The sequence below is a fragment of the Bradyrhizobium sp. Crot121 genome, assembly GCF_059512385.1.
In genome coordinates, this window is sequence record NZ_JCAMOR010000023.1 from 1 (window position 1) to 56827 (window position 56827).

Genomic DNA, 56827 nt, shown 5'->3' on the forward strand with positions numbered 1-56827 from the left:
ACCGCGCGAAACTACTTCGCCGTTGTCACCATTGCCGCTACTCTGCTCTGGATAAGGTAACTGTCCACACGACCTAGCGCATGTCGACCACCATTTCTCGGGAATCCTGCCATGACCGACGCCATCCGGCCGCTGATCGCCGGCAATTGGAAAATGAACGGCCTGAAAGCCTCCATCGGCGAATTCGACGCCATGCTGGCGGGGGCCGGCGCGCTGGCCGGCAAGGCCGATCTCCTGGTCTGCCCGCCGGCGACCTTGATTGCCGCTTTCGCCGACAAGGCCCGTGGCTCGAAGGTCGTGGTCGGGGCCCAGGATTGCCATCCCAAGGCCTCCGGAGCCCATACCGGGGACATCTCGGCGGAAATGCTGGCGGATGCCGGCGCCAGCGCCATCATCGTCGGCCATTCCGAGCGCCGCGCCGACCATGGCGAGACCGATGCGCTGGTCCGCCAGAAGGCCGAAGCTGCCTGGCGCGCAGGCCTCACCGCGATCGTCTGCATCGGCGAGACCCGCGAGCAGCGCGATGCCGGGCGGGCGCTGGATGTCTGCGGCACCCAGCTCAAGGGCTCGCTGCCGGACGGTTCGACCGCGGCCAATTTGGTGGTCGCCTACGAGCCGGTCTGGGCGATCGGTACCGGGCTGACCCCGACGGTGCAGGATGTCGAGCAAGTTCATAAGTTTATCCGGGGGTTCTTGACGGAACGCTTCAAAGGAGAGGGCGTAAATGTCCGGATTCTCTATGGCGGCTCCGTAAAACCCTCGAATGCGGCCGAGCTATTGGGCGTTGCCAATGTCAACGGCGCGTTGGTCGGCGGTGCCAGCCTGAAGGCAGCCGATTTCCTTGCGACCGCGGCGGGCGCTCCCTAGCTAGATTGCGGCGGTTATTGGGGTGGCGTTGCCGGTCCCGATCGTGTAACACCGCGCAACTTCAGGAAAACCCGCTGATAGCCGTGTGAGCCGCCGGAACCCGGCGCTTCTAGGCTTGCGACGGAAGGTCACAATGCAGACTGTCGTCATCGTCATCCACCTCATGATCGTCGCCGTGATGATCGGGGCCGTGCTGCTGCAGAAATCCGAGGGCGGCGGCCTTGGCATGGGTGGGGGGGCGGGCTTCATGTCGAGCCGCGGCACCGCGAACCTGCTGACGCGGACCACCGCGGTCCTGGCGGTATTGTTCTTTGCGACCAGCCTGTTTCTGTCCTGGCATGCCGGCCTCAGCCGCCAGCCGACCTCTGTCCTCGGCACCGGCGCCCCGGCGCCGACGCAGCAGCCCGCGGGCGGCGCGCCGATCACGCCGCCGACCTCGGGCGGCATCCTGGATTCCCTGAAGAAGGCCGACGAACAGCAGGGCCAGCAGGCCCCCGCCGGCGGCCCGCAGGCGCCGCGCTCGCAATAATGCGGGGTGGCTATGCAGGGTGCAGGACTGGCATCCTCCGTCAGGAATCGCCATTAACGCTCTGACTAAGCAGTAAAATTCACGTCACTCACAGCCCGGCAACAAGTTTGCCGGGAGGACACGAATCATTTTGGCGAATCGCCCTCGTCGAGATAGAGGTTAGGCCCCATGGCGCGGTACATATTCATCACCGGCGGCGTGGTCTCCTCACTCGGCAAGGGTCTGGCTTCAGCGGCACTCGGTGCCCTGCTGCAGGCACGCGGGTACAAGGTCCGCCTCCGCAAGCTCGATCCTTATCTCAACCTCGATCCCGGAACGATGTCGCCGTACCAGCACGGCGAAGTGTTCGTGACCGACGACGGCGCCGAGACCGATCTCGATCTCGGCCATTACGAGCGCTTCACCGGACGGCCGGCGACCAAGGCCGACAACATCACCACCGGGCGCATCTACCAGGACATCATCTCGAAGGAACGGCGCGGCGATTATCTCGGCGCCACCATCCAGGTGGTCCCGCACGTGACCAACGCGATCAAGGAATTCGTGCTCGACGGCAACGACGCCTATGATTTCGTCCTGGTCGAGATCGGCGGCACGGTGGGCGACATTGAGGGGCTGCCGTTCTTCGAGGCGATCCGTCAGCTCAAGAATGAATTGCCGCGCGATCATGCGGTCTACATTCATCTGACGCTTTTGCCGTACATCCCAAGTGCGGGCGAGCTCAAGACAAAGCCGACCCAGCATTCGGTGAAGGAACTACGCTCGATCGGCATCCAGCCGGATATCCTGCTCTGCCGCACCGACCGCGAGATTCCGAAGGAGGAGCGGCGCAAGCTCGGGCTGTTCTGCAACGTGCGCGAAAGTGCCGTGATCGAGGCGCGCGACGTCGACAACATCTATGCCGTGCCCGAGGCCTATCACGCCGCCGGCCTCGACGACGAGGTGCTGGCCGCGTTCGGGATCGCGCCGAAGATTCCACCGGCGCTGCAGAGCTGGCACGTCATCAACGAGCGCGTCCGCAATCCCGAGGGCGCCGTGACGATCGCGATCGTCGGCAAATATACCGGGATGAAGGATGCCTATAAGTCGCTGATCGAGGCGCTCTCCCATGGCGGCATCGCCAACAAGGTGAAGGTCAATCTCGACTGGATCGAGAGTGAGGTGTTCGAGAACGAGGATCCCGCGCCGTTCCTCGAGCACGTCAACGGCATCCTGGTGCCCGGCGGCTTTGGCCAGCGCGGCGCGGAAGGGAAAATCCGGGCGGCGCAATTCGCCCGCGAGCGCGACGTGCCGTATTTCGGCATCTGCTTCGGCATGCAGATGGCGGTGATCGAGGCCGCGCGCAATCTGGTCGGCATCGAGCAGGCCAATTCCACCGAATTCGGCCCGACGCCTGAGCCCTTGGTTGGCCTGATGACGGAATGGCTGCGCGGCAACGAACTGGAGAGGCGGTCGCAGGCTGGCGATCTCGGCGGCACCATGCGGCTCGGCGCGTATCCGGCAGTCCTCAAGCGCGGCAGCCGCGTCTCCGAAGTCTATGGCGGCGCCACCGAAATCTCCGAGCGCCATCGCCACCGCTACGAGGTCAATACCGCCTACAAGGACCGGCTCGAGCAGCACGGCCTGCGCTTCTCGGGTCTGTCACCCGACGGCGTATTGCCGGAGATCGTCGAATACGAGGACCATCCCTGGTTCATCGGTGTGCAATTCCACCCCGAATTGAAGTCGCGCCCGTTCGAGCCGCATCCGCTCTTTGCCTCGTTCATCCAGGCGGCGATGGCGCAATCGCGGCTGGTCTAGGCCGTCATTCCGGGATGCGCCGAAGGCGCAGGCCCGGAATCTATCGGGCCGCAGATTACATGGACAAATGGATTCCGGGCTCGCGCAGCGCGCGCCCCCGAATGACAGGCGTAGGGTGGCATAGTTATGCGCGCGCCGCTGCGGGGCGTGCATGGCCCGATCAAGACAGTCTTCCTGGTAGCGGCTATAACTGCCACGCCAAGCACACAAGAATAGGGAGGACTGCCGAATGATCTATGAGACCCGCATCTATCGCTGCCTGCCGGGCCGGCTGCCGGCACTGCTCAAGCGCTTCGACACCATCACGCTCAAGCTGTGGGAGAAGCACGGTATCAAGCAGGTCGGTTTCTTCACAACGCTGGTCGGCGAATCCAATCAGGAGCTGACCTACATCCTGGCTTGGGAATCGCTTGCCGATCGCGAAAAGAAATGGACGGCGTTCCAGACCGATCCGGAGTGGATTTCGGCGCGGGCCAAGACCGAAGAGGATGGCCAGATCGTCGGCAATATCGTCAACCAGTTGCTGGTGCCGACCACATTCTCCGCGCTGAAGTGAGACTCAGTGCAACCCTGATATTCCCGGGGGCAATACGGGTTGATCCTGGTGTCGCGGATCGGCATGGTCCGCGCGAAACGGAAAGGACACACCCTTGAACGCCAAGATCTCGGCGGCTCCCATCGTCAATGTCGGCCCGGTCAAGTTCGGCAACGATCTGCCGATCTCAATCATCGCCGGGCCGTGCCAGCTCGAGAGCCGGGCGCATGCGCTGGAGGTAGCCAGCGCGCTGAAGGAGATCGCAGGTCGGCTGAACGTTGGGCTGGTCTACAAGACGTCTTTCGACAAGGCCAACCGCACCAGCGCATCCGCCGCGCGCGGCATCGGGCTGGCGCAGGCGCTGCCGATCTTTGCCGAGATCCGGTCCTCGCTCGGCCTGCCTGTCCTGACCGACGTGCACGAGCCCGCGCAATGCGCGGAGGTTGCGCCGGCGGTCGACGTGCTGCAGATTCCGGCCTTCCTCTGCCGGCAGACCGATCTGCTGCTTGCGGCCGCCGCAACCGGAAAGGTCGTCAACGTCAAGAAGGGCCAGTTCCTGGCGCCGTGGGACATGGCCAACGTGGTTGCAAAACTCACTAGCGCCGACAACCCGAACGTGCTGGTGACCGAGCGCGGCGCGTCCTTTGGCTACAACACGCTGGTCTCCGACATGCGCGCGCTGCCGATCCTCGCGCGCACCACCGGCGCGCCTGTTATCTTTGACGCCACCCATTCGGTGCAGCAACCGGGCGGGAAGGGGGCATCCTCGGGCGGCGAGCGCGAATTCGTCCCCGTGCTGGCGCGCGCGGCCGTTGCGGTCGGCGTTGCCGGCGTCTTCATCGAGACCCATCCCGATCCCGATCGCGCCCCATCCGACGGGCCGAACATGGTGCCGCTCCGCGAGTTCGAGGGGCTGGTCAGGACGCTGATGCAATTCGACGCGCTGGCCAAGAAGGCGGCGCGTTGAGCGGGCGGGTGCGAAACGCGTGACCGCAACTGGCCGCCTGCCGCCGGCGCTCAACATCATTGCGATCGCGACCTTTGCCGCGAGTCTTTCGGCGCGTGCGCTCGATCCGGTGCTTCCGCATGTCGCCGACGAGTTCAGCGTCAGCATCGCCACCGCCGCAAGTTTTGCCGCGGTGTTCGCCTTCACCTTCGCCATCGTCCAACCGCTGCTGGGCGCCGCCGCCGACCTGTTCGGCAAGGCGCGGCTGATGATCATCTGTCTCGTGCTGCTCGGGCTCGCCAACATTCTCGGCGCGCTGTCGACATCCTTCTCGATGCTGTTCGCCACTCGCATCCTCGCCGGCATCGGCTCCGGCGGCGTGTTTCCGATCGCGCTCGGCCTGACCAGCGATCTCGTGGCGCCCGACAAGCGGCAGGTCGCAATCGGGCGGACGCTTGCGGGCGCCATGACCGGCAACCTGCTGGGCGCTTCGGCCTCCGGCCTGATCGGCGATTTTCTCGGCTGGCGCGGCGTGCTCGCCGTGCTCGGCGCCCTCGTCGTTCTAGCTTCGCTTGCGGTGCTCGCCGGCTTCCGTGGCGCGAAGCTCGCGCATCCGCCCAAGACGAGCTTTTCCGCTTTGAAGCAGGGCTACCGCACCATCTTCACCAATCCAAACGCGCCCGTCTGCTATTCCGCAGTCTTCATCGAAGGCTGCTGCGTGCTCGGGCTGTTTCCATTCGTGGCGTCGTTCCTGTTCGATCTCGGTGAAACTTCGCTGTCGATCGCGGGCATCGTCATCGCGGGGTTCGCGGTGGGCGGGCTGTTCTACACCATGACCGTATCGCGCTTTCTGCCACGGCTCGGCGTCAAGGGCATGATGATCGCAGGCGCGACGCTGGTCGCCGTCCAGCTAGTGGCCGTCGCGTTCAGTCCCGGCTGGAAGGTGCAGGCGCTGAGCCTGCTGGCGATGGGCTGGGGCTTCTACATGATCCATGGCTGCCTGCAGGTATTCGCCAGCGAGCTGTCGGTGGAGGCGCGCGCGACCGCGATGTCCCTGCATTCGTTCTTTTTCTTCATGGGCCAGACCGTGGGCCCAATCGCCTATGGCTTCGGCCTCGCGCATGCCGGCAAGGTGCCGACCTTGCTCACATCAGCGGCAATCATGATCGCGCTGGGACTGGCCTGCGCCAAATTGCTGAAGCAGAGGATTCCGGCGGACGCCGCGGGGCGCCCTGACGTCGCGGCGTAGAGCATGATGAGATCAGGTCGAATTGCATCGGCGATGGATGCTGCGCTCCCTCTCCCGCAAGCGGCAGAGGGAGTCCGAGCTATTGCGCGGAGACAGTCCCGATTCAGCCCCGCCCGCGGTAGGGCGCGACGCCCTGGTCGGGCACCCACACGCCTTTGGGCAGACGGCCGGTCTGGAAGAATACGTCGATCGGAATGCCGCCGCGCGGATACCAGTAGCCGCCGATGCGGAGCCATTTCGGCTTGATCTCGCTTGCGATCCGCTTGCCGATCATCACCGTGCAGTCCTCGTGGAAGGCGCCGTGATTGCGGAAGCTCGCGGCGTAGAGCTTCAGCGATTTGGACTCGAGCAGCCAGCGGCCCGGCACGTAGTCGATCACCAGATGCGCGAAATCCGGCTGGCCCGTCACCGGGCAGATCGAGGTGAATTCCGGCACGGCGAACCGCACCAGGTAATCGGTGCCTACCTGCGGATTGGGCACGCGGTCGAGCACGGCCTTGTCCGGGGTGTCGGGCCATTTGACGGCACGGCCGAGCTGCAGGGATCTTTGCGCCATGAAATCTGTCCTTCGGGGAGCGCTGACATGGACGCAAGCGAGGTTGTTCGTCAACCGTCAAGGGGAGGGCGCAGGCGCGTCAGATCGCCGACGAGCACCGGCAGGTTTGCGTCCTATGCCGGCGCCGTCGTTTGAATCATGACGAGACGGTCGTTGCCGGATTCGCCGCCCCAGGTCTCGCCCGGCCGGCCGTCGAGCTGCCGCACATTCGCGCCGGGCTTGTCGCTCGGGAACGAGCGAAACGTCTCCGTCACCGGATCGAAGCGCACGATCGCGTTCGCCGAGAAATCGGTGAGCCAGACCTTGTCCTTGTCATCGACATAGACCGCATAGGTGCGCGGATTCTCGCCCGGCAGTTTCCAGGCCTTCCAGGAGCCCTCGGCGGGATCGTGCATCGACACCTGGCCGCTGTTCCATTCGCTGATCCACAGGCGGCTCCGTGAATCCGACCAGATCCGCCGCGCGCCTTGCTTGGGCGTCGGCGGCTCGACTACGCTCGCTCGCCCTGTCGCGAGATCGATCCGGGCGATGTGGCTCCCTGCGAGCGAGGCGTACCAGACATCGCCCTTCGGCGTGACCGTGATGCCGTAGGGGCCGACGCCTCTCGGCGCCTCGAATATCTTCATCTCACCGGATTTGGGATCGAGCCGGCCATAGTAGCCGGACTGACCGGTGAACCAGTAGATTCCGCTTTTATCGAACACGCCGGTATTGAGGTTGGCATAGGCGAATTTTTCGGGCAGCGGAAACAGCCTCACTTTGTGATCGTCGGGGTCGACACGGGCGATCGCATTCTGCCCACCTTCGGTGATCCATGGCGCGCCATCCGGGCCGAGGATGGCCCCGTGAGGTGCGGCGCCCTGTCCGAGATCGATCAGCTTGTAGGCGCCGTTCCGCGGATCGAGTCGGCCGAGCTTCCCATTGCGTTGTCCGCAGAACCAGATCGTGCCGTCAGGGGCGGGCGTGACGTCGCGCGAACCCATTCCGCGGGCTACCGGGAAATATTTCACCGGGAACGCGCCCGCCTGAGGCTCTTGGGCGCGGGCCCCGCGCAACACTGTGGGCGTGGCCAAGATTGCGGCGGCGCTCGAAGCGAGAAACTTGCGACGATTCATTGCGTTACCCCGGCTTTGTGAAACAATGGGTTGAAACGCGAAGATCAGCATAAACCTACCACATTGCCGCGTCAGATGCGTGCCAAAGCGTGAGCGTTCACATTTGCCTGCTTGCCGTGTATGACGCAGCGCATCCGACCAGAACCACACCTGAGGAAGTGCACATCATGACCGCTATCGTCGACATCATCGGCCGCGAAATTCTCGACAGCCGCGGCAATCCCACGGTCGAGGTCGATGTGGTGCTGGAAGACGGTGCGGTGGGCCGCGCCGCGGTGCCGTCGGGCGCCTCCACCGGGGCGCATGAGGCCGTCGAGCTGCGCGACGGCGACAAGGCGCGCTATCTCGGCAAGGGCGTGCAGAAGGCGATCGGCGCCGTCAACGGCGAGATATTCGAGGCGCTCAGCGACCACGCGGTCGAGGACCAGGTCCGGATCGACCAGATCATGATCGAGCTCGACGGCACGCCGAACAAGAGCCGGCTTGGTGCCAACGCCATCCTCGGCGTCTCGCTCGCCTGCGCCAAGGCGGCCGCCGAATCCTTCGACATGCCGCTCTATCGTTATGTCGGCGGCACCTCGGCGCGGACCTTGCCGGTGCCGATGATGAACATCATCAATGGCGGCGTGCATGCCGACAACCCGATCGACTTCCAGGAATTCATGATCCTGCCGGTCGGCGTGGAAACCTTCGCCGACGCGCTGCGCTGCGGCTCGGAAATCTTCCACACGCTGCGCGGCGAATTGAAGAAGGCCGGCCACAACACCAATGTCGGCGACGAGGGCGGCTTCGCGCCGAACCTGCCGACCGCGGACGCTGCGCTCGATTTCATCATGAACGCGATCGGCAAGGCCGGCTACAAGGCCGGCGATGACGTCATGCTCGGGCTCGACTGCGCCTCCACCGAATTCTTCAAGGACGGCAAGTACGTCTATGGCGGCGAGAACAAGACGCGCTCGCGCTCCGAGCAGGCGAAATATCTCGCCGATCTGGTTTCGCGCTATCCGATCGTCACCATCGAGGACGGCATGTCCGAAGACGACATGGAGGGCTGGAAGGAGCTGACCGATCTGATCGGCGGCAAGTGCCAGCTCGTCGGCGACGATCTCTTCGTCACCAATGTGACGCGGCTTGCCGACGGCATCAAGAATGGTCGCGCCAACTCGATCCTGATCAAGGTGAACCAGATCGGCACGCTCACGGAGACGCTTGCCGCGATCGAGATGGCGAACAAGGCCGCGTACACCTCGGTGATGTCGCACCGTTCCGGCGAGACGGAAGACTCCACCATCGCCGATCTCGCGGTCGCTACAAATTGCGGACAGATCAAGACCGGCTCGCTGGCGCGCTCCGACCGGACCGCGAAGTACAATCAGCTCTTGCGCATCGAGCAGCAGCTCGGCAAGCAGGCGAAGTACGCGGGCAGGGCGGCCTTCAAGGCGTTGGCATAACGCTGATCGCGAACGTCGACCTGGTCTCGTAGCCCGGGTGGAGCGGAGCGCAACCCGGGACCGCGGCCTCAACGTTCACCAGCGGCCCCCGGGTTACGCTTGCGCTCCACCCGGCGCAGCGTCGGCCCTTGTTTGTTGCGGCCGGCCCGCCTAACTGAAGGCGGCCGGACAACAGGCAAGGGAGGGGTACGATGGCATCCGACGGCAAGACTGGGCTTCAGCTTCGTTCGTTGATCAAGAAGAGCGGCGAGCTGGAAATTTCGCTTGTAGAGGTGCCAACCCCCGAACCCGGCCCGGACGAGATCGTGGTCCGCGTCGAGGCCACGCCGATCAATCCGTCCGACCTCGGGCTCCTGATCGGCCCTGCCGACCTCTCGACCGCCAAGACTTCCGGTACCAAGGAATTTCCGGTTATCTCCGCCAAAGTGCCGCAAGCGGCGCTTGGCGGGCTTGCGGCGCGGCTCGACCAGTCGATGCCGGTCGGCAACGAAGGCGCCGGCGTCGTCGTGAAGACCGGATCGTCTGACGCGGCGAAGGCGCTGCTCGGCAAGACGGTCGCGCTACTCGGCGGCGCGATGTATGCGCAATATCGGCTGGCGCGGGCGAAGGACGTGCTGGTGCTGCCCGAGGGCACCACGGCTGCGGAAGGCGCCTCCTGCTTCGTCAATCCGCTGACGGCGCTCGGCATGACCGAGACCATGCGGCGCGAGGGCCACAAGGCGCTGGTGCATACCGCGGCCGCCTCCAATCTCGGCCAGATGCTGAACAAGATCTGCCTCAAGGACGGCATTCCCCTGGTCAACATCGTGCGCAACAAGGCGCAGGCCGACATCCTGCACAAGATCGGCGCCAAGTACGTCGTCGATTCCTCCGCGCCGACATTTATCGACGATCTCACCAATGCGCTGGTCGAGACTGGCGCCACCATCGCGTTCGATGCGATCGGCGGCGGCAAGCTCGCCGGCCAGATCCTCAATGCGATGGAAATCGCGATCAGCAAGACCGCCAAGGAATACAGCCGCTACGGCTCGGCCGTGCACAAGCAGGTCTATGTCTATGGCAGCCTCGACACCGGACCGGTCGAATTGCCGCGCGGCTTCGGCATGGCGTGGGGTGTCGGTGGCTGGCTCCTGACCTATTTCCTGCAGAAGCTGCCGCCGGCGGATTTCGCAAGGTTGCGTCAGCGTGTGGTCGACGAACTCAAAACGACCTTTGCAAGCCACTACACGCAGGTGGTGTCGCTGCCGGAAGCGCTGTCGCTTTCCAACATCGCCATCTATGCCAAGCGCGCAACCGGCGAGAAATTCCTGATCAATCCGAATAAGTAGCGTCGTAGCCCGGGTGAAGCGCCAGCGTAACCCGGGACCGTCCTAGACGTTGATGCAGATGCCCCGGGTTGCGCGTTCCGCTCCACCCGGGCTACGGGCGCCACATTTCCGGCCAGGCTCATTTCCGCGAACGCTGTGTTTCCGCAATTGCATGTTCCATGCACTTGCATTCTTTTCGGCGTGGCGGCTTAAGTCCCCCGTCGAACTCCTCGATCAAAGGGAAACCAAATGGCCTACACCGTCGTCACCATCGCAGGCAGCCTGCGCAAGGAGAGCTTCTCGCTGAAGATCGCTCGCGCGCTTGCCAAGCTTGCGCCGTCCTCGCTGAAGCTCGACGTCATCACGCCAGCCGGCATTTCCTTCTTCAACCAAGACCTGGAGGCCAACCCTCCGGCCGACTGGCTGGCGTTCCGGGAGAAGCTGCAGCAGTCGAACGGCATCCTGTTCGTGACGCCGGAATACAATCGCTCGATCCCGGGCGTGCTGAAGAACGCCATTGATGTCGGCTCGCGCCCCTATGGCAAGAGCTCGTTCAACGGCAAGCCGGTCGGCATCGTCAGCAATTCGCCGGGGCCGCTCGGCGGCGTGTTGGCCGCCAAGCACCTGCAGAACATTCTTCCGGGGATTACGGGGGCGATCCTGCAGCAGCCGGAGATCTATCTGAATGCGATCGGCGACGCCTTCGACGCCAATGGCGAGGTCACCAAGGACGCGCTGCGGCAGGTGCTGCAGCAGTATATCGACGCGTTCGCGGCCCACGTTGAAAAGCACAACAAGTGATTTCGTTTTAGGAGTCCATTAACCGCGGCGTCCCAAGCTGCGGCATGGTCTCCCGCACGCGCCTCAAGTCGATCCTGACCGGGCTCGCCCTCTACACGATGGCGGCCCTGATGATCGGCTATTTCGGCGTCAATGCCTATACCGGCAAATACGGCCTGAACGCGCGGCAGGAGCTCGACCAGGAGATCATCGCGCTGACCTCCGAGTTGCAGCGGCTGAAGAAGGAGCGCGCTGAGGGCGAGAAGCGTGTCGCGTTGCTCCGGTCCGAGAGCCTCGACCCCGACATGCTGGATGAGCGCGCCCGCTACCAGCTCGATTACGCCAGCCCGCGCGACCTGGTGCGGATCGGCAGGCCGAACTAGAGCATTTTTCGGTTCTGATTGAATCAGAACCGAAGCTCTAGATTCTTGTTTTGACGCGTTTCTTTACGCGAACCGGCGTCCACCCTCGGATCAAGTCCGAGGGCATGCTTCGCTCGAAAACGCTCTAATTGTCGAGTCGTCCCAACTGCCGTAAGGTGGAAGCGTTTCGAGCGCAGTAGCCCCCGTTGGGGCAAAAAGAACGCATCAAACGCCGGCGAGCCCCGCGATGGCGGTCCAGCTCCTACCGTGACTGACTTTGACGAAGGTCAAGCAAGCCATGGTCCGCAGGCCCTATATTATTGGGTTAAGGGAGGAGTATCAGCGGGATGAAGAGCTCAAGCTCGCTCATCATGCGGCCCGTGTCGAAGCCGCGATCGAATCCGGCCAGGCCGCGCGATCCGCGCTGGTGGCGTCATGGCGACGGTCTTCCCGATTGCATCAGCTTGATCCCGCCGGCACACGGCCGCCGCAACGGCTGACCGAGGCTGAGTTCCAACAGGCGCGGGAGCGCATCGCGCCGCTATTGCGCGCGGCGCAAGCCAGCATGGATCGGCTGTACCAGGCCGTGGGCGCCGCCGGCTGTTGCGTGCTGCTCGCCAATCACGATGGTATTCCGCTGGAACGGCGCGGGCATGCGGCTGATGATTCCACCTTCGAGGAGTGGGGCTTGTGGACGGGGGCGATCTGGAACGAGGAGCATGAGGGTACCAATGGGATCGGCACCTGCCTGATCGAGCAGCGCGTCCTGACCATTGACCGCGAACAGCATTTCTTCACCCGCAACACGCTGCTGAGCTGCACCGCGGCCCCGATCTATGACGAGCATGCAAGGCTCGTCGGCGTGCTCGATGTGTCCTCGTGCCGCGCCGACCGCACTGATGCCTTTGCCAGCCTGATTGCGCTCGCGGCGGGCGAAGCGGCGCGGCGGATCGAGGCCGAGCTGTTCCGCAACGCCTTTGCGAATGCCCGGATCGTGCTGACCCCGCCGACCGAGGCCAATGGCGGCGGCTTGCTCGCGATCGACAGCGACGACCTCGTGATCGGCGCCACGCGTTCGGCGCGGCTCGCCCTGGGTATCCCGCCCGACCGCGCACTCCGGCCGGTTCCGGCCGCCGACCTGCTCGATGGCCGGGCAGGGCGCTGCGAGCACCTCGGCGACGCGCAGCGTGCGGCCCTGCAGCGGGCGCTGGCGCGGGCACAGGGCAATGTCTCGGCCGCGGCGAAGGCGCTCGGCGTCAGCCGCGCCACCTTGCACCGCAAGCTGAAGCGCTTCGACCTCAAGAGGCATTAAGGCGGAACCGCGCGATTCGGCGCTGGCGGTGGACGCTGTGTGGAACACGGGATGATTGGCCCTGTGGCGCTCGACGGGCTGTGATCAGGTTGATAAGCCCCTCTCCGCAAGGAGAGTTTGAGTCGGGACATGACCGTTGCGATCGAGATGGGGCACACGACAGCCGGCGCCCCGGCTGTTCTGGATCTCGAGGAATTGCTGGCGACCCGCCTCTTGGTGCAGGGCAATTCAGGCTCCGGCAAATCCCATCTGCTGCGTCGGCTGCTCGAACAGAGTGCCGCCTGGGTGCAGCAGGCCATCATCGACCCCGAAGGCGACTTCGTGACGCTGGCCGATCGTTTCGGTCACCTCGTGATCGATGCCGAGGACCATACCGAGCGCGGCCTGCAGGTTGCCGGCGAGCGGGCGCGCATCCATCGCGTCTCCACGGTACTCAATCTGGAGGGACTGGACGCAGAGAACCAGATGCGCCGCGCCGCCGCCTTCCTCGGCGGACTGTTCGACGTCGAGCGCGACCATTGGTACCCGATGCTTGTGGTGGTGGATGAGGCGCAGCTCTTCGCGCCGGCGATCGCCGGGGAAGTGTCGGACGAAGCGCGCAAGCTCTCGCTCGGCGCCATGACCAACCTCATGTGCCGGGGCCGCAAACGTGGGCTTGCGGGGATCATCGCGACCCAGCGACTTGCCAAGCTCGCCAAGAACGTCGCGGCCGAGGCCTCCAATTTCCTCATGGGCCGGACTTTCCTTGATATCGACATGGCGCGTGCCGCCGATCTTCTCGGCATGGAGCGGCGGCAGGCGGAGGCCTTCCGGGACCTGGAGCGCGGACAATTCATGGCGCTGGGTCCGGCACTGTCCCGCCGTCCGCTGGGGCTGCGCATTGGCGCGACGGATACCCACGCGCGCAATGCGACGCCGCGCCTGCTGCCGCTGCCGGAAGCGACGCTGGAAGATGCGCGCGCCGTGATCCTGGCGGCGCCGCCGCCCGAGGCTGGCCGGCCGCAGCGCCGGCCGGCGCCGGATCTTCTCGAGCAACTCAGGGCGGCGAAGTCCGCGGTCCCGGATATCAGCCCCGAGGCGATCGAGCTGCCAATCAGCGACGAGGAGCTGGCCGAGCGGCGCGAGCAGGTGGACCGGATCCTGAGCGCGGTCCTGGCAGAGCCCGATGCGGGCTTCCGCGCCATCGGCGTGCTCTATCAGGAGTTCGTGGTCCGCTGCCGGATCGAGGGTCTCGGTTCGGCCGTGCCGGATCTGAATGACTTCCGCCGCATGCTGACGCGCGCCCGCGCCGGGCTCGGCTCCGATCTGGTCGAGGATGACGCATGGCAGGATGTCTCGCTTCGCGCCTCCATTTTGCCGGAGGATATGCAGGGCGTCTTCATGATGATCGCTCGCGCGGCGAAGGAGGGCTGGCCGTGCCCCAGCGATGCAGCGATCGCGCGCGCCTATGGCTCACACTCGCTCCGCCGCGCCCAGCGTCTGCTGACCTATATCGAGGATCAGGGCCTGATCGTCTGTCAGCTTGACGGTGCAGGTCGGCGGATCGTGACGCTCGTCGAACTGGCCTGGGCGACCGCCCCAGGCGACCCGAATGCCGAGGAGCTGCCGGCGGAGCAAAGCTGCAGCACTGCGTCGCTGTGATGCGACGGTCGGGCAGGGCTTTCTTGTCGGCCCCCTACCTGATAGTGTGAAGTTATGAGGCTCGATTGGCGACTGCCTTTGAAGGCGGGATACGCTGTTGATTGCGGTTGGGCCTAACCGTCGTACCCGGAATCGGCAGTATCGATTGAAACGGTGAAACTCGTTCGCTGCGAGTAACCTATGGGCAACGTCGGGTTTGCGACACGCGTACCGTTATCGCATGATTTCCACCATCCGGGCATGACCTGGATTCCAGGCGGCACATTCCGGATGGGGACAGACAATTGATGAATGGAAGCATCCTTACGCGCTCTCCTTACTGCCTGTCGAACGATGCAAGGTGTAGCGGATTTGATGCCAGTCATGCCTTCGGTCGACCAACTCGGTCGTATCATCGCCACTGTCGCAGCTCCGGCGTTCCTTCTTGGAGCCGTCGCCGCCTTTATCTCTGTGCTCGTTTCCCGGATCAACCGGATCATCGATCGCGCGCAGTTTATTCACGGCATTCCTGACGATGATTCCTCCAAATCATTCCTCAAGGCTGATTTGCCCCGCCTCAAACGGCGGGCCGCGCTTCTGAACAGGGCACTGTTCTGCGCTGTTGTCTCGGGAATTCTCACGGCGCTCATCATCATTGTCGCTTTCGTCAGCGCGATGTTCGATCTGGCGCACGAGTACGGGGTCGCGCTGTTGTTCATCGGCGCGCTCGTCCTGTTTTGCCTGTCTCTGATCGACTTGGCGCGCGAGACGCGAATTTCCCTTCATGACAACGATCTGCGCGGGTAGGCCAAAAGGCATCCTGTCAGCGTCGTTTGCGTAAGCGTAGGCTGCGCGCGTCATCGCGTCACTCAGAGACATATGGCCGCTGTTCCCTTTCGACGCGCAACTTGGCATGCAGTAAAATTGCTGCATGTTGATCTGGGTGGACGACGACCAACTCGACAATGTCTTCAAGGCGCTCGGCGATCCCGTGCGTCGCCGCATCCTTGATCGCTTGGCGAAGCGTCCCGGGCAGTCCTTGTTTGAGATCTGCGCTTCGTTGGTCGCAGAGGATGGCGGAAGCCTGTCGCGACAAACGATCTCGCAGCACCTCGACATGCTGGAGCGGGCTGGGCTGGTCCAGCCGCATTGGAGCGGGCGCACCAAGATGCATAGCTTCGACACTGCGCCTCTGCAGAAAGCAGCCGATGCCTGGCTCAACAAACATCCGAAAAAAGGGAGTGGAACATGAGGATCTATGTCATGAGCGTCTTCGTTGACGATCAGGCCAAAGCCCTGGATTTCTACACGGAGAAGCTGGGCTTCATCGTCAAGCACGACATCCCGCTCGGCGGCGATCATCGCTGGTTGACTGTTGTGTCGAAGGAGGCGCCGGAAGGAACCGAACTCCTGCTTGAGCCGAGTGAGCACCCTGCCGTTAGGCCATACAAATCTGCGCTCGTGAACGATGGGATTCCTGCAGCGTCGTTCAAGGTGGATGATCTCGAAAAGGAATTCGAGCGGTTGCGCCAGCTTGGTGTCGAATTCACGGTACAGCCGATGGATGCTGGCCCCGTCAGAATGGCTGTCTTCGATGATACATGTGGCAATCTCATTCAGCTCGTCGAAATGGTCGACGGAAGGTGAGGGCGGCAACGTCAACGGCGCGGCCTCACATATCGGCTACGGGTCGGAAGCGGCGAAGCCTAGCGCATGTCATACCCGATCTGTCGTCGGCGGCAGGTGTTCGAGCCGGTTCTGGCGACGTCGGGCTCCTTTGACGCGCGTGAAATGAAGGAACCTTCACTACAGCTCCAATGTTACACTCACCCGAGCGCGCGAGACGCATAGCATCAGCCGGTCCTGCCGCTTCGACGTCGGCAACACCTTGTCGCGATGCAGGACAATACCGTCGCGATAGCCACATTCGCAGGAGCCGCAGACGCCCATCTCGCAAGACGACGGCAGCGGGAAATCATGCTCGCGCAGCACATCGAGCAACGACTTGTCCGCAGGCACCAGAATCCGCTGCCCGGTGGACGCCACGGTGGCTTCGAACGGTTCGGGCTTGAAGTTCTCATCCACCGTCATCTGGAAATGTTCGCAGTGAATCTGCTCCTCGGACCATTCCGACAGCGACGACTGCACCGCATCAAGCAGCCGTTGCGGTCCACAGATGTAGACGTGGGTGCCGGGACTGGGCGGACCGATCACCGCCGGATCGAACCGTTCGCCGTGTTTAGAGAACCAGCACTGCAGGTGATTGCCGCAGACCTGCGCCAGTTCAGCGAGCAGCGGCGCCTCCGACGGCGACCTCGCACAATAGTGGAGCGTAAATGCCTTGCCCCACTGCTTCAGGCTGCGCGCCATCGCTAGCAACGGCGTGATGCCGATCCCGCCCGCGATCAGGACATAGCGTTCGCCGTCCGGCGTTAGAGGAAGATTGTTGCGCGGCGCGGAGATGTGGACCTCGCAGCCCTCTCTCAGTGTCTGGTGCGCCCACACCGAGCCGCCACGGCCGTTCGCCTCCCGTTTGATGGCGATCTCGTAGCGCGCGGTGTCGGCCGGATCGCCACACAGGGAGTATTGCCGCGCGCGCCCGTCGGGCAGGCGCATATCCACATGGGCACCCGCGCTCCATTCAGGCAGAGCGGGCCGCAGGGGATGAACGAGCGTCAGATGAATAACGTCCGGTGTCGAGAAGCTCAGCTTCTCGACACGCAGCTTCATGATCAAACGTGCTGTCATGGGCTGAGCAACTCGATCTCGTCGCCTGGGCGGATGATGCCGCCGCGCTCGATGCCGCAGTTCAGTCCGGAGCGATTGTAGAGCGGGAGGAAGACCGGCAGACCCAAAAGCTCTTCCAGGTACTTGCACGGAAAGTTCAGCCGCCCGCCGCGCAGGATCACGTCGCCGACGCGAAAGCGCCGCCCGACGAGATGGTTCAGCGGCACGCCCTTCACTGTCAGATTGCGGCGGTGGTCGCGCGGCTCCAGCGCGATCGGCACCTGTTGCAAGGGAGGATCGTTGCGGGAGATAGCATCCAGCGCTTCCTGCTCGATCAGCGTGACCTCGCGCACATCGGGCTTCGGCGAATAGGTGCCGAGACCGCTATAGTAACGGTCGCCGACGATCCCCCGTCCGACCACGCATTCCGCCTCGGCAAGCTCCTCCATCTCGTAGCTGGCGCTTGGCGCGATGTGGATGTGCAGCAGGACGCCGCGCCACTGCGTGGCGCCGCCGTCTTCGGTGACGGCGATCGAACCTGCGGGATGCGCGAACGCCTCGATCATCTTCGGCGGCGGTCGCTCTGGCGAATGCATGTTCACGGCTCATCCTTTCGTGCGTAGCGCAATGGCTTCGACTTCCACCAGCGCATCCTTCGGAAGCCGCGCGACCTCGATGGTCGAGCGCGCCGGAGGCGCATTGCTGAAGAACTCGGCGTAGATCCCGTTCATCACGGCGAAGTCGTCCATGTTCTTCAGGAACACCGTGGTCTTGACGACGCTCTCGAAGGATGCGCCGCCTGCTTCCAGCACCGCGGACAAATTGGCGAGCGACTGGCGTGTCTGCTGTTCGATGCCCTCCGGAATCGTCCCGCTTACAGGATCGATCGGAAGCTGCCCGGACGCAAACACGAGCTGGTCGGTGCGCACGGCCTGCGAGTACGGACCCGCCGCGGGCGCGGCCTTGTCGGTGCTGACGAGGAATTTGGTAGTCATGTGGTCTTCGCTTTCTTTGTCTGACGTTCGAGTCGGGGTCTATCCCGCGAGAAATTCCTCGCGGTTCATGTTGGCTTTGCGTGCGCGCTGATACTCGATGATGCGCGCGGTTTCGCTGGCGACGGCTTCACCCAGCATGCGCTGGATGATGTGCAGTGTGGTGTCGATGCAGAGCGACACGCCTCCGCCCGTCACCACCGCACCGCTGTCGATAATGGGAGCTTCCTGCACGTCGATCTGCGGATACGCGCCGCGCATCCGCCCGAGCGGCGACACTTCCGGCGGCACGACCGCGCGTTTCGTGGTGGCGGCGATGCCGTCGAGCACGCCGCTGGCCGCGAGGATCATGCCGCCCGTGCACACGGAGGCCACCTGCGTCGAGGCATGGACGCGCCTGACATAGTCGAGCGTTGCCTCCGACGCGGCCTGCTGCTCCCACCCCGGACCGCCGGTCACGATGACGACATCGCACACCGGAGCATTGTCGATGCCGAACTGCGCGATGACGTCGAGACCATTGGACAGGCGGATGATGCCCGCCTTCGGTGCGATGGTGCAGATGCGGATGCGAGGAGCGATCCGGCGTGCCATGGACAGCACGCCGAAGGTTGCGAGATCAATCGGCTCGACGCCGTCGTAGATGAAGATGCCAAACAGCATGGAGCTTTTCCGCTTCAGCCGATAGTTTCATCCTTGGTTTCCCGCGCGGCAAAGGCCGCCCACAGCGTCAGGATGGCGATGCCGATCATCATCACCGAGACGCCCGTGGTGCCGCCGAAGTAACCGACCAGCGCCGTAGCGATGATCGGCGAGAATCCGCCGCCGATGGCGGCCGCCGCCTGGAATCCGAACGAAGCGCCGCTGTAGCGAACCCGCGGCCCGAACAGTTCGGGAAAGTAGCTGGATTCCAGTCCGAACATCATGCCGTGCCCGAAATTCATGGCGATGATGATGGCCAGCGTCACCGTGGCGACGCTCTTGGTTTCCAGCATCCAGAACAGGGGAAACGCGAAAGCGATGGTGAACACTGCGCCGAGCATGAAGAACACGCGGCGACCGATCTTGTCCGACAGCCAGCCGAACAGAGGCAGCGTGATCAGCTCGAACAATGCGGCATACATCACCGCATCGAGCATCATCTGCTTGGGCAGCGCCAGTGTCGTTGTGGCGTACACGACCACGAACACCGTGAGCATATAGACCCAGGACACTTCGGACAGCTTCAGGCCGACGGCGATGAGGAATGTCTTGAAGTTTTTGCCGAGAGCCTCGCCGAACGGGTTCTTCGAGAACGAGTCGGTGGCCTTCATCTTCTCGAAGACCGGCGTCTCCGGAACCCGCGAGCGGATGAACGTACCTAGCGCGAGCAGCAGGACGCTGGCCAGGAACGGAATGCGCCAGCCCCACGCCTGGAAGTCGGCCTCGGGAAGCTTCGTCGCCAGCGCAAACACCAGCGTCGCCAGCACCAGGCCGATGGGAAAACCGATCTGCACGAAGCTGCCGTAGAAGCCGCGCTTGTCGGCGGGCGAATGCTCGATGACCATCAGCGAGGCGCCGCCCCACTCGCCGCCAAGGCCGATGCCTTGAATGATGCGCAGCAGGATCAGGAGGATGGGGGCGAGCACACCGATGGAGGCGTAGTTCGGCAGCAATCCGATGCAGAACGTGCTGAGGCCCATGATGAACATCGTGAGCACGAGCATCGACTTGCGTCCCATCCGGTCGCCAAAGTGCCCGAACAGCGCGCCGCCTAGCGGGCGGGCCACAAAGCCGACGGCGTAAGTGCCGAGCGCGGCAAGCGTTCCCGTCAGCGGATCAATGGTCGGAAAGAACGCCTTATTGAACACGAGCGCCGCAGCGGTCGCATAGATCAGGAAGTCATACCACTCAATGATGGTGCCGACGCTGCTCGCAATCACGATCGATCGCATCTTGGAGCCAGCCGTTCGGGTGTCAGATATGGTCGCAGCAATGCTCATTTCCAACTCCTCAAAAAACCCCGGGAACACATTTCCCGTTTATGAGAGGTTTTTCCAAAGTAGTGGATGCAAGCGGTGTGCCGGAATTCTTCCGCCGAAAACGCTGAGCTTTTTCGCAAGCTCGAATGCTTTGATGAATTTGGAAGCTGCTGGCGCTCAAAAAAGCCCGCAAATTCGGCGCTGCATGCGATTGCGGCAAGGCGCCCGCGACCGCGCGCCGACGCCCATCAATTGACCGAAGTGACTGAAAAAGCGGCTCTGGCCGCAGCATCGGTCACGGCGGATCACGTCGCGGTTAGAAGATTAGTTTCCACTTCAGTGGATCACGATCGTACCTTCGCGGTGTCGATCACGAGGAAATACTCGCACGGCGTCTTGCCGAGATTGAGGAATGAATGGTCGGCATCCGCCTGGAAATAAAGGGAATCCCCCTGATTGAGATTGACGCGCTGATCGCCGATCGAGACCCGCATCCGTCCGCGCAGCACGAAGATGTACTCCTCCACGCCCCGACGATGGGCCACGAAGTTTCCGGTGTCCGCTTCCGGCGGTAGCGTGTTGAGCACCCAGTCGATCCCGCGCCCGGGAAGCACGGGAGAAATACACCGCCGCAGGAAGCCGGATTCCTCGTCCCTCAGGATCGGCTGGCGGGCGGCCGGGATATAAACGATTTCGCGTTCGACCGCGGGCGCCATCAGTTGCGAGAACGTGACGCCCAGCGCTTCCGCCAGCTTGGACAGGATCACGGTGGAGGGAACCGTCTCGCAGCGCTCGATCTTGGAGATCATGGAGCGGCTGACACCGGATGCCTCGGCGAGCTGTTCGAGCGAGAAGTTGTTCTTCTTCCGGAAATGACGAATCTCTTCGGCGAGAACCGAAAGCTGAGAACTGTCACTGGGATCTAAAGTGCTCAAACCGGTAATCCTTTTTGATGAGCACTACTCTTACGGATTCAGAGTGGTAAGGGCAATCTGGAGGTTGGATGGGGGCAGTCGCTGTCCTTGTGGTTTATCTGCGCTTCGAGAGAAGTTTCTGGAAGCTCACGCAGCCCTGTCGTCCTCCAGAATGAAACGCGGCGGTCCCTCCGCTGCGAGTGTCGCAAATCTGCGACAGGTCGGTGCCGTGTTCTGATGTCACCCCGCTGACATCCTTGCTTCCGCCCGACATGTTTTTCCTGCCGTCGCGCGGCATGAGCCGGCGATGGTCAGCAATCAAACAATAGCGGGAGTGAAGCATGAACAAGCCTGAATTCCTCACGACATCGACGAACCCGTTCGCGGAGCGGTACGACAATTTCATCGGCGGCAAATGGGTCGCGCCGCGCGCGGGCAAGTATTTCGACAACGCCTCGCCGGTGACCGGCAAGGTGGTCTGCAAGATCGCGCGCTCGGATGCGCAGGACATCGAGCTCGCGCTCGATGCCGCACATGCTGCCAAGGACGCCTGGGGACGCTCCAGCGTCGCGGAGCGGGCCAACATCCTCAACCGGATCGCCGACCGCATGGAGGAGAACCTGGAGCGGCTCGCGATCGCCGAGACCTGGGACAACGGCAAGCCGATCCGCGAGACCCGCGCTGCCGACGTGCCGCTCGCGATCGATCATTTCCGCTACTTCGCCGGCGTCGTGCGCGGGCAGGAGGGGAGCCTCGCCGAGATCGACCACGACACGGTGGCCTATCACTTTCACGAGCCGCTTGGTGTGGTCGGCCAGATCATCCCGTGGAACTTCCCGCTTCTGATGGCGTGCTGGAAGCTGGCGCCTGCGCTGGCCGCCGGCAATTGCGTGGTGTTGAAGCCCGCCGAGCAGACCCCGGCCTCAATCATGGTGTGGATCGAGCTCATTGCCGACCTGCTGCCTGCCGGCGTGCTCAACATCGTCAACGGCTTCGGGTTAGAGGCTGGCAAGCCGCTGGCGTCGAGCCCGCGGATCGCCAAGATCGCCTTCACGGGCGAAACCACGACAGGCCGGCTGATCATGCAGTATGCCAGCCAGAACCTGATCCCGGTCACGCTTGAGCTCGGCGGCAAGTCACCGAACATCTTCTTCAAGGACGTGGCGGCGGAAGATGACGATTTCCTCGACAAGGCGATCGAGGGCTTTGTGATGTTCGCGCTGAACCAGGGCGAGGTCTGCACCTGCCCGAGCCGCGCGTTGGTGCAGGAAGATATCTATGAGCGCTTCATGGAGAAGGCGCTGAAGCGCGTTGCGGCGATCGAGCAGGGCGACCCGCGCAATCCCGCCACCATGATCGGCGCCCAGGCCTCGAACGAGCAGCTCGAGAAGATTCTTTCCTACATCGATATCGGCAACAAGGAAGGGGCCAAGCTCCTGACCGGCGGTGCGCGCGCCATGCTTGGCGGCGATCTCGAAGGCGGCTTCTATGTCCAGCCCACCGTGTTCGAGGGCAACAACCGGATGCGGATCTTCCAGGAGGAGATTTTTGGACCGGTCGTGTCGGTCACGACGTTCAAGACCGATGAGGAGGCGCTCGCCATCGCCAACGACACGCTCTACGGCCTCGGCGCCGGCGTCTGGAGCCGCGATGCCAATCGCTGCTACCGCTTCGGGCGGGCGATCCAGGCCGGCCGCGTCTGGACCAACTGCTACCACGCCTATCCGGCGCACGCGGCGTTCGGCGGCTACAAGCAGTCGGGCATCGGCCGCGAGACCCACAAGATGATGCTCGACCACTACCAGCAGACGAAGAATCTCCTGGTCAGCTACAGCCCCAAGAAGCTCGGCTTCTTCTAATTCCGCGGCGTGATGACGGCGCGAGGTCCGCCCGCGCCGTCATCACGCAATGAAATTCCCAACAAACGCAATCGCTAGCAATATTTTGATTCACGCTGCACTGCGGCATAGCAATTGCTGTGCGACATCACGCAATCCTTCCACGGCCGTTTGAGTTGGGATAGAGAGGGCCAAATCATCCCTCTCATCCGGAAATGCCATGGCCGCACCCAAGAAAAGCGTCACGAAGGACTCAGGGCAGGAGAAGGGGGACGGCTCGCCGCCGGAATTCACCAAGGAGCAGGAACTCAAGGCGCTGCGCGACATGCTGCTGATTCGGCGCTTCGAGGAGAAGGCCGGCCAGCTCTACGGCATGGGCGCGATCGGCGGCTTCTGCCATCTCTATATCGGCCAGGAGGCCGTCGTCGTCGGCATGCAGATGACCCTGAAGAAGGGTGACCAGGTCATAACGGGCTACCGGGACCACGGGCACATGCTGGCCTGCGGCATGGATGCCAAGGGCGTGATGGCCGAGCTGACCGGACGCCGCGGCGGCTATTCCAAGGGCAAGGGCGGCTCCATGCACATGTTCAGCGTGGCCGAGCATTTCTACGGCGGCCACGGCATCGTCGGCGCGCAGGTCTCGCTCGGCACCGGGCTCGCCTTCGCCAACCGTTACCGGGAAAACGATTTCGTGAGCCTGGCCTATTTCGGCGACGGCGCCGCCAACCAGGGCCAGGTCTATGAAAGCTTCAACATGGCCGAGCTGTGGAAGCTGCCGGTAGTCTACATCATCGAGAACAATCGCTATGCCATGGGCACCTCGGTGACGCGGTCCTCGGCGCAGACCGATTTCTCCAAGCGCGGCATCTCCTTCAACATCCCGGGCCGGCAGGTCGACGGCATGGACGTGCGCGCGGTGAAGGCGGCAGGCGAGGAGGCGGTCGCCTGGTGCCGCGCCGGCAAGGGCCCCTATATCCTGGAAATGCAGACCTACCGCTACCGCGGCCACTCGATGTCCGATCCGGCCAAGTACCGAACCCGCGAGGAGGTGGAGAAGGTCCGCCATGACCAAGACCCGATCGAGCAGGTCCGCAACCGTCTGCTCGCCGCCGATGTCAGCGAGCAGGACTTGAAGTCGATCGATGCCGAGGTGCGCGATATCGTCAATGCCGCTGCCGACTTCGCCCAGCACGATCCCGAGCCCGATCCGTCCGAGCTCTACACCGACGTCTACCGCTAAGCGCAGACTGAAAACGAAAGAGTTATCCGGGAGCCGATATGCCCATTCAAGTTCTCATGCCTGCGCTGTCGCCCACGATGGAGAAGGGCAACCTCGCCAAATGGCTGAAAAAGGAAGGCGAGCCGATCAAGTCGGGTGACGTCATCGCCGAGATCGAGACCGACAAAGCCACGATGGAGGTCGAGGCCACCGATGAGGGCACGCTCGGCAAGATCCTGATCCCGGAAGGCACCGCCGACGTCGCCGTCAACACGCCGATCGCGACCATCCTGGCCGACGGCGAAAGCGCCGCCGATCTCGCCAAGGCCGCCAGCCCTGCCAAGCAGGAGAAGGCCGCCGAGTCGGCGCCCCCGGCGCAGGCCAAGGCCGAAGCGCCTGCGCCCAAGGCAGAAGAGAAAGTGCCGGCCGCACCGAAGGCGGTCAGCGAGCCTGAGGCGGAGGTGCCCGCCGGCACCGAGATGATCACCCAGACCATCCGCGAAGCGCTGCGCGACGCCATGGCGGAGGAGATGCGGCGCGATCCTGATGTCTTCCTGATGGGCGAAGAGGTCGCCGAATATCAGGGCGCCTACAAGGTGAGCCAAGGACTGCTGCAGGAGTTCGGCGCGCGGCGCGTGATCGATACGCCGATCACCGAGCATGGCTTTGCCGGCATCGGCATCGGCGCGGCGATGGCGGGCCTGAAGCCGATCGTCGAGTTCATGACCTTCAACTTTGCCATGCAGGCGATGGACCAGCTCATCAACTCCGCCGCCAAGACGCTCTATATGTCCGGCGGCCAGATGGGCTGCTCGATCGTGTTCCGCGGGCCAAACGGCGCCGCCGCCCGCGTCGCTGCGCAGCACAGCCAGGACTATTCGTCCTGGTACTCGCACATTCCGGGCCTCAAGGTGGTCGCGCCGTTCTCGGCCGCCGACTACAAGGGCCTGCTCAAGGCCGCTATCCGCGATCCCAATCCGGTGATCTTCCTCGAGAACGAGGTGCTGTACGGCCATTCCGGCGAGGTGCCGAAGCTCGACGACTATATCGTGCCGATCGGCAAGGCGCGGGTCGCGCGGAAGGGCCAGCACGTCACCATCATCTCCTGGTCCAACGGCATGACCTATTCGCTGAGGGCCGCCGACGAGCTCGCCAAGGAAGGCATCGAGGCCGAGGTGGTCGATCTGCGCACGCTGCGTCCGATGGACACCGAGACCATCGTCGCGTCGATCCAGAAGACCGGCCGCGCGGTGACGGTCGAGGAGGGGTGGCAACAGAGCGGCGTCGGCGCCGAGGTCGCCGCCCGCATCATGGAGCATGCTTTCGATTATCTGGATGCGCCGGTTACGCGCGTATCCGGCAAGGACGTGCCGATGCCCTACGCAGCCAATCTGGAGAAGATGGCCTTGCCTTCGGTTGCCGAGGTGGTGGAAGCCGCCAAAGCTGTTTGTTACCGGTGACGCATGACGGGCCCGCAGGAACAGCCGCTACCGCCTGACGTGATGGGTCGCGACGACGCGATCGAGGTGCTGCGCGCCTTTGTCGTCGACGGCGGGCTTTCGATCGCCTTCCAGCGCGCCTTCGAGGAGCCGGATATGTGGGGCCTGATGCTGGTCGACATCGCCCGTCATGCCGCACGCGCCTATGCGCGCGAGAGCGAGTACACCGAGGAAGAGGCGCTCGCTCGCATCATCGACATGTTCCAGGCTGAGGTCGCGCGGCCGACCGATCCGGGCAGCACCACGCCGCGATCGAAACAGGGGCATTGATCGTGACCGTCGAGCAATACCACTACGACTTCATGGCGGAAGCGATCCGCGAGGCGGAGATCGGCATCTCCGAGGGCGGATTGCCGATCGGCGCGGTGCTGACACGCGACAACAAGATCGTCGCGCGCGGCCATAACCGGCGGATGCAGGAGAAGAACGTCATCCTGCACGGCGAGATGTCGTGCCTGCGCGACGCCGGCCTGATCTCGTTCCATGATACGGTCATGTACACGACGCTGTCGCCATGCTCGATGTGCGCCGGTGCGATCGGATTGTTCAAGCTGAAGCTGCTCGTCATCGGGGAGTCCGTGACGTTCCCGGGCAGCAAGGACATCCTGACGCAATTCGGTATCCCCTTCATCGATCTCGCCGACACGAGGTCGATCGACATGATGAAGAACTGGCGCTCGGATCCCGCCAACGAGCGCACCTGGCAGGGCGATATCGGCAATTGAGGCGTCCTCTGCCCATACCGAACCGCCCAGACGATTCCGGCTGGTTTCCTCCCGCGACGGAAGCCGCCATGCAAAAGTTAGCTTTGTGAGGTCACCATGCCCATCAACATCCTGATGCCCGCGCTGTCGCCAACCATGGAGAAGGGCAATCTGGCCAAATGGCTCAAGAAGGAGGGCGACAAGGTCAAGTCCGGCGACGTGATCGCGGAGATCGAGACCGACAAGGCGACGATGGAAGTCGAGGCGGTCGACGAGGGCACCATCGCCAAGATCCTGGTGCCTGAAGGCACGCAGGACGTTCCGGTCAATGACGTGATCGCGGTGCTGGCCGGCGACGGCGAGGACGTGAAGGCGGCCGCGAGCGGCGCCGGAGCTGCGCCGCCGAAAGCCGCTGAGGCGCCTGCCGCAAAGCCCGCACCGGCGCCAGCGCCGGCTCCCGCCCAACCAGCGCCGGCACCGAAAGCTGCTGCGCCTGCGGCAGCACCGGCACCAGCGCCGCAAGCCGCAGCACCGGCGCCCCGGGGCAACGGTCACGCCCGCATCTTCTCGTCACCGCTGGCACGACGCCTTGCCAAGGAAGCCGGCATCGAGCTCGGGCGCATCAACGGCAGCGGCCCGCACGGCCGCATCGTCGCGCGCGACGTCGAGGAGGCGAGGTCCGGCAAGGGCCTGAAGGCGCCGCCGGCCGCGCCCAGCACGACGCCGTCCATCGCGCCGTCGATGTCGGACCAGCAGATCCTCGCGCTGTTCGAGCCGGGTTCGTATGAGATCGTGCCGCATGACGGCATGCGCCGCACCATCGCGCAGCGCCTCACCGCGTCGATCCAGCAGATCCCGCATTTCTATCTGACGATCGACTGCGACATCGGCAAGCTGCTCGTCGCGCGCGAGGAGATCAACGCCGCCGCGCCGAAGGACGCCGACAAGAAGCCGCTCTACAAGCTCTCGGTCAATGACTTCGTCATCAAGGCGATGGCGGTCGCGCTGCAGAAGATACCGAACTGCAATGTGAGCTGGACCGAAGGCGGCATGGTCAAGCACAAGCATTCCGACCTCGGCGTTGCGGTAGCGATGCCGGGCGGCCTGATCACGCCGATCATCCGGAGAGCGGAGACCAAGACGCTGTCGGTCATCTCCGGCGAGATGAAGGACTTCGCCGTCCGAGCCCGCTCGCGGAAATTGAAGCCGGAGGAATATCAGGGCGGCACCACGGCAGTCTCCAACCTCGGCATGTACGGCATCAACCACTTCACCGCCGTGATCAACCCGCCGCATGCGACGATCCTGGCCGTCGGCGCCAGCGAGGAGCGCCCCGTGGTGCGGAACGGCAAGATCGAGATCGCCAGCATCATGAGCGTGACGCTGTCCTGCGATCATCGCGCCATCGACGGCGCGCTCGGCGCCGAGCTGATCGGCGCCTTCAAGCAGCTCATCGAAAACCCCGTCATGATGATGGTGTGATGCGTGACCTCCAACGCATTGCTCTATGGTCCCTATGTTCTCGCAATAGCGCTGGCGATTGCTGCGCTGATCGTCCGTGCGCGTGATCTGGCATCGACCACCCAGTTCCGGATGATGCTGGGCGGCGCCGGGCTGCTTGCGCTTGGATGGACCGGATTCCTGGTTGCTCTGGCTAGATCGGATTTGTGATGGCTGACACTTCCTTCGACGTTATCATCATCGGCGCTGGCCCCGGCGGCTACGTCACCGCGATTCGCGCCGCGCAGCTCGGCTTCAAGACCGCTGTGGTGGAGAAGGCCTATCTCGGCGGCATCTGCAACAATTGGGGCTGCATCCCGACCAAGGCGCTGCTGCGCTCGGCGGAAGTCTATCATCTGATGCAGCACGCCAAGGATTACGGCCTGTCGGCGGACAACATCTCGTTCGATCCGAAGGCGGTGGTGCAGCGCTCGCGCAACGTGGTGAAGCGGCTCAACGAGGGCGTCGGCTTCCTGTTCCGCAAGAACAAGATCACGACCATCTGGGGCGAAGCGACGATCGATGCGCCAGGCAAGCTGACGGTCAAGAAGTCTTCCGTCGAGGCGCCGAAGGGCGCGCTCGGCGAGGGCACCTACCAGGCAAAACACATCATCATCGCGACCGGCGCGCGGCCGCGCGTACTGCCGGGACTCGAGCCCGACAAGAAGCTGGTCTGGACCTATTTCGAAGCGATGGTCCCCGACAAGATGCCGAAATCACTGCTTGTGATCGGCTCCGGCGCGATCGGCATCGAGTTCGCCTCGTTCTACCGTACCCTCGGCGCGGAGGTGACGGTCGTCGAAGTGCTGCCGCAGATCCTGCCGGTCGAGGATACCGAAATCGCGAAATTCGCGCACAAGGCGTTCGAGAAGCAGGGCATCAAGATATTCACCAACACAAAGGTGACAAAGCTCGACAAGAAGAGCGACAGCGTGGTCGCGACCATCGACGACGGCAAGGGCAAGCCGCAGACCATGGAGTTTGACCGCGTGATCTCCGCCGTCGGCGTGGTCGGCAATGTCGAAGGCATCGGGCTGGAGAAGCTCGGCGTGAAGGCCGAGCGCGGCATCATCGCGATCGATGGCTTCTGCCGGACCAACGTCCCCGGCATCTATGCGATCGGCGACGTCGCTGGTCCCCCGATGCTCGCGCACAAGGCCGAGCATGAAGGCATCGTCTGCGTCGAGGCGATCAAGGGCCTGCATCCGCACCCGATGGACAAGAACATGATCCCGGGCTGCACCTATTGCTATCCGCAGGTGGCGTCCGTCGGCATGACCGAGGCCAAGGCCAAGGAAGCCGGACGCGACATTCGTGTCGGCCGCTTCCCGTTCGTCGGCAACGGCAAGGCGATCGCGCTCGGCGAGGACCAGGGTATGGTCAAGGTGATCTTCGACAAGAAGACCGGCCAGCTCCTCGGCGCGCACATGGTCGGCGCTGAGGTCACCGAGCTGATCCAGGGCTATGTGATCGCGATGAACCTCGAGACGACAGAAGAAGAGCTGATGCACACCATCTTCCCGCATCCGACACTGTCGGAGATGATGAAGGAAGCGGTGCTGGACGCCTACGGGCGCGTCCTCAACATGTAACGAGAGGGACGGCGAACCGTGAAAGACAACGACAATCTCACCATCGAACGCCCGACCTTCGTCACCCATCTCGAATGCGCGATGGAGGGGGATCACTATCCCGCCGACCAGGTGCACAACCTCTCCAAGGCCGGCAAGCCGCTCTTGGTGCGCTATGACCTCGAGGGCGTGAAGAAGGCGCTGAGCAAGGATGCGCTGAAGCAGCGTCCCGCCGACATGTGGCGCTATCGCGAATTGTTGCCGGTGCGCCAATGCAAGGACATCGTCAGCCTCGGCGAGGTGACGACGCCGTTGATCCGGCTGCCGAAACTCGGCGCCAGGCTCGGCGGCGGCGAGATCATCGTCAAGGACGAGGGGCGGCTGCCGACCGGCTCGTTCAAGGCGCGCGGCCTCGTCATGGCGGTGTCGATGGGCAAGGCGCTCGGCATCAAGCACATGGCGATGCCGACCAACGGCAATGCCGGTGCCGCGCTCGCCGCTTACGCCACCGCCTGCGGCATCAAGACCACGATCTTCTGCCCGGCCGACACGCCGGAAGTGAATGTCAGCGAGATCGAGTTGCAGGGCGCGACCGTTTACCGCGTCAACGGCCTGATCGATGATTGCGGCAAGATCGTCGGCGAGGGCAAGGCCAAGGTCGGCTGGTTCGACACGTCGACCTTGAAGGAGCCGTACCGGATCGAGGGCAAGAAGACGATGGGGCTTGAGCTGGCCGAGCAGCTCGGCTGGGACGTGCCGGACGTGATCTTCTATCCGACCGGCGGCGGCACCGGCCTGATCGGCATGTGGAAGGCCTTTGCCGAACTGGAGGCGATCGGCTTCATCGGCAGCAAGCGCCCGCGCATGGTCGCGGTGCAGGCCTCCGGCTGCGCGCCGATGGTGCGTGCTTTTGAAGCAGGCACCGAGCACGCGACGCGCTGGGAAGACGCGCACACCATCGCCTCCGGCATCCGCGTGCCGCAGGCGATCGGAGATTTTTTAATCCTGCGCGCGGTCCGCGAGAGCAAAGGTTTCGCCATTGCGGTCGAAGACGATAAGATTTCTGCTGCGCTGAGCGAAGTTGCGCGCGAGGAGGGGCTGTTGCTGTGCCCCGAGGGCGCGGCCACTTACGCGGCCTACAAGCAGAGCCTCGCCGACGGACGCGTCACTAAAAGCGATCGCGTGATGCTGTTCAATTGCGCTACAGGTCTTAAGTACCCGCTGCCGCCGGTCACGCGCACGCTCGATCGTTTCAAGCCGATCGACTTCGCGCAATTCTAAGCCGGACATTTTCGAATGGAGTAGGCGATGCGAAAGGTAGTCTTGGCGTTCCTTGCGGTGTTGACATGGTGCGGCGCCGCCGTCGCCCAGAACTATCCTTCGCATCCGATCACTATCATCGTGCCGTTCTCCGCCGGCGGGCCGTCGGATGCGATGGCGCGTATCCTCGCCGAGCGGATGAAGGCCTCGCTAGGAGAGACGCTCCTGATCGAGAACGTCACGGGAGCGGGCGGCTCGATCGGCGTCGGCCGCGCAGTACGCTCGCCGGCGGACGGCTACACGATCTCGTTCGGCCATCTCGGCACGCATGTCGCCAACGGCGCCGTCTACAAGCTCGGCTATGACCTCGTCGCCGATCTCGAGCCGGTGGTGCTGTTGCCGAGCAATCCGATGATCATCGTCAGCAAGAACGCGATCCCCGCCAAATCGCTAAGCGAACTCTTGGCCTGGCTGAAGTCGCGACCGTCGCCGCCGACCGCCGGCACTGCGGGCGCCGGCTCCGGCAGCCACATCGCCGGGCTCTATTTCGAGACCGTCTCCGGCATCAAATTGCAATATGTGCCATATCGCGGCACCGCGCCGGCGTTGAACGATCTCGTTGCGGGGCAGATCGACATCATGATCGATCAGACCTCCAACTCGATCAACCAGGTTCGCGCCGGCACCATCCGCGCCTATGCCGTCACCGACGACAGGCGCGTCGACTCTGCGGCCGAGGTCCCAACCACCGATGAAGCCGGTCTGCCCGGCTTCCACATGACGCTGTGGTCCGGCCTTTGGGTGCCCAAGGGCACGCCGAAGGAGATCGTCGCCAAGCTGAACGCCGCGGCCGTCGAGGCGCTGAACGATCCCGCGGCCGTGAAACAGCTCGAAAACCTCGGCCTGCGCATGCCGCCGAAGAATCAGCTCACGCCCGAAGCCCTCGGCGCCTGGCAGAAGGCCGAGATCGCAAAATGGTGGCCGATGATCAAGGACGCCGACGTCAAGGTGGATTGAGGTTGTAGTCGGTAGCCCGGGTGAAGCGAAGCGCAACCCGGGACAGTGCGAGCCGCAAGGGAATCACTGCGCCGCGCCTGCCGGCGCGGTCGCCGCGGCGTTTGTTTCCTGCGTAACCACGCGCTGATCGGTCTTCGTTGCCACCGCCGTGCCGCTGCCAAAACGCGCGCGGTAGACCAGCAAGTTCTCCATCACGCGCTGCACATAATTGCGCGTCTCGGAGATCGGAATGCGCTCGACCCAATCGACCGGATCCACGTTCGGATCGCGTGGGTCGCCATAGGCCTTCACCCAGTCGCGCACGCGGCCGCGGCCGGCGTTGTAGCCGGCGAAGGTCATGATGTGACAACCCTTGTAATCCGCGAGCAGGGCGCTGAGTTCGGCTGCACCCATCTGGGTGTTGTAGACGGGATCGGAAACCATCCGGTCCCAGTCATAGGTCACGCCGAAGCGCTTGGCGGTGTCACGGCCGGCTTCCGGCGTCACCTGCATCAGTCCGACCGCATTGGCCGGCGACTTGTCGCGCTGGTCGAAGGCGCTCTCGGTGCGGGCCACCGAATAGATCACGCTGCGCTCGACCTCGGGCGCGACCTGAGTGTGGTTGGGGATCCCGATGGTTGGGAAGGCATAGCGCTCGAGCGCAAGGCCGCGCCCGAGCGCCGATTTGCCGAGTTGCAGCATGGCGGCCGCGTCGTTGCGACGGGCCGTAAGCTCGCCGAGCGCGTTAAGCGTGGCGACGTCGGTGCTCTGCTCGCCGAGATCGGTGGCGAAATACAGCGCCACGTCGCGTTCGCCAATCTGGTAGAGCATATCGGCGGCCCGTACGCGCTCGTCTGCGGCCGCCATATCGTCGGAGGCAGGGGCCGGCGAGGGCGTCCGCAGCTCGATGGCATCAAGGCCCAGCCTGGCGCGCGCGAGCTGTCCGTAATAGGCGGTCGGGTAGCGCGCGGCGGCCTCAAAGCTGGCGCGCATCGCGTCCTTTTCTCCAAGCGCTTCGGCGGCGCGTCCGCGCCAGTAGTTGGCGCGCGCCAGCACGATCGGATTGGCCGCGCCTTCGTCGATGCGCGCGAAGTGCGTCGCCGCCGTCACGGGATCGTTGAGATAGCGCAAGGCGATCCAGCCGCACGTGGAGTGGAAATCAGCGCGGTAATATTCGTTGGCCGGCAGCGCGGCGGCGGCGACAACCTGGTATGCGGTCTGGAACTTGCCCTGATCGAGCAGCTTGCGGGCCAGCGAGCGCCGCTCGCGCCACCATTGATCGGTGTCCTGCAGCGCCATGGCCTCGGGCGCGGCCGATAGCACCAGGTCCGCCGCGTCATCAACGCGGTTCTCGCCGAGCAGCCACTGCAGGCGGCAAAGCGTGTAGCCGAGATCCTTGCGGGCCTCGGTTGCGACATCATTGAGCTGGTCGAGCGCCTTGCTCGATTTCGCGGCCACCGCGCCGCACGCCTTCACGATCGCAAGCTCGTCGCTGCCGAGCCGTTGTGCCGCACGCTTGGCGCCGGCAAGATCCTTGGCGCCGATCCGCTTGTCCATGCGCGCGCGGTGATCCTCGCGGGTGAGGAGATCACCGAACACCTCGTACGCGTCGCCTTCCAGCCGATCCGACAATTCCTCCGAGCGCCAGGCGTCGCTCACCAGACGCGCAGCACCATCGCGGTCGCCTTCGGTTAGGAGCACACGCGCCAGCGCGAATTTGCCCTTGGAGCTGGTGGGCCGATCGCGGGTGAAGCGATGAACCGTGGCCGCATCGCTGCGCTCCTGCCACAGCCGCCCCTCGGCCTTGCGGCGCAATAGCGCCATGCTCGGCCAATCCGGATTGGCGGCCATGAACGCCGCATACCGGCTGAAATTCGCCGTCGTCTCCGTGTGGCGCAGGATGTACCATTCGACCAGCTTCTGGCCCGCCGGGTCGGTGATCTTGTCTCTCGTGGCGGTCGCCTCTTCCGTCTTCGCCTTGCGCGCCAGATCGATCCCGTCTTTCACCAGCGCGAGATCGCCCGACAGTGCCGGCGTCGGCGCAGCAGCTTCCTTCGCAGATGCATCCTTCGATTGCTTCGACTTGCGGCGCGCATCGGCGTGCTTGCCACGTCCGCGTTTTCCGCCTGCGGCGTCACGCTGGTTGCGCGCCTTCGACGCCTTCGCGTCGCTCGTCTTCTTGATGTGCGCTTGCTTGTGGCTCGAGCGCGCCGTCGCATCCGTCGAGAACAGCGCGAGCACAGCCACCGTGAGGAGACAAGACAGCGAACGTAAGCACTGGTTCATTCCATGGTCCCCCTGCGAACCATTAGACAAACCAAGTCGCAAACCGTGCGGCTTGAGTGACCTAAGGTTATCACAGCGTCGATTCACAACTGTCGCGCTCAGGCCACAGAGCGCAAAAAACGCTGAAGTGAATGGAACTCTAACCGCGGTTGAATTGCGGATTGATCGAGATGGAACTTCGCATCTGCCAATGGTCGCGTTTGTCGTATGATGTTCCCACCGAACAGACGCGAACGGCGCGAACTCAGCCGATAATCTTGGCCAAAGAGAGGTGAAGCGAGGTGTAACCTCGGGCACATCGCCTCGCGAGAACGGGACCTCGCATCCTCTTCGCTATTCGAAATTTCAATTCAATCCGGCCTCGCGTCGTTCGCCCGCTTGACCAGAGACTGATAATCACCGGGCTTGCTGATCTGGAAAGCGGCGGCGGCTGGATAGCGTCACGTCAACCTCTGGTGGCTATGAACAGCCGCTTTCCGAAGCGAGAATCGCAGCGTGAGTCGAGCTGAGCGAAACCCGGCCTTCGCTATGACGGTCTTCCGTGTTGGGTTTTCGCGCGCCCTAAAAACGCCTGCTAAGCGCCCGGAACGCGTCCAAATGGTTGCTAAGGGGCAACGTTTGTTGCGATGAGGCAACAGTTCTCTAAGATTTAACCGTTTAATTGGCCGGGTCTTGCACCCGCCGCTTTTTAGCCACACCCCTGCATGAAATGATGCTTTGTAAGGCTAAAGCCACGGCACTCGCGAAGCGATGGGATGATCACCATTTCCCGGGTCAAGGCAGAGATGGCTAGGGAAACTGGGTTCGCGATGGACGCCAAGACCAAGCTCAAGAACAGACTGCCAAGCCGCCACGTGACCGAGGGTCCCGAGCGCGCCCCGCATCGTTCGTATCTCTATGCCATGGGGCTCACCACCGAGCAGATCCACCAGCCGTTCGTCGGCGTGGCCACCTGCTGGAACGAAGCCGCGCCGTGCAACATCTCGCTGATGCGCCAGGCCCAGGCGGTGAAGAAGGGCGTGGCCTCCGCCGGCGGCACCCCGCGCGAATTCTGCACCATCACCGTCACCGACGGCATCGCCATGGGCCATGACGGCATGCGCTCGTCGCTGCCATCTAGGGAATGCATCGCCGACTCGGTTGAACTGACCGTGCGCGGTCACTCCTACGACGCCTTGGTTGGCCTCGCCGGCTGCGACAAGTCGTTGCCGGGTATGATGATGGCGATGGTCCGCCTCAACGTGCCCTCGATCTTCATCTATGGCGGCTCGATCCTTCCAGGCAATTTCCGCGGCCAGCAGGTCACCGTCCAGGACATGTTCGAAGCCGTCGGCAAGCACTCGGTCGGCGCCATGTCGGATGCCGATCTCGACGAGATCGAGCGTGTGGCCTGTCCGTCGGCCGGTGCCTGCGGCGCCCAGTTTACCGCCAACACCATGGCGACCGTGTCGGAAGCGATCGGGCTCGCACTCCCGTATTCTGCCGGGGCGCCGGCGCCTTACGAGATCCGCGACGCGTTCTGCGCCGCCGCCGGCGAGAAGATCATGGAGCTGGTCGCCAAGAACATCCGGCCGCGCGACATCATCACCCGTAAATCCCTGGAGAATGCTGCGGCCGTGGTCGCGGCCTCTGGTGGCTCGACCAATGCCGGCCTGCATCTGCCGGCGATCGCCAATGAATGCGGCATCAAGTTCGATCTGTTCGACGTGGCGGAAATCTTCAAAAAGACTCCGTACGTCGCGGATTTGAAGCCGGGCGGCCGTTATGTTGCCAAAGACATGTTTGAAGCTGGCGGCATTCCGCTGCTGATGAAGACGCTGCTCGATAACGGTTACCTCCACGGCGATTGCCTGACCGTGACGGGCCGAACGATCGCCGAAAACCTCAAAAGCGTGAAATGGAATCCGCATCAGGACGTGGTTCGTCCGGCGGACAAGCCGATCACCGTCACCGGCGGTGTCGTCGGCTTGAAGGGTAATCTTGCGCCGGAAGGAGCGATCGTGAAGGTCGCGGGCATGTCGAACTTGAAGTTTACCGGGCCTGCCCGTTGCTTCGACCGCGAGGAGGACGCCTTCGAGGCGGTCCAGAAGCGGACCTATAAGGAAGGCGAGGTCATCGTCATCCGCTATGAGGGGCCGAAGGGCGGTCCCGGCATGCGGGAAATGCTGGCAACGACGGCAGCGCTGACCGGGCAGGGCATGGGCGGCAAGATCGCGCTGATCACCGACGGCCGGTTCTCGGGCGCCACAAGAGGCTTCTGCATCGGTCATGTCGGACCGGAAGCCGCCATCGGCGGACCGATCGCGCTGTTGCAGGACGGCGACATCATCGAGATCGACGCGGTGGCCGGGACCCTTAACGTAAAGTTGAGCAACGCCGAACTCGCCGAACGCAAGACCAAATGGGCCCCTCGCGCGACTAACCACACATCTGGTGCGCTGTGGAAGTATGCCCAGCAGGTCGGGCCTGCGGTGGATGGCGCGGTCACCCATCCAGGTGGCGCGCACGAGAAACAGTGTTATGCGGACATTTGAGCGTACGATTATTGCGTTGATTTTAGGGGCCATTCCGGTGGCAGGCCCCGGATTCGCGTTCGACGGCGCCCCGGTCAATCCATCGGACGCCACGCTGCCGATGGTTTCCCCTCAGCCCAGCGCTGGGGGCGGATTGAAGCGGATCGCGGTTCCGCCGCCCACCGCGAATGCCGCCAATTCCACGAGTTCCTTCTCGTCGCTGCAATTTGCCGCAGAGGGCGGCCATCCCGTCGCCCAGTGGAAGCTCGGGCGGATGTACGCCGAGGGCGACGGTGTCGCCCAAGATGACCTGCGCGCCTTCGAATATTTCAGCCGCATCGCCAATGCGCATGCCGAAGATAGTCCCTCGGCGCCGCAGGCGACGATCGTGGCCCAGGCCTTCGTGGCGCTGGGGCGGTACTACCTCAACGGCATCCCGAACTCGAAGATCAAGGCGGACACCGACCGGGCGCGGGAGATGTTCTCTTATGCCGCCTCCTATTTCGGCAATGCCGACGCCCAGTATGACCTCGCCCGGCTCTATCTGAAGACGCCGGACGCCTCGCGGGAAGATTTCCGCTATGGCGCGCGCTGGCTCGGGCTTGCCGCCCAGAAGGGCCAGCACCAGGCCCAAGCGCTGCTCGGACAGATGCTGTTCAACGGCGACCGGCTGCCGCCGCAGCGGGCCCGCGGCCTGATGTGGCTGACGCTCGCCCGCGACAGCGCCGCTCCCGACGAGATGTGGATCAAGGAAAGCTATAACCGCGCGTTCGCCAAGGCCTCCGACGACGACCGCGCGATGGCGCTGCAGATGCTCGAGCACTGGGTGCAGGGCCGCCGCGACTAGCCAAGATTGGGTCGCCTGCATCCTCGACTGGAGGCCGCACTTCCTCGTCCGTTAGCGGGAAGGGCGAAGCCGCCGTTTTTACGCAGCCTCGAAATCGAGATCGGCCCACACCGGCACGTGGTCTGACGGTTTTTCCCAGGCGCGGACGTAGCTGTCGACCCCGACATGGGTCAGCCGGTCGCTGGCCTGGGGCGACATCAATAGGTGGTCGATCCGCAGGCCCCAGTTCTTCTGCCAGGCCCCGGCCTGGTAATCCCAGAACGTGTACTGGCCGGGCGCGTCGGTGACGGCGCGCAGCGCATCGGTCAGGCCGAGACCGAGCAGGGACTGGAACGCTTCGCGGGTGGTCGGACGGAATAGCGCGTCTTCCACCCAGGCCGGCGGGTTGTAGACGTCCGAGGCTGCCGGGATCACGTTGAAGTCGCCGGCAAGGATCAGCGGCTCTTCCGCTTTAAGTCGCTCCCGCGAGTACTCAAGAAGTCGCGACATCCATTTGAGCTTGTAGGGATATTTGTCGCTGTTCGCCGGGTTGCCATTGGGCAGATAGAGGCAGGCGATCCTGAGCACGCCATGCTTGTGCGTGACCACCCCTTCGAGGAAGCGGGCGTGCGCGTCTTCGTCATCGCCGGCGAGGCCCGACTTGGTCTCGTCGAACGGCAGCTTGGAGAGCAAGGCGACGCCGTTGAAGGTCTTCTGCCCATGCGTGACGACGTTGTAGCCGAGCGATTCGATCTCCAGCCGCGGAAACGCTTCGTCGGTGCATTTGATTTCCTGCAGGCAGACGATGTCAGGGGAGCACTCCTTCAGCCAGGTGAGGAGAAGCTCGAGCCGCTGCCGGATCGAATTGACGTTCCACGTCGCGATGCGAAGTCCCATTCGAAGTCCTCTATTTTTACGAGACCAAGCGTTTCCGCATCTCGATGTGCGGGATGCCGGCCTCCTCGAATTCCTCGCCGACCCGCTCGAACCCGACGCGCGCGTAGAACGGCTCGGCGTGCGTTTGCGCGTTAAGGATCAGTTCGGGATAGCCGAGTTCGACCGCCTTGGCCATCAGCGCGTCCAGCACTCGGGCGCCCATGCCCGTGCCGCGCGCCGCCTTGAGCACGGCCATGCGGCCGATATGGCCGTCGGGCAGCAGCCGGCCCGTGGCCACGGGTGTGCCGTCCTCGGCAAACGCCAGCGCGTGCCAGCTCGGCGCGTCCATATCGTCCCACTCCAGTGCCTCCGGCACGCCTTGCTCTTCGACAAAGACGCCGTAGCGGATGGCACGGGCGCGTTCGCGCACTTCTTCCCAGGTGCAGACAAGGACGGAGGCGGACATGAGGCAGCGATACGGAAAGCTCATTGAAGAGGTGAAATGATACGGCCCGTTTGCCGCCAGCCGTGTCGCGGTCGCCATTCTGGCACATTGTCGAATCGCGACGGGGCGTTGGCGCGTGCCGTATCACCTAATAGTCGCAATTTCGGCCGTTGGCATACCATCAGCCGCTCGGCTGTGATAACCGTTTAAGAATTAATGGCGCAAAATGCGCTGTCGAGGGGCAGGCAGGGGCAGGATTGGGTCGTCACGGCCGTTGTGGGCCGGCGGACGAGCAAAAGGCATGAAGAAACGTAATTTGATTCTCGTTGCAGGCGTCATCGGCATCGCTGCCGTGGCCGCCTACGCCACCCGCTCTTCGTGGCTCGCCGGTGGCGGCGCAAACGCGCAGGCGCCGCAGCGGCCGCGCGCGGTTTCGGTCGAACTCGCCAAGGCGGAGCGTCGGTCGGTGCCCGTCGATGTCGACGCCATCGGAACCGTGACGCCGATTGCCAGCGTGGCGCTGAAGTCACGGCTCGAGACCACGATCATTGGCGTGCATTTCGAGGACGGCGCCAAGGTCAATGAGGGGGACCTGCTGTTCACGCTCGACGCGCGGCAAATCGACGCCCAGATCGAGCAGGCGGAGGGCGTGCTGGCCAGGGACCAGGCCCAGCTCGAGGGCGCGCAGCGCGATCTGCGCCGCTACAACGATCTCGTCGCCAAGGGCGCGACCACCCAGGTCAATGTCGACAATGCCAAGACCCAGTCCGACATCCTGATCGGAACCATCAAGGCCGACCAGTCGGCACTGGAAAATTTGCGGGTCCAGAAAAGCTACACTGTCATCCGCGCGCCGTTCGCGGGCCGCATCAGCGCCGCCAATGTGAAGATCGGCAATTTCGTGCGCCCCGCCGACACCCAGCCGCTCGCCACCATCAACCAGATGGCGCCGGTCTACGTCACTTTCGCGATCCCGCAGCGCGTGCTGGTCGACCTCCGCGACGCGATGGCGAAAGGCGATTCCAAGGTGATCGCGACCGTTCCCGGGCACAAGCGCTCGGAAGATGGCAAGGTCGCGATGGTCGAGAACACCGTGGACTCGACCACGGGCATGGTGACCGTCCGCGGCATCATGGACAATGGAAACGAGACCCTGTGGCCGGGCATTCTGGTGCAGACCGAGCTGATCATCCGTAACGAGGATGCCGTGGTGGTTCCGACAGTCGCGGTCCAGCGCAGCCAGAACGGCAACTATGTCTTCGCCGTGAAGGACGGCGTGGCCAAGGTCATGCCGGTCAAGGTCGACCGCACCTTCGGCGGTTTCTCTGTCATCGCCGAGGGGCTCTCCGGCGGCGAAGATGTCGTCGTCGACGGCCAGCTTCTGTTGTCGGACGGCACGCGGGCCGAGCCGCGCGCCCGCAAGGCCGGGGCGTGAGCGATGTCACTGCCCGAACTTTGCATCCGGCGACCGGTGATGACGACGCTGATCACCGCGGCGATCATCGCCTTTGGCATTTTCGGCTTCCGCCTGTTGCCGGTCTCGGCGTTGCCGAAAGTGGATTTCCCGACCATTGCCGTGACCGCGACGCTGCCGGGCGCGAGCGCCGACACCATGGCGGCCTCCGTCGCCGGCATCATCGAGCGGCAGCTCTCGACGATCGCGGGCATTTCCTCGATGTCCTCGAACTCCTCTCAGGGCACGAGCGTCATCACCATCCAGTTCGATCTGAACCGCAACATCGACGCCGCGGCGCTCGACGTGCAGACCGCGCTGACGATCGCGCAGCGCCGGTTGCCGATCGAGATGACGACACCACCCAGCTTCCGCAAGGTGAACCCGGCGGACTTCCCGGTTCTCTTCATCTCGCTGAATTCGGCGACACTGCCACTCTCGACCGTCAACGAGTATGGCGACATCACTATCGGCCAGGCACTGTCGCAGCTTCCGGGCATCGCCCAGGTCCTGATCTATGGCGCGCAGAAATTCGCGATCCGGGTCCAGGCCGATCCTGTCGCCGCGGCGGCGCGCGGGGTGTCGCTCGAGGACATCAGGTCCGCGGTGTCGCGCGCCAATTCCTCGACCCCGGTCGGAACGCTGAACGGGCCGAAGCAGGACGTCGCGCTACAGGCCTCCGGCCAGATGGACAAGGCGGCTGACTACCGCCAGATCTATGTCGCCTGGCGCAACGGTTCGCCGGTCAGACTCGACGAGATCGCAAAGGTCTATGACAGCGTCGAGAATGACAAGGTCGCGACCTGGCTGAACGACGAGCGCGCGATCGTGCTCGCGATCCAGAAGCAGCCCGACGCCAATACGGTCGCGGTGGTCGATTCCGTGCTGGCGAAGCTGCCGGCACTGCGGGCCTCGATCCCGCCTTCCGTGACCATGCAGGTGATGATGGACCGCTCGGTCTCGATCCGGCAGGCGGTCAGCGACGTCGAGGAAACCCTGCTGATCGCGATCGGGCTGGTCATCCTGGTGATCTTCCTGTTCCTGCGGTCGCTGTGGGCCACCTTCATTCCGGCGCTCGCGGTCCCGATCTCGCTGCTCGGCACCTTCGCGGCGATGTATGCGCTGGACTACTCCGTCAACAACATGACGCTGCTGGCGCTGACATTATCGGTCGGCTTTGTGGTCGACGACGCCATCGTCATGTTGGAAAACATCGTCCGCCACATCGAGCGCGGCATGCGGCCGTTCGAGGCGGCACTGAAGGGCGCACGCGAGATCGGCTTTACCATCATCTCGATCACCTTCTCGCTGATCGCCGTGTTCATCCCGGTGCTCCTGATGGGCGGCATCGTCGGCCGCGTATTCCGCGAATTCGCGGTGACGATATCGATCGCGATCATCGTGTCCGGCTTCGTCTCGCTGACCTTGACGCCGATGCTGTGCGCGCGCGTGCTGCGGGCTCATGACGAGACCAAGCGCCCGAATGTCGTGCTGCGGGCGTTCGAGGCGATGTTCGATGCCTTGCTGCGGGCCTACGAATGGGCGCTCGACTGGGTGCTGGCGAAAAAGGCGCTGATGCTCGCCGTCACCCTGGCGACGCTCGCGGGCACCTTCTATCTCTACATGATCGTGCCGAAGGGTTTCTTCCCGCAGGAGGACACCGGCTTCCTGATCGGCGTGACCGAGGCCGCAACGGACACCTCGTTCGAAGCGATGAAGGTGCGCCAGCAGGCGCTGGTCGACGTGCTTCGGACTGACCCTGCGGTCGATTACGTCAACTCGACCGTCGGTTCCGGCGGGCCCAACCCGACCGCGAATTACGGCCGCCTGTTCATCGCGCTGAAGCCGCAGAAGGAACGCGACAACGCCAGCGTCGTGATCGGGCGGCTGCGCCAGAAGGCCCGCGCCATCCCGGGCATGCAGGCGTTCTTCCAGAGCGTCCAAAATCTCAACATCGGCGGCCGCGTCTCCAAGAGCCAGTATCAATATGTGCTGCAGAGCGGCGATACCGAGTCGCTGTACCGGATCGCGCCCGACATGCGCGACAAGATCGAGAAGATCCCGGGCCTGCTCGACGTCACCACCGATCTCTACATCAAGAACCCGCAGATGACGGTCGACATCGACCGCGAGAAGGCCGCGGTCTACGGCGTCACCGTCGATCAGGTGCGCAACCAGCTCTACAACGCCTACGGCGCGCGCCAGGTCGGCACCATCTACATGCCCTCCAATGACTACCAGATCATCCTGGAGGTGCAGCCGGAGTTCCGGGTCGATCCGTCCAATCTGTCCAAGCTCTACATGAAGACCGGGAGCGGCCAGACCATTCCGCTGGATGCGGTCGCAAGGCTGGTGCCATCGGTCGGGCCGTTGCAGATCAACCACCAGGGCCAGCAGCCGGCGGTGACGATCTCGTTCAACCTCGCGCCCGGCACTTCGCTGGGCTATGCGGTCGACCAGATCACGGCGCTGGAGCAGAGCTCGAACCTGCCGGCCACGATCGCCACCGGCTTCTCCGGCACTGCGCAGGTGTTCCAGGATTCGCTCCGAGGGCAGGGCGTCCTGATCCTCGCCGCGGTGTTCGCGGCTTTCGTGATCCTCGGCATTCTCTACGAGAGCTTCATCCATCCGATCACGATCATCTCCGGCCTGCCGTCGGCCGGCATCGGCGCGATCCTCACTCTGATGCTGTTCAACATGGAGCTGTCGGTGATCGCGATGATCGGCATCGTGATGCTGGTCGGCATCGTCAAGAAGAACGCGATCATGATGGTCGACTTCGCGCTCGAGCGTCGTCGCGTCGGCTTGAGCGCCGAACACGCGATCCGCGAAGCCGCGCTCTTGCGCTTCCGCCCGATCATGATGACGACGTTTGCCGCGATCTTCGGCACGCTGCCGATCGCACTCGGCGCGGGCGCCGGCGCCGAACTGCGCCAGCCGCTCGGCGTGGCCGTGGTCGGCGGACTCTGCGTCTCGCAACTGCTGACGCTGTTCATCACACCGGTGATCTATATCTATCTCGACCGCATCGACCGTCGGCTGCGCCGCAAGCTCGAGCCGCAGGAGGAAGGTGGCGAGGATCGGCCGCACGTGGTGGCGGCGGAGTGACGATGCACGCAGGCGCTGTTTGCGACCTGCTTACAGACGAAAATCAGATCGAGAAGCTGGTGCCGCAGCCGCAGGAGGCGGTGGCGTTCGGATTGACCACGCGGAACGATGCGCCGATCAGATCGTCGACAAAATCGACCTCGGACCCCGCCAGGAACGGCGCGGACGCCGAATCGACCAGCACCACCGCCTCTTCACGGGAGATCACGAGATCGTCTTCCGCCTTGGCGCGGTCGACGTCGAACTTGTACTGGAAGCCGGAGCAGCCGCCGCCTTCGACCGAAATGCGCAGCATCGCACCGTCACCCTCGCTCTTGAGGATTTGACCGATCCGATGGGCGGCCCGCTCGGTGATGGTGACGGAATCAGTCATGGCAAGCTCCGAAGCCTTGTTTGAGCATGATCTTTGCGGACCATGTTCGCAACGTCATACCCATTTCATTTGGTATCCCGCGCTCACCATAGTTAAGTGCGGAAGGAAGCGGAATCAAATGGATAAGGACTAAAAAACCGTGTCGGTCGGAATGGCTGCCCCCCGCGCGCCCTATGCCTGCGACCCCGATCGCAGCCGCGGGCGGCTGTTCGCGGAGGCCCCGAGCAAGACCCGCAGCGCCTTCCGCCGGGATTGCGACCGCGTGATCCATTCCACCGCGTTCCGGCGGCTGAAGTACAAGACCCAGGTCTTCGTGTTCCACGAGGGCGACCACTACCGTACGCGGCTGACCCATTCGCTGGAAGTCGCGCAGATCGCCCGTGCGCTCGCCCGCCAACTCGGGCTGGACGAGGACCTGACGGAAACCTTGGCGCTGGCGCACGACCTCGGACACCCGCCGTTCGGCCATGCCGGCGAGCGGGCATTGGACAGGTGCCTGAAACCCCATGGCGGCTTCGATCACAATGCGCAGACGCTGCGCGTGGTTACCGCGCTGGAGCACCGCTATCCGGAATTCGATGGGCTCAATCTGACCTGGGAATCGCTCGAGGGCATCGTCAAGCACAACGGCCCGCTGACCGAGCGCGATGGTGCGCCGGCCGGACGCTACCGCGAGACAGGCGGCATCCCCATCGGTATTTCCGAGTACAACAAGACCTACGATCTGGAGCTATGGAGCTTTGCCTCGCTCGAAGCCCAGGTCGCGGCCTTCGCCGACGACATCGCCTACGATGCCCACGACATCGATGACGGCCTGCGTGCGGGGCTGTTCAAGGTCGACGAGCTCAAGGTGATGCCGTTGACCGCCGAGATCATCGCGGAAATCGACCGGCACTATCCGGCTCTCGACGAAGTCCGGCGTGGCGCGGAGCTGGTGCGTGAATTGATCTCGCATTTCATCAGCGCGGTCTTCGCGGAGGCGAGCCGGCGCCTGGACGCCGCGCAGCCGCAATCCGCCCAAGATGTGCGGCGTCATAACGGGCCGCTGATCGCGTTTCCTCCGGCCATTGCCCAGGAAGAGGCAGAGATCAAGGCGTTCCTCTGGCAGCGAATGTACCGCCACCAGCGGGTGATGCGGGTGATGGACGAGGCCGAACAGATCGTGTTCGACCTGTTCGCGCGCTACCGGCAATCCCCGGACGACCTGCCGCCCGAGTGGGTGGAGGGCAGGGAGGCGGAGACCGAGGCGGAACGCGCCAGGCGGATCGGTAATTTCATTGCCGGGATGACCGACCGCTACGCCCTGATCGAGCATAACAGGCTTTTTGACTCGACCCCGGATTTGCGTTAGGCGGCGCCCATGGCCGACAAACCTGCTTCTCCGCACCTTTTTGCCGATGTGCTCGCGCGCGTGCACGCGATCTGTGCCGCGCTCGCGGCTGAGGACCAATGGCCCGAAGGCATCGATTTCTCGCGCGTTGTGGTCGAGCCGCCGCGCGAGGCCAGCCATGGCGACATGGCGACCAACGCCGCAATGGTGCTCGCCAAGGAAGCCAAGGCCAAGCCGCGCGATCTCGCCGAGAAGATCGCAGCCAAATTGCGCGCCGACGAGCTTGTGGCGTCCGTCGAGGTCGCCGGCCCCGGCTTCATCAACCTGACCCTCAAGCCAAACGTCTGGACTGATGCCCTGCGCGCCGTGCTGCGCGAGGGCGCCGGCTACGGGCAAAGCGCGATCGGGGCCAAAGAAAAGGTCAATGTCGAGTACGTCTCGGCCAACCCCACCGGACCGATGCATGTCGGCCATTGCCGTGGCGCGGTGTTCGGCGACGCGCTTTGCAGCCTGCTGCAGTTCGCAGGGTTCGACGTCACGCGTGAATATTACATCAATGACGCCGGTGCTCAGGTCGACGTGCTCGCACGCTCGGCCTATCTGCGCTACCGCGAGGCGCTCGGCGAGGACATCGGCGCGATCCCGGAAGGGCTTTATCCTGGCGACTATTTGAAGCCGGTCGGGCAGGCGCTTGCCAAGGAATACGGCGACAAGCTGCTTTCGATGCGCGAGGCCGCCTGGCTGCCGGTCGTGCGCGACAAGGCGATCGCGATGATGATGGCCGAGATCAAGGACGATCTCGCCGCGCTCAACATCAAGCATGACGTGTTCTTCTCCGAGCGCTCGCTGATCGACACCGGCAACAACAAGGTCGCCGAGACCATCGATTTCCTGCGCGACAAAGGCGACATCTACGAGGGGCGTCTGCCGCCGCCGAAAGGCAAGCCGGTCGAGGACTACGAGGACCGCGAGCAGACGCTGTTTCGCGCCACCGCCTATGGCGACGATGTCGACCGGCCGCTGATCAAGTCGGACGGCTCCTACACCTATTTCGCGTCCGACATCGCCAATCATCGCAACAAGTTCGAGCGCGGCTTTCACAATCTGATCGATGTGTTCGGCGCCGATCATGGTGGCTACGTCAAGCGCATGCAGGCGGCGGTGAAGGCCGTGAGCGCGGGCAAGGCGGAACTCGACGTGAAGATCGTGCAGCTCGTCCGGCTGCTGCGTGACGGCGAGCCGGTGAAGATGTCGAAGCGCGCCGGCGAGTTCGTCACGCTGCGCGAAGTCGTCGACGAGGTCGGCTCGGACGCGGTGCGTTTCATGATGCTGTTCCGCAAGAACGATGCGGTGCTCGATTTCGATCTCGCCAAGGTGATCGAGCAGACCAAGGACAATGCCGTGTTCTACGTCCAGTACGGACACGCTCGCGGCCACTCGGTTTTCCGTAACGCGCGGCAGGAGGTATTACCCGACCTCCCGGACGAGGACGGCGCGCGGCGGGACTATCTTGCAGGGGCGGCGCTGGAGCGGCTGTCCGATCCGGCGGAACTCAGCCTTCTCAAGCAGTTGGCGCTCTATCCGCGCATGATCGAGGCAGCGGCCGTCGCACATGAGCCGCACCGGATCGCTTTTTATCTGTACGATCTGGCCAGCGAGTTCCACGCGCTGTGGAACAAAGGGGGCGATCTGCCCTATTTACGCTTCATTATGAATAATGATGCAGAGATCACAAGGGCGCGACTGGCAATGGTTCAGGGCGTCGTCTCGGTTCTGGCATCGGGTCTAGCTGTTCTAGGCGTCCACGCCCCAACCGAGATGCGGTAGCAGCAGGGGCGAAGCCTCTCGCGATGGGGATCGTGGGGGTACTTGGCAGGACCAACTCGTTCGCACCAGGAAGTTGCAGGCGACTTGGCGCTGTCCCGAAGGGGATGCAAGATCACGATGGCTGATCGATATCAAAACCGAACTTTTCCCGCCGACCTCGACTATGATCGCGGCAGCAATGCCGCGGGTCGGGCCGAAAGCGACCCGTTGGCCGAACTGGCGCGGCTGATCGGGCAGGCCGATCCGTTTGCCGCCAATCCGCCCAAGCCGCAGCCGGCGCCGCATCCTCTGCAGCCAGCGTCGCGTCCGCTGCAGTCGCGGGCCAATGTTCGCCCGCAGACCTATCAGCCGCAGGCTGACGATGAGGAGGTGGACCTGCCGGCCAGCCCACCGCCCTGGATGCAGCGCGCTCGCCATGAGGTCGCGCCACCGCAGCAATATGCTGCGCCGTCGCAGGACTATGCTGGGCCGTCGGAGGACTACGAAGAGCCGGATCTTCACCCGAGCGCCGTGCACCCGCTGCACCGCTACACCGCGCAGCACGCCGCGGCGCCCGTGCCGACGCCGGAATATCGCACGCCGGTGCCGGAATATCGCGAGGAGTTGCCGCTCGATGAGCCCGCGCAGCAGCTTGATCCGTCGCGCTACGACGATGCACTCTATGGCCAGATCGAAGCCGGCGGGCAGGATTTTCAGCGCGAAGCGGCGTATCCCGACGACCCCTACGCATATCAGAACGACGCTTACGAGGACGAGGAGCCTCCGCCGCGCAAGCGCTCCAGCGGACTGATGACGGTAGGAGCCGTGCTCGCGCTCGCGGTGGTGGGCACGGGCGCAGCCTTTGCCTACCGGACCTATGTCGGCTCGCCCCGCAGTGGCGAACCGCCGATCATCAAGGCCGACAACAGTCCGACCAAGATCATGTCGCAGCCTGACGGTGCCGGCAAGGCGCCAGACCGCATCGCGTCCGGCGACGGCACGGAAAAGCTCATCTCGCGCGAGGAGACGCCGGTCGACGTCACCTCCAATACCGGTCCCCGCGTGGTGTTTCCGCCGTTGAACCAAAATGCCAACCCGCCGCCGGTGGCGAGCGTCGCTCCGTCGGCAGCTTCGCCGATGACCACGAGCGGCACGCTGCCAAACAATGAGCCGCGACGGATCCGGACGCTTTCGGTCAAGGGCGACGCGACAGATGCCGGCGTACCGGGATCGGCCCCGCCTCCGCCGGCCAAGCCCGCGCCTGTCACGCGGACGGCGTCTGCGAACCCGTCACACGGCAATCCGGCCTCCGCCAATGCGAGCGCCAACACGCCGATGTCGCTGGCGCCCGGCGCACCTCAGCCCGATCCGGCGCCGACCCGGGTCGCTTCGACGAATCCGACGGCCACCGTAAGCAGCGGAGGGTACGTCGTTCAGGTCTCCTCGCAACGAAACGAGGCGGATGCGCAGGCCTCCTACAAGGCGCTGCAGGGCAAGTATCCAAGCGTGCTCGGCTCGCAGTCGCTGGTCGTGAAGCGCGTCGATCTCGGCGAGAAGGGTGTGTACTACCGGGCGTTTGCCGGTCCGTTCAGCTCCCTGGATCAGGCGACGCAGGTTTGCAGCAGCCTGAAGGCCGCCGGCGGGCCGCAGTGCCTCATCCAAAGGAATTAAGTGCGGTTTCCTTGACGCTCAGGATACATGCGGCCTAATCGGCCGCATGGTAAACCGAGCATTCATCACCGGCGTATCCGGGTTTGAGCTGACCGATGCCGAGCGCGAGTTCATTCGCGCCGAGCGGCCATGGGGCTTCATCCTATTCAAACGGAACGTCGAAACTCCCGATCAAGTATCTGCACTTGTTCGTGAATGCCGCTCCGTCGCAGGTCGAGCCGACGCGCCGGTCCTGATCGACCAGGAAGGCGGCCGAGTGCAGCGGCTTGGACCGCCCCATTGGCCCGTTTATCCCGCTGGAGCGGCGTTTGGAGCGCTGTACGATCGCGATTCGCAGCTCGGGCTTGCCGCGGCGCGGCTCAGCGCGAGCCTGATTGCCGCCGATTTGGGCGCTCTCGGGATCACCGTCGACTGCCTGCCGCTGGCGGATGTGCCGGTTGAGGGCGCCGACGCCGTGATCGGCAACCGCGCCTATGGAACTGATCCGGCCAAGGTGGCCGCCATCGCCCGCGCCGTTACCGACGGACTGGAGCAGGGTGGTATTTTACCGGTACTGAAACATATACCGGGTCATGGACGGGCCACGGCGGACACCCATTTCCGGCTGCCGACCGTTGATACGGTGAGGTCCGAGCTGGAACGGACCGACTTTGCGGCGTTCCGGCCGCTTGCGGACCTGCCGATGGCGATGACTGCACATGTTGTGTTTAGCGCGCTGGATCCCGCCCAACCGGCGACGACTTCTGCGACAATCATCCAACAGGTGATTCGCGACGGTATCGGGTTCCAGGGTTTGTTAATGAGTGATGACGTGTCGATGAACGCGCTCTCGGGATCGATCGCAGAGCGGACCCGGGCGATCATCAGCGCAGGCTGCGACATGGTCCTGCACTGCAACGGCAAGCTCGACGAGATGCGCGAAGTTGCGCGCGAGGCGCCGGAACTGACCGGCGAGGCGCTCGAGCGCGCCAAGCGCGCGCTGGCAGCACGGAAACCGCCGCTTCCGTTCGACCGGCTGGCGGCACGGGCCGAACTGGATGGCTTGATAGGACAAGTAGGTACGGCATGACCGCAGAAATTCTGTCGTTTGAGACCGGCCGGCCGGCTGAAGTCAGCGAGGACGAGCCGGCCCTGGTGGTCGACGTCGGTGGCTATGAGGGCCCGCTCGACCTCCTGCTGACGCTCGCGCGGCAACAAAAGGTCGACCTGGCCAAGATCTCGATCCTGGCGCTCGCCGACCAGTACCTGCAGTTCATCGAGGCGGCGCGGAAGATCCGGCTGGAGCTTGCCGCCGATTATCTGGTCATGGCGGCCTGGCTCGCCTACCTGAAATCACGACTGCTGTTGCCGGAGCCGCCGGCGGCGGAAGGGCCGAGCGCCGAGGAGATGGCGACCGCGCTCGCCAACCGGCTGCGGCGGCTTGAGGCGATTCGGGAAGCGGCGAACCGGCTGATGAACCGGCCGCAGTTCCAGCGCGATATCTTCCCGCGCGGCAATCCGGAGTCGATCGCCGAGATCAAGCATCCCAAGTTCACAGCGACGCTCTACGACCTGCTCACGGCCTACGCCACGCAGCGCCAGCAGCGGGTATTGGCCAGCGTACATCTGGCCAAGCGCACGGTGTGGTCGCTCTCCGAAGCGCGTGCCTCGCTGGAACGGCTGGTTGGTGCGGCCGATAGCGAGAACTGGAGCTGCCTCGACGAGTACCTGATGAACTACGTCGTCGAACCGTCGCAGCGGGCGACCGTGTTCGCGTCGAGTTTCGCTGCCGCGCTGGAATTGGTGCGGGAAGGCGAGATGGAACTGAACCAGAGCCGAGCGTTTGCGCCGCTCTATTTTCGGAGGCGTTTGCCGCAAGTGCCCGGTGCCACCGCGCCGGACCTTACGGCCGAGTAAGTGGAAGAAGGAGACCGAGCCATGGCAAGCCTGGCGGAAAAGCGCATGGAAGATGCCGAGGAGCACGTCACCGATCCGCAGGCGCGGCCCGAGGAATTGCGGGTTCTGGAAGCCCTGCTGTTTGCCTCCGCCGAGCCGATCGACCAGGCCACCCTAGCCAAGCGCATGCCCGAGGGCGTCGACGTCAAGGCTGCGCTGGCGCAACTGCAGGCGGAATACGCCCCGCGCGGGGTCAATCTGGTGCGCGTTGCCAACAAATGGACCTTCCGCACTGCAGGCGATCTCGCCTGGCTGATGACGCGCGAGACCACAGAGACGAAAAAACTGTCGCGCGCGGCGATCGAGGTGCTGGCGATCGTCGCCTATCACCAGCCGGTGACCCGCGCCGAGATCGAGGAGATCCGCGGCGTGGTCACCTCCAAGGGCACGCTCGACGTGCTCCTGGAAACCGGTTGGATCCGCCCCCGCGGGCGCCGCAAGACGCCGGGACGGCCGCTCACCTTCGGCACGACGGAAGCGTTCCTCTCGCAGTTCAGCCTGGAGGCGCTCGGCGACCTGCCGGGTCTCGACGAACTGAAGGGAACCGGTCTCTTGGATTCGCGCCTGCCCTCCGGCTTCAATGTTCCGACGCCATCGGACGATCCGACGCTTCGTGAGGACGAGGATCCGCTCGAGCCCGGCGACAATCTGGAACTGTTCCTGGCGCCGGTTGCCGAGCCCGAGGAGGGCAGTGGCAAGGATTCGGACTCAGAGGGCGCCGCCAAGGATTCGCATTCAGAGGGCGGAGGCGCTGCAGAGGATGATGGCAAGGATTCAGCCTAACCTCCGCAGCCGGAACGCCGTAGGTTAACGGTAGCAATATTGCGTAGCCGCGACAGCGATTTGCCGCGGCTTGAGTCCTTGTTTTTGACGCCCCGCGGGCCTACTTTCCGCTCGAAGCTTAGGCCGGTGCGCCGGTCGTCTTTGGAGGGTTTGCAGGATGGGTTCGCTTAGCATTTGGCACTGGATCGTGGTGATCGCAGTGGTCCTGCTGCTGTTTGGTCGCGGCAAGATTTCCGACCTGATGGGCGATGTCGCGCAGGGGATCAAGGCCTTCAAGAAGGGCATGCAGGACGATGACAAGACTGCAGAAAAGCCCGCCGAGCCGGTGAAGACCATCGATCACAACGCGGCGCCGTCGGCAGCGCGGTCGGACGTCGGCAGCAAGGCCGTCTAAGTTAGACGTCCCGTTGAGAAAAACCGCGCGCGCCCCCAAATCCTGTTAGAAGGGCGGGGGGCCATTTGCGCGTGAGCGGAATCTTTCATGTTCGATATCGGGTGGAGTGAACTGCTCGTCATCGCGGTCGTCGCGCTGATCGCCATCGGCCCGAAAGAGCTCCCCGGCGTGCTGCGGATGGTGGGCCAGTGGATGGGCAAGGCGCGCCGGATGGCCGCCGAATTCCAGGGCCAGTTCCAGGAGGCCATGCGCGAGGCCGAGATGGCCGATCTCAAGAAGAGCTTCGACGAAGTCAAGGAAGCCGCCACGGGCTTTACCAGCAATAACGTCATGACGTCGCTGCAGAAGGACGTCAACGACGCCATGCAGATCGGCGACATCGAGAAGCCCCCGGAGGTCAGGCCTGCAGATGCGCCGGCCGCTCTGCCGCCGGCATCGGAAAGTGATACGCCGGTCATTCCAACGACGCCGGCAGCGCCCACGCCGGAGACCTTTGTCGAAGCCGAGGCGCACGCGGCGGCAAACGAGCCGCGCGCGATCGTCAAAGAAGCTGAGCCGGCAGCGCCGCAGGACACGCCTGAGGTGCCCGACATGCAAAAGAGCGCGAAAGCGTCATGAGCGCCGAAGACATCGAAGCCAGCAAGGCGCCGTTGATGGACCACTTGATCGAGCTGCGCTCGCGGCTGATCAAGGCGCTGCTCGGATTCGGCGTGGCGTTCCTCTTCTGCTTCTTCTTCGCCAAGCAGATCTACAACGTGTTGGTGTGGCCGTTCGTCTGGGTCGCGGGGCCGGATAATTCGAAATTCATCTATACCGCGCTGCTGGAATATTTCGTCACCCAGCTCAAGCTTGCGCTGTTCGGCGCCGGCTTCATCTCATTCCCGATCGTCGCGACCCAGATCTACAAGTTCGTGGCGCCCGGCCTTTATCGGCACGAGCGCAACGCGTTCCTGCCGTATCTGATCGCCACTCCCGTGTTCTTCGTGGCTGGCGCGATGCTGGTCTATTTCGTGGTGTTGCCGATGCTGGTGCGGTTCTCGCTCGGCATGCAGCAGATGGGCGGCGCGGAGACGGCGCAGATCCAGCTCCTGCCGAAGGTCGGCGAGTATCTGTCGCTGATGATGTCGCTGATCTTCGCCTTCGGCATCGCGTTCCAGCTTCCGGTGATCCTGACGCTGCTCGGCCGTATCGGCATCGTGACGTCGAAGATGCTGCGCGAGAAGCGGCGCTATTTCATCGTCATCGCTTTCATCATTGCCGCGGTCCTGACCCCGCCGGACGTGCTGAGCCAGGCCTCGCTCGCGATCCCATTGCTGGCGCTCTATGAGGGCGCGATCATCGCCGTGCGCATGGTGGAAAAGAAGGCAGCCGCCTCCCAAGCCTCGACCGGCGGCACACCCAACGCCGCCAATCCGGCGGAGTAGGGCGTTATTCGTCATGCCCGGGCTTGTCCCGGGCATCCACGTCTTTTACAGACCGTGCAATCGAGGCGTGGATGGCCGGGACAAGCCCGGCCATGACGTAGGAATGTGGTCATGCACGACATCAAAGCGATCCGCGACAACCCCGAAGCTTTCGACGCCGCAATGAGCCGGCGCGGCTTTGCGCCCCTGTCGCCGTCGCTGCTGGCAATCGACGAGAGGCGCCGCGCGGCAATTCTGTCGTCCGAGCAGGCGCAGGCGCGGCGCAATGCGGCGTCCAAGGAGATCGGCGAAGCCAAGAAAGCCAAGGACGAGGCGCGCGCGGCGAAGCTGATGGCTGAAGTCGCCGACCTCAAGACCTCGCTGCCGGAGCTCGAGGCCGCCGCAAAAGTTGCCGATGAGGAGCTGAACACGCAACTCGCCGCGCTTCCGAACCTGCCGGCACAGGATGTGCCTGATGGCGTCGACGAGCACGGCAACGTGCAGCATCACGTGTTCGGCGCACCGCGGCAGTACGGCTTCGCGCCGAAGCCGCATGACGATCTCGGCGGCGCTCTCGGCTACATGGATTTCGAGGCGGCCGCGAAATTGTCGGGCGCACGCTTCGTCGTGCTGAAGAAGGGATTGGCGCGGTTGGAGCGGGCGATCGGGCAATTCATGCTCGACCTGCACACCAATGAGCACGGCTACACCGAAATCAATCCGCCGCTGCTGGTGCGCAATGAGGTGATGTTCGGCACCGGGCAATTGCCGAAATTTGAAGACGATCAGTTCTGGGCGATCAAGGGCGAACTGCTGACGGCCGGTGTAGAGCGGCTGAAGAGCGAACGTCTCGGATTGATCCCGACCGCCGAGGTCTCGCTGACCAATTTGGTGCGCGAATCCATCGTCGACGAAAAAGAGTTGCCGATGCGGCTGACCGCGCTCACGCCCTGCTTCCGCGCCGAAGCGGGCGCCGCCGGCCGCGACACGCGCGGCATGATCCGCCAGCACCAGTTCACGAAGGTCGAGCTGGTCTCGATCACGACGCCGGAGACCAGCCGCGACGAACATGAGCGCATGCTGGCCTGCGCCGAGGAAGTGCTGCGTCAGCTCGATCTGCATTATCGCGTGATGACGCTGTGCGCCGGCGATATGGGCTTTTCCGCGCAGAAGACCTACGACATCGAAGTCTGGATGCCGGGACAATTTTCAGGTCAGGGCGATGGTGGCGCCTATCGTGAAATCTCGAGCTGTTCGGTCTGCGGCGATTTCCAGGCCCGGCGAATGGATGCGCGCTATCGCGCCGGCGATGGCAAGCCGCGCTTCGTGCATACGCTGAACGGCTCCGGCACCGCGGTCGGCCGAGCGCTGATCGCCGTGATGGAAAACTATCAGCAGCAGGACGGCTCGATTGCCGTTCCCGACGTGCTGCAGCCCTATATGGGCGGCTTGAAAGTGATCGAGCACGACAAGTGAAGTGAATCTGCAAGATGGCGCTGCATCGCGACATCTACTGGATCGGACGGCAATGGGCCGTCACCGGTTTCGGGATGCAGCTCATCGATCAAAGGCACGAGGGAAAGTTCGATATCGAGATCGCGAGGCTCTGGGACGAGGGGCTCGCGGGCGATCTGGGCGCGCAGAAATGGTTCGATCCGGTCGATTTCGGCAAAGGGCTTTGGGTCGCGCGGCAGCGCCACACGAAACCGCCGGCACCCGCTCAGGTCGACGTGGCGCCCGACGCGTCGGTCGCCGGGAAAGCGGAGGTTGCAACGGCTGGTGCCGTTGAGCCGCCACCGCGGAAAACCACTGGATCTCAGCTTCGGATCGCCGGCAGCGCCAAATTCCTGCGTCCCTGGCGAGTCCGGATGAAGCAGTAACAACCCGCAAGTCACCGGGTTTGCCTCTGCGGCGTTTGCCGGTTAAGACCTTTGGCAAGACAGGCGATCGAACAGGGCATTTTGACGGATGCGAATTCTCTGCACCAATGATGACGGCATCCACGCGCCCGGGTTGAAGGTCGTCGAGCAGATCGCGCGCGCTTTGTCCGACGATGTCTGGGTCGTGGCGCCCGAGCTCGACCAGTCCGGCGTATCGCATTCCCTGTCGCTGAACGATCCCTTGCGGCTGCGCGAGATCGGCCCGCGGCACTTCGCCGTCAGGGGTACGCCGACGGACTGCGTGATCATGGGCGCACGCCATATCCTCGGGGCCAAACTGCCGGATCTCGTGCTGTCGGGCGTCAACAAGGGCCGCAACGTCGCCGAGGACGTGGTCTATTCCGGCACCATCGCCGGCGCACTCGAGGGCACCATTCTGGGCCTGCCGTCGTTCGCGCTGTCGCAGGAATTCAGCATCGAGACGCGTGAAAAGCCGCTCTGGGACACCGCGCTGCAATTCGGCCCCGACATCGTGCGCAGGGTGATGGATGCCGGCATCCCCAAGAACACGGTGATCAATGTCAATTTTCCGGCCTGCCTGCCTGACGACGTCAAGGGCATCCGAGTCACCCGGCAGGGTAAGCGCAATCTCGGTTTCCTGAAGATCGACGAGCGCCGCGACGGCCGCGGCAATCCATATTTCTGGATCGGCTTTGAGCGCACGGCGATGATGGATACGCCCGCGGAAGGCACCGATCTCGCGGCGCTCAGGGCGCACTACGTGTCGGTGACACCGCTGCGGCTTGACCGCACCGATGAAGCGTTTTCGGAAACGCTGACGTCGACGTTGAAATAGGGTTCGTAGCTTCGTTGCCCGGATGAAGCGAAGCGCAATCCGGGCTACGGATTCGATGCTAAACCGGCGCGCTCTTCAGCGTGCTGTCGATCAGTTGGGCGAGCGTTTCAAGCTGGAATGGCTTCTGCAGCGCGGGCCGATCGCGATATTCCTCCGGCAGGCCTGACGAGCCATAGCCGGTCGCGAAAATGAAGGGGCGGTTGCGCGCGTTGATCAATTCGGCGACGGGCGTGATTACCTTGCCGTTGACATTAACGTCGAGGATCGCGAGGTCGAACTCAGTCGATTGCGCGAGCTTGACCGCTTCTGAAATTTCCCCGGCCTCGGCCGCAACGCTGTGACCCAGCTCTTCCAGCATGTCGGCGACCATCATCCGGATCATGACCTCGTCCTCGACGAGAAACACAGAACAGCCCTCAGGCCGTGCGGTAGTCATGTCGGAATCCTTGCCTGTCCCTGCGCCACGTTCGCAAATATCTCCCGCAGGCGCAACGTAAACGTTCGCACTCATGCTCGCCTCACAGAGCCTCGATCATGCGTCGTTGCCGATCATATGGGTAATAAAAATACTTGCTCGCCAACGCCGCGCCATGGCTATGGTTCCGGGGAGGGAACGCGATCGTGAGGGAAATTTTCCTCAACGCGGGATTTCGAGTTGGTGTGGCATTAATCGGTTAGGATCGTGCTCGGCAACCGTGCCGCGCAGCAAGCTTACGAGACCCGCTATGGCCAGCACATCTGAGCCGCCCGAGAAAATGATGTTTCAGCTCGCGCTGCGGCGGCGCGGCATCAGCGACCAGTCGGTGCTTCGTGCGATGGAGGAGGTGCCGCGTGAGCGGTTTGTCGCGGCCAATGACCGCGACCATGCTTACCGCGACAGCGCGCTCGGCATTGCCTGCGGGCAGACCATCAGCCAGCCCTTCGTGGTCGCCTACATGACCGAACAGCTCCAACTCAACCGGGAGCACCGGGTGCTCGAGATCGGCACCGGCTCCGGCTACCATGCCGCGGTCCTCTCGCGGCTGTGCAAGCATGTGCTGACCATCGAGCGCTATCGGACATTGGCCGATACGGCCCGCCAGCGGCTGGAGAAGCTCGGCTACTACAATATCGAGGTCATGCTTGGCGACGGCTTCGACGTGCCTGCCGGGGGCGGCGATTTCGACCGCATCATCGTCACCGCCGCGATGGAGCAAATTCCGGAGAAGCTTTTGCAGCGGCTCGAGGTCGGCGGCATCCTGATCGCGCCGGTCGGCCCACACCATGGTACCCAGAC

Annotated in this window: 55 protein-coding genes (1 of these 55 cut by a window edge); 42 read left to right on the forward strand and 13 right to left on the reverse strand. The window is 63.8% G+C overall.

The features are described from left to right. The first annotated feature begins 111 nt into the window (after positions 1-111). The 6 genes from tpiA (at position 112) to AC5ZGW_RS20750 (ending at position 5926) form a co-directional block, all read left to right on the forward strand. Complete coding sequence (gene tpiA, locus AC5ZGW_RS20725; RefSeq protein ID WP_130231962.1) at positions 112-867, forward strand: triose-phosphate isomerase; 756 nt, start codon at positions 112-114, stop codon at positions 865-867. 133 nt (positions 868-1000) lie between these two features. Continuing rightward, complete coding sequence (secG, locus tag AC5ZGW_RS20730; RefSeq protein WP_028167524.1) at positions 1001-1396, forward strand: preprotein translocase subunit SecG; 396 nt, start codon at positions 1001-1003, stop codon at positions 1394-1396. A gap of 168 nt (positions 1397-1564) precedes the next feature. After that, entirely contained in the window at positions 1565-3196 is a 1632-nt protein-coding gene (pyrG, locus tag AC5ZGW_RS20735; RefSeq protein WP_130230370.1) for a CTP synthase, read from the forward strand. Positions 3197-3425: 229 nt separating this feature from the next. After that, on the forward strand, positions 3426-3752 hold the full coding sequence (locus AC5ZGW_RS20740) for an NIPSNAP family protein (RefSeq protein ID WP_130230368.1): 327 nt from the start codon (positions 3426-3428) through the stop codon (positions 3750-3752). A 94-nt stretch (positions 3753-3846) separates the two neighbouring features. Then, positions 3847-4698, forward strand: a complete 852-nt coding sequence (gene kdsA / locus AC5ZGW_RS20745; RefSeq protein ID WP_130230366.1) for a 3-deoxy-8-phosphooctulonate synthase — start codon at positions 3847-3849, stop codon at positions 4696-4698. 19 nt (positions 4699-4717) lie between these two features. Then, on the forward strand, positions 4718-5926 hold the full coding sequence (locus AC5ZGW_RS20750) for an MFS transporter (RefSeq protein ID WP_130230364.1): 1209 nt from the start codon (positions 4718-4720) through the stop codon (positions 5924-5926). A gap of 103 nt (positions 5927-6029) precedes the next feature. Here the strand turns inward: AC5ZGW_RS20750 and queF are convergent, their stop codons facing one another. Then, a complete protein-coding gene (queF, locus tag AC5ZGW_RS20755) occupies positions 6030-6482 on the reverse strand; it encodes a preQ(1) synthase (RefSeq protein ID WP_130230362.1) in 453 nt (150 codons plus the stop codon). A 113-nt stretch (positions 6483-6595) separates the two neighbouring features. After that, a complete protein-coding gene (locus AC5ZGW_RS20760; protein ID WP_130230360.1) occupies positions 6596-7597 on the reverse strand; it encodes a Vgb family protein in 1002 nt (333 codons plus the stop codon). Positions 7598-7764: 167 nt separating this feature from the next. Here AC5ZGW_RS20760 and eno point away from each other — a divergent pair, with 167 nt between their 5' ends. The 9 genes from eno to AC5ZGW_RS20805 all read left to right on the forward strand — a co-directional run bounded on the left by eno (position 7765) and on the right by AC5ZGW_RS20805 (position 16076). Further along, on the forward strand, positions 7765-9048 hold the full coding sequence (gene eno, locus AC5ZGW_RS20765; RefSeq protein WP_130230358.1) for a phosphopyruvate hydratase: 1284 nt from the start codon (positions 7765-7767) through the stop codon (positions 9046-9048). Positions 9049-9239: 191 nt separating this feature from the next. After that, on the forward strand, positions 9240-10376 hold the full coding sequence (locus AC5ZGW_RS20770) for a zinc-binding dehydrogenase (protein WP_130230356.1): 1137 nt from the start codon (positions 9240-9242) through the stop codon (positions 10374-10376). A gap of 228 nt (positions 10377-10604) precedes the next feature. Beyond that, a complete protein-coding gene (locus AC5ZGW_RS20775; protein ID WP_130230354.1) occupies positions 10605-11156 on the forward strand; it encodes an NADPH-dependent FMN reductase in 552 nt (183 codons plus the stop codon). A 44-nt stretch (positions 11157-11200) separates the two neighbouring features. Then, positions 11201-11518 carry an FtsB family cell division protein gene (locus tag AC5ZGW_RS20780; protein ID WP_130230352.1) on the forward strand — a complete coding sequence of 106 codons (318 nt, stop codon included), beginning with the start codon at positions 11201-11203 and terminating at the stop codon, positions 11516-11518. A 256-nt stretch (positions 11519-11774) separates the two neighbouring features. Next, a complete protein-coding gene (locus AC5ZGW_RS20785; RefSeq protein ID WP_496113955.1) occupies positions 11775-12809 on the forward strand; it encodes a GAF domain-containing protein in 1035 nt (344 codons plus the stop codon). Positions 12810-12938: 129 nt separating this feature from the next. Beyond that, the gene (locus AC5ZGW_RS20790; RefSeq protein WP_130229891.1) at positions 12939-14450 is read left to right on the forward strand and encodes a helicase HerA domain-containing protein; all 1512 of its coding nucleotides are present in this window, start codon (positions 12939-12941) and stop codon (positions 14448-14450) included. Positions 14451-14813: 363 nt separating this feature from the next. Further along, positions 14814-15236 carry a DUF2721 domain-containing protein gene (locus AC5ZGW_RS20795; RefSeq protein WP_245475074.1) on the forward strand — a complete coding sequence of 141 codons (423 nt, stop codon included), beginning with the start codon at positions 14814-14816 and terminating at the stop codon, positions 15234-15236. A 124-nt stretch (positions 15237-15360) separates the two neighbouring features. Next, a complete protein-coding gene (locus AC5ZGW_RS20800; protein ID WP_130229889.1) occupies positions 15361-15681 on the forward strand; it encodes an ArsR/SmtB family transcription factor in 321 nt (106 codons plus the stop codon). Between the two features lie 11 nt (positions 15682-15692). Continuing rightward, on the forward strand, positions 15693-16076 hold the full coding sequence (locus AC5ZGW_RS20805) for a VOC family protein (protein ID WP_283813329.1): 384 nt from the start codon (positions 15693-15695) through the stop codon (positions 16074-16076). 159 nt (positions 16077-16235) lie between these two features. On the opposite strand, the gene AC5ZGW_RS20810 is transcribed toward AC5ZGW_RS20805, so the two are convergent. From AC5ZGW_RS20810 to AC5ZGW_RS20835, 6 genes are all read right to left on the reverse strand, one after another. After that, positions 16236-17177, reverse strand: coding sequence for a PDR/VanB family oxidoreductase (locus AC5ZGW_RS20810; protein ID WP_130229887.1), 942 nt, complete (start codon positions 17175-17177; stop codon positions 16236-16238). Beyond that, entirely contained in the window at positions 17174-17752 is a 579-nt protein-coding gene (locus AC5ZGW_RS20815) for an MOSC domain-containing protein (RefSeq protein ID WP_130229892.1), read from the reverse strand. The genes AC5ZGW_RS20810 and AC5ZGW_RS20815 overlap by 4 nt, the downstream gene beginning before the upstream one ends. A gap of 9 nt (positions 17753-17761) precedes the next feature. Beyond that, complete coding sequence (locus tag AC5ZGW_RS20820) at positions 17762-18151, reverse strand: RidA family protein (protein ID WP_130229886.1); 390 nt, start codon at positions 18149-18151, stop codon at positions 17762-17764. A 39-nt stretch (positions 18152-18190) separates the two neighbouring features. Then, entirely contained in the window at positions 18191-18811 is a 621-nt protein-coding gene (locus AC5ZGW_RS20825) for a DJ-1/PfpI family protein (protein WP_130229885.1), read from the reverse strand. A 14-nt stretch (positions 18812-18825) separates the two neighbouring features. Further along, a complete protein-coding gene (locus tag AC5ZGW_RS20830; protein ID WP_130229884.1) occupies positions 18826-20130 on the reverse strand; it encodes an MFS transporter in 1305 nt (434 codons plus the stop codon). 323 nt (positions 20131-20453) lie between these two features. Further along, the gene (locus tag AC5ZGW_RS20835) at positions 20454-21044 is read right to left on the reverse strand and encodes a helix-turn-helix domain-containing protein (protein ID WP_245475073.1); all 591 of its coding nucleotides are present in this window, start codon (positions 21042-21044) and stop codon (positions 20454-20456) included. 320 nt (positions 21045-21364) lie between these two features. Here AC5ZGW_RS20835 and adh point away from each other — a divergent pair, with 320 nt between their 5' ends. The 10 genes from adh (at position 21365) to AC5ZGW_RS20885 (ending at position 31634) form a co-directional block, all read left to right on the forward strand. Beyond that, positions 21365-22882 carry an aldehyde dehydrogenase gene (gene adh / locus AC5ZGW_RS20840; protein ID WP_130229882.1) on the forward strand — a complete coding sequence of 506 codons (1518 nt, stop codon included), beginning with the start codon at positions 21365-21367 and terminating at the stop codon, positions 22880-22882. A 199-nt stretch (positions 22883-23081) separates the two neighbouring features. Then, complete coding sequence (gene pdhA, locus AC5ZGW_RS20845; RefSeq protein WP_028167546.1) at positions 23082-24104, forward strand: pyruvate dehydrogenase (acetyl-transferring) E1 component subunit alpha; 1023 nt, start codon at positions 23082-23084, stop codon at positions 24102-24104. A 38-nt stretch (positions 24105-24142) separates the two neighbouring features. Then, on the forward strand, positions 24143-25543 hold the full coding sequence (locus AC5ZGW_RS20850) for a pyruvate dehydrogenase complex E1 component subunit beta (protein WP_130229881.1): 1401 nt from the start codon (positions 24143-24145) through the stop codon (positions 25541-25543). Between the two features lie 3 nt (positions 25544-25546). Continuing rightward, positions 25547-25852 carry a DUF5076 domain-containing protein gene (locus AC5ZGW_RS20855; protein ID WP_028167548.1) on the forward strand — a complete coding sequence of 102 codons (306 nt, stop codon included), beginning with the start codon at positions 25547-25549 and terminating at the stop codon, positions 25850-25852. A 2-nt stretch (positions 25853-25854) separates the two neighbouring features. Next, the gene (locus AC5ZGW_RS20860) at positions 25855-26307 is read left to right on the forward strand and encodes a nucleoside deaminase (RefSeq protein ID WP_028167549.1); all 453 of its coding nucleotides are present in this window, start codon (positions 25855-25857) and stop codon (positions 26305-26307) included. Between the two features lie 96 nt (positions 26308-26403). Beyond that, complete coding sequence (locus AC5ZGW_RS20865; RefSeq protein WP_496113956.1) at positions 26404-27768, forward strand: pyruvate dehydrogenase complex dihydrolipoamide acetyltransferase; 1365 nt, start codon at positions 26404-26406, stop codon at positions 27766-27768. 3 nt (positions 27769-27771) lie between these two features. Continuing rightward, on the forward strand, positions 27772-27957 hold the full coding sequence (locus tag AC5ZGW_RS20870) for a hypothetical protein (RefSeq protein WP_130226390.1): 186 nt from the start codon (positions 27772-27774) through the stop codon (positions 27955-27957). Continuing rightward, positions 27957-29378, forward strand: coding sequence for a dihydrolipoyl dehydrogenase (gene lpdA, locus AC5ZGW_RS20875; RefSeq protein WP_130226389.1), 1422 nt, complete (start codon positions 27957-27959; stop codon positions 29376-29378). Before AC5ZGW_RS20870 ends, lpdA begins: the two co-directional genes overlap by 1 nt. An 18-nt stretch (positions 29379-29396) precedes the next feature. Beyond that, on the forward strand, positions 29397-30638 hold the full coding sequence (locus AC5ZGW_RS20880; RefSeq protein ID WP_496113957.1) for a threonine synthase: 1242 nt from the start codon (positions 29397-29399) through the stop codon (positions 30636-30638). A gap of 27 nt (positions 30639-30665) precedes the next feature. After that, positions 30666-31634, forward strand: a complete 969-nt coding sequence (locus AC5ZGW_RS20885) for a tripartite tricarboxylate transporter substrate binding protein BugD (protein WP_130226388.1) — start codon at positions 30666-30668, stop codon at positions 31632-31634. 63 nt (positions 31635-31697) lie between these two features. On the opposite strand, the gene AC5ZGW_RS20890 is transcribed toward AC5ZGW_RS20885, so the two are convergent. Next, positions 31698-33899 carry a lytic transglycosylase domain-containing protein gene (locus tag AC5ZGW_RS20890; RefSeq protein WP_130226387.1) on the reverse strand — a complete coding sequence of 734 codons (2202 nt, stop codon included), beginning with the start codon at positions 33897-33899 and terminating at the stop codon, positions 31698-31700. Between the two features lie 809 nt (positions 33900-34708). Here AC5ZGW_RS20890 and ilvD point away from each other — a divergent pair. Both ilvD and AC5ZGW_RS20900 read left to right on the forward strand, forming a co-directional pair. Beyond that, positions 34709-36433, forward strand: a complete 1725-nt coding sequence (gene ilvD, locus AC5ZGW_RS20895; protein ID WP_130226392.1) for a dihydroxy-acid dehydratase — start codon at positions 34709-34711, stop codon at positions 36431-36433. After that, the gene (locus AC5ZGW_RS20900; protein ID WP_028165610.1) at positions 36420-37259 is read left to right on the forward strand and encodes a tetratricopeptide repeat protein; all 840 of its coding nucleotides are present in this window, start codon (positions 36420-36422) and stop codon (positions 37257-37259) included. Before ilvD ends, AC5ZGW_RS20900 begins: the two co-directional genes overlap by 14 nt. A 78-nt stretch (positions 37260-37337) precedes the next feature. On the opposite strand, the gene xth is transcribed toward AC5ZGW_RS20900, so the two are convergent. Both xth and AC5ZGW_RS20910 read right to left on the reverse strand, forming a co-directional pair. Then, positions 37338-38135, reverse strand: coding sequence for an exodeoxyribonuclease III (gene xth, locus AC5ZGW_RS20905; protein WP_130226386.1), 798 nt, complete (start codon positions 38133-38135; stop codon positions 37338-37340). Positions 38136-38151: 16 nt separating this feature from the next. Further along, positions 38152-38658 carry a GNAT family N-acetyltransferase gene (locus tag AC5ZGW_RS20910; protein ID WP_474418671.1) on the reverse strand — a complete coding sequence of 169 codons (507 nt, stop codon included), beginning with the start codon at positions 38656-38658 and terminating at the stop codon, positions 38152-38154. A gap of 202 nt (positions 38659-38860) precedes the next feature. Here AC5ZGW_RS20910 and AC5ZGW_RS20915 point away from each other — a divergent pair, with 202 nt between their 5' ends. Then, positions 38861-39994, forward strand: coding sequence for an efflux RND transporter periplasmic adaptor subunit (locus tag AC5ZGW_RS20915; protein ID WP_130226385.1), 1134 nt, complete (start codon positions 38861-38863; stop codon positions 39992-39994). 3 nt (positions 39995-39997) lie between these two features. Next, positions 39998-43120 (forward strand): efflux RND transporter permease subunit, encoded by a 3123-nt coding sequence (locus AC5ZGW_RS20920; protein WP_130226384.1) that lies wholly within the window; start codon positions 39998-40000, stop codon positions 43118-43120. Between the two features lie 43 nt (positions 43121-43163). Here AC5ZGW_RS20920 and erpA read toward each other — a convergent pair whose 3' ends face one another. Next, positions 43164-43493: an iron-sulfur cluster insertion protein ErpA gene (gene erpA, locus AC5ZGW_RS20925; RefSeq protein ID WP_130226383.1), complete on the reverse strand. Its 330-nt coding sequence runs from the start codon at positions 43491-43493 to the stop codon at positions 43164-43166. 139 nt (positions 43494-43632) lie between these two features. On the opposite strand from erpA, the gene AC5ZGW_RS20930 reads away from it, so the two are divergent. From AC5ZGW_RS20930 to surE, 12 genes are all read left to right on the forward strand, one after another. Continuing rightward, entirely contained in the window at positions 43633-44844 is a 1212-nt protein-coding gene (locus tag AC5ZGW_RS20930; RefSeq protein ID WP_130226382.1) for a deoxyguanosinetriphosphate triphosphohydrolase, read from the forward strand. A gap of 9 nt (positions 44845-44853) precedes the next feature. After that, positions 44854-46650, forward strand: coding sequence for an arginine--tRNA ligase (argS, locus tag AC5ZGW_RS20935; protein WP_130226381.1), 1797 nt, complete (start codon positions 44854-44856; stop codon positions 46648-46650). A 117-nt stretch (positions 46651-46767) separates the two neighbouring features. After that, positions 46768-48300, forward strand: coding sequence for an SPOR domain-containing protein (locus AC5ZGW_RS20940; protein WP_130226380.1), 1533 nt, complete (start codon positions 46768-46770; stop codon positions 48298-48300). Positions 48301-48346: 46 nt separating this feature from the next. Then, on the forward strand, positions 48347-49369 hold the full coding sequence (gene nagZ, locus AC5ZGW_RS20945; protein ID WP_130226379.1) for a beta-N-acetylhexosaminidase: 1023 nt from the start codon (positions 48347-48349) through the stop codon (positions 49367-49369). Beyond that, positions 49366-50196: a segregation and condensation protein A gene (locus AC5ZGW_RS20950; protein WP_130226378.1), complete on the forward strand. Its 831-nt coding sequence runs from the start codon at positions 49366-49368 to the stop codon at positions 50194-50196. Before nagZ ends, AC5ZGW_RS20950 begins: the two co-directional genes overlap by 4 nt. 21 nt (positions 50197-50217) lie before the next feature. Continuing rightward, positions 50218-51018, forward strand: a complete 801-nt coding sequence (gene scpB, locus AC5ZGW_RS20955) for an SMC-Scp complex subunit ScpB (protein WP_474418673.1) — start codon at positions 50218-50220, stop codon at positions 51016-51018. A 157-nt stretch (positions 51019-51175) separates the two neighbouring features. Then, positions 51176-51412, forward strand: coding sequence for a twin-arginine translocase TatA/TatE family subunit (locus tag AC5ZGW_RS20960; RefSeq protein ID WP_028165598.1), 237 nt, complete (start codon positions 51176-51178; stop codon positions 51410-51412). 87 nt (positions 51413-51499) lie between these two features. Further along, positions 51500-52030, forward strand: a complete 531-nt coding sequence (gene tatB / locus AC5ZGW_RS20965) for a Sec-independent protein translocase protein TatB (protein ID WP_130226377.1) — start codon at positions 51500-51502, stop codon at positions 52028-52030. Continuing rightward, positions 52027-52836, forward strand: a complete 810-nt coding sequence (gene tatC, locus AC5ZGW_RS20970) for a twin-arginine translocase subunit TatC (RefSeq protein ID WP_028165596.1) — start codon at positions 52027-52029, stop codon at positions 52834-52836. The genes tatB and tatC overlap by 4 nt, the downstream gene beginning before the upstream one ends. A 111-nt stretch (positions 52837-52947) precedes the next feature. Then, positions 52948-54291 (forward strand): serine--tRNA ligase, encoded by a 1344-nt coding sequence (serS, locus tag AC5ZGW_RS20975; RefSeq protein WP_130226376.1) that lies wholly within the window; start codon positions 52948-52950, stop codon positions 54289-54291. A 14-nt stretch (positions 54292-54305) separates the two neighbouring features. After that, positions 54306-54695 carry a hypothetical protein gene (locus AC5ZGW_RS20980; protein ID WP_130226375.1) on the forward strand — a complete coding sequence of 130 codons (390 nt, stop codon included), beginning with the start codon at positions 54306-54308 and terminating at the stop codon, positions 54693-54695. An 88-nt stretch (positions 54696-54783) separates the two neighbouring features. After that, positions 54784-55551, forward strand: coding sequence for a 5'/3'-nucleotidase SurE (gene surE / locus AC5ZGW_RS20985; RefSeq protein ID WP_130226374.1), 768 nt, complete (start codon positions 54784-54786; stop codon positions 55549-55551). A gap of 58 nt (positions 55552-55609) precedes the next feature. Here surE and AC5ZGW_RS20990 read toward each other — a convergent pair whose 3' ends face one another. After that, positions 55610-55987, reverse strand: coding sequence for a response regulator (locus AC5ZGW_RS20990; RefSeq protein WP_028165592.1), 378 nt, complete (start codon positions 55985-55987; stop codon positions 55610-55612). A 289-nt stretch (positions 55988-56276) separates the two neighbouring features. Between AC5ZGW_RS20990 and AC5ZGW_RS20995 the strand changes: the two genes are divergently transcribed. Next, positions 56277-56827: the 5' portion of a protein-L-isoaspartate(D-aspartate) O-methyltransferase gene (locus AC5ZGW_RS20995; protein WP_028165591.1), read on the forward strand. The gene runs 100 nt beyond the window's last position; only the first 551 of its 651 coding nucleotides appear in the window; the start codon lies at positions 56277-56279; its stop codon lies beyond the right edge, outside the window.

Bases quoted from the DNA above. Each gene is read 5' to 3' on its own strand.
- tpiA (WP_130231962.1), top strand. From the start codon at position 112: ATGACCGACGCCATCCGGCCGCTGATCGCCGGCAATTGGAAAATGAAC.
- secG (WP_028167524.1), top strand. From the start codon at position 1,001: ATGCAGACTGTCGTCATCGTCATCCACCTCATGATCGTCGCCGTGATG.
- pyrG (WP_130230370.1), top strand. From the start codon at position 1,565: ATGGCGCGGTACATATTCATCACCGGCGGCGTGGTCTCCTCACTCGGC.
- AC5ZGW_RS20740 (WP_130230368.1), top strand. From the start codon at position 3,426: ATGATCTATGAGACCCGCATCTATCGCTGCCTGCCGGGCCGGCTGCCG.
- queF (WP_130230362.1), bottom strand. From the start codon at position 6,482: ATGGCGCAAAGATCCCTGCAGCTCGGCCGTGCCGTCAAATGGCCCGAC.
- AC5ZGW_RS20760 (WP_130230360.1), bottom strand. From the start codon at position 7,597: ATGAATCGTCGCAAGTTTCTCGCTTCGAGCGCCGCCGCAATCTTGGCC.
- eno (WP_130230358.1), top strand. From the start codon at position 7,765: ATGACCGCTATCGTCGACATCATCGGCCGCGAAATTCTCGACAGCCGC.
- AC5ZGW_RS20770 (WP_130230356.1), top strand. From the start codon at position 9,240: ATGGCATCCGACGGCAAGACTGGGCTTCAGCTTCGTTCGTTGATCAAG.
- AC5ZGW_RS20775 (WP_130230354.1), top strand. From the start codon at position 10,605: ATGGCCTACACCGTCGTCACCATCGCAGGCAGCCTGCGCAAGGAGAGC.
- AC5ZGW_RS20780 (WP_130230352.1), top strand. From the start codon at position 11,201: ATGGTCTCCCGCACGCGCCTCAAGTCGATCCTGACCGGGCTCGCCCTC.
- AC5ZGW_RS20790 (WP_130229891.1), top strand. From the start codon at position 12,939: ATGACCGTTGCGATCGAGATGGGGCACACGACAGCCGGCGCCCCGGCT.
- AC5ZGW_RS20795 (WP_245475074.1), top strand. From the start codon at position 14,814: ATGCCTTCGGTCGACCAACTCGGTCGTATCATCGCCACTGTCGCAGCT.
- AC5ZGW_RS20800 (WP_130229889.1), top strand. From the start codon at position 15,361: ATGTTGATCTGGGTGGACGACGACCAACTCGACAATGTCTTCAAGGCG.
- AC5ZGW_RS20805 (WP_283813329.1), top strand. From the start codon at position 15,693: ATGAGCGTCTTCGTTGACGATCAGGCCAAAGCCCTGGATTTCTACACG.
- AC5ZGW_RS20810 (WP_130229887.1), bottom strand. From the start codon at position 17,177: ATGACAGCACGTTTGATCATGAAGCTGCGTGTCGAGAAGCTGAGCTTC.
- AC5ZGW_RS20815 (WP_130229892.1), bottom strand. From the start codon at position 17,752: ATGCATTCGCCAGAGCGACCGCCGCCGAAGATGATCGAGGCGTTCGCG.
- AC5ZGW_RS20820 (WP_130229886.1), bottom strand. From the start codon at position 18,151: ATGACTACCAAATTCCTCGTCAGCACCGACAAGGCCGCGCCCGCGGCG.
- AC5ZGW_RS20825 (WP_130229885.1), bottom strand. From the start codon at position 18,811: ATGCTGTTTGGCATCTTCATCTACGACGGCGTCGAGCCGATTGATCTC.
- AC5ZGW_RS20830 (WP_130229884.1), bottom strand. From the start codon at position 20,130: ATGAGCATTGCTGCGACCATATCTGACACCCGAACGGCTGGCTCCAAG.
- adh (WP_130229882.1), top strand. From the start codon at position 21,365: ATGAACAAGCCTGAATTCCTCACGACATCGACGAACCCGTTCGCGGAG.
- pdhA (WP_028167546.1), top strand. From the start codon at position 23,082: ATGGCCGCACCCAAGAAAAGCGTCACGAAGGACTCAGGGCAGGAGAAG.
- AC5ZGW_RS20850 (WP_130229881.1), top strand. From the start codon at position 24,143: ATGCCCATTCAAGTTCTCATGCCTGCGCTGTCGCCCACGATGGAGAAG.
- AC5ZGW_RS20855 (WP_028167548.1), top strand. From the start codon at position 25,547: ATGACGGGCCCGCAGGAACAGCCGCTACCGCCTGACGTGATGGGTCGC.
- AC5ZGW_RS20865 (WP_496113956.1), top strand. From the start codon at position 26,404: ATGCCCATCAACATCCTGATGCCCGCGCTGTCGCCAACCATGGAGAAG.
- lpdA (WP_130226389.1), top strand. From the start codon at position 27,957: ATGGCTGACACTTCCTTCGACGTTATCATCATCGGCGCTGGCCCCGGC.
- AC5ZGW_RS20885 (WP_130226388.1), top strand. From the start codon at position 30,666: ATGCGAAAGGTAGTCTTGGCGTTCCTTGCGGTGTTGACATGGTGCGGC.
- AC5ZGW_RS20890 (WP_130226387.1), bottom strand. From the start codon at position 33,899: ATGAACCAGTGCTTACGTTCGCTGTCTTGTCTCCTCACGGTGGCTGTG.
- ilvD (WP_130226392.1), top strand. From the start codon at position 34,709: ATGGACGCCAAGACCAAGCTCAAGAACAGACTGCCAAGCCGCCACGTG.
- AC5ZGW_RS20900 (WP_028165610.1), top strand. From the start codon at position 36,420: ATGCGGACATTTGAGCGTACGATTATTGCGTTGATTTTAGGGGCCATT.
- xth (WP_130226386.1), bottom strand. From the start codon at position 38,135: ATGGGACTTCGCATCGCGACGTGGAACGTCAATTCGATCCGGCAGCGG.
- AC5ZGW_RS20910 (WP_474418671.1), bottom strand. From the start codon at position 38,658: ATGGCGACCGCGACACGGCTGGCGGCAAACGGGCCGTATCATTTCACC.
- AC5ZGW_RS20915 (WP_130226385.1), top strand. From the start codon at position 38,861: ATGAAGAAACGTAATTTGATTCTCGTTGCAGGCGTCATCGGCATCGCT.
- AC5ZGW_RS20920 (WP_130226384.1), top strand. From the start codon at position 39,998: ATGTCACTGCCCGAACTTTGCATCCGGCGACCGGTGATGACGACGCTG.
- erpA (WP_130226383.1), bottom strand. From the start codon at position 43,493: ATGACTGATTCCGTCACCATCACCGAGCGGGCCGCCCATCGGATCGGT.
- argS (WP_130226381.1), top strand. From the start codon at position 44,854: ATGGCCGACAAACCTGCTTCTCCGCACCTTTTTGCCGATGTGCTCGCG.
- AC5ZGW_RS20940 (WP_130226380.1), top strand. From the start codon at position 46,768: ATGGCTGATCGATATCAAAACCGAACTTTTCCCGCCGACCTCGACTAT.
- nagZ (WP_130226379.1), top strand. From the start codon at position 48,347: ATGGTAAACCGAGCATTCATCACCGGCGTATCCGGGTTTGAGCTGACC.
- AC5ZGW_RS20950 (WP_130226378.1), top strand. From the start codon at position 49,366: ATGACCGCAGAAATTCTGTCGTTTGAGACCGGCCGGCCGGCTGAAGTC.
- scpB (WP_474418673.1), top strand. From the start codon at position 50,218: ATGGCAAGCCTGGCGGAAAAGCGCATGGAAGATGCCGAGGAGCACGTC.
- AC5ZGW_RS20960 (WP_028165598.1), top strand. From the start codon at position 51,176: ATGGGTTCGCTTAGCATTTGGCACTGGATCGTGGTGATCGCAGTGGTC.
- tatB (WP_130226377.1), top strand. From the start codon at position 51,500: ATGTTCGATATCGGGTGGAGTGAACTGCTCGTCATCGCGGTCGTCGCG.
- tatC (WP_028165596.1), top strand. From the start codon at position 52,027: ATGAGCGCCGAAGACATCGAAGCCAGCAAGGCGCCGTTGATGGACCAC.
- serS (WP_130226376.1), top strand. From the start codon at position 52,948: ATGCACGACATCAAAGCGATCCGCGACAACCCCGAAGCTTTCGACGCC.
- AC5ZGW_RS20980 (WP_130226375.1), top strand. From the start codon at position 54,306: ATGGCGCTGCATCGCGACATCTACTGGATCGGACGGCAATGGGCCGTC.
- surE (WP_130226374.1), top strand. From the start codon at position 54,784: ATGCGAATTCTCTGCACCAATGATGACGGCATCCACGCGCCCGGGTTG.
- AC5ZGW_RS20990 (WP_028165592.1), bottom strand. From the start codon at position 55,987: ATGACTACCGCACGGCCTGAGGGCTGTTCTGTGTTTCTCGTCGAGGAC.